The sequence below is a fragment of the Pseudochryseolinea flava genome (genome assembly GCF_003286915.1).
Lineage (GTDB): Bacteria > Bacteroidota > Bacteroidia > Cytophagales > Cyclobacteriaceae > Ohtaekwangia > Ohtaekwangia flava.
This window is the reverse complement of the sequence record NZ_QMFY01000009.1, coordinates 1-57,671: the sequence shown is the minus strand read 5'-3', so window position 1 is coordinate 57,671 and position 57,671 is coordinate 1. Positions and strand designations below refer to the sequence as shown.

General features: G+C 43.3%; 48 protein-coding genes, 3 tRNA genes and 3 rRNA genes (1 of these 54 running past the window's edge). 16 read left to right on the top strand and 38 right to left on the bottom strand.

Features of this window, described 5'->3' with window-relative positions:
• The 11 genes from DQQ10_RS17030 to DQQ10_RS16980 all read right to left on the bottom strand — a co-directional run.
• Positions 1-454, bottom strand: the start of a protein-coding gene (locus DQQ10_RS17030) for a CDP-glycerol glycerophosphotransferase family protein (protein WP_112748099.1). 917 nt of this gene lie to the left of the window's left edge; the window shows 454 of its 1,371 coding nt (coding positions 1-454); it begins with the start codon at positions 452-454; the stop codon falls past the left edge of the window.
• Positions 455-459: 5 nt separating this feature from the next.
• On the bottom strand, positions 460-1,671 hold the full coding sequence (locus tag DQQ10_RS17025; protein ID WP_112748098.1) for an MATE family efflux transporter: 1,212 nt from the start codon (positions 1,669-1,671) through the stop codon (positions 460-462).
• Positions 1,671-2,357, bottom strand: a complete 687-nt coding sequence (locus tag DQQ10_RS17020) for an acylneuraminate cytidylyltransferase family protein (protein WP_112748097.1) — start codon at positions 2,355-2,357, stop codon at positions 1,671-1,673. The genes DQQ10_RS17025 and DQQ10_RS17020 overlap by 1 nt, the downstream gene beginning before the upstream one ends.
• Before the next feature lie 4 nt (positions 2,358-2,361).
• Positions 2,362-3,531: a UDP-N-acetylglucosamine 2-epimerase gene (neuC, locus tag DQQ10_RS17015; protein ID WP_245970447.1), complete on the bottom strand. Its 1,170-nt coding sequence runs from the start codon at positions 3,529-3,531 to the stop codon at positions 2,362-2,364.
• Positions 3,515-4,516 carry an N-acetylneuraminate synthase family protein gene (locus DQQ10_RS17010; protein WP_112748096.1) on the bottom strand — a complete coding sequence of 334 codons (1,002 nt, stop codon included), beginning with the start codon at positions 4,514-4,516 and terminating at the stop codon, positions 3,515-3,517. The genes neuC and DQQ10_RS17010 overlap by 17 nt, the downstream gene beginning before the upstream one ends.
• Positions 4,517-4,519: 3 nt before the next feature.
• Positions 4,520-5,419, bottom strand: coding sequence for a Gfo/Idh/MocA family oxidoreductase (locus DQQ10_RS17005; RefSeq protein WP_112748095.1), 900 nt, complete (start codon positions 5,417-5,419; stop codon positions 4,520-4,522).
• 203 nt (positions 5,420-5,622) lie between these two features.
• Positions 5,623-6,387, bottom strand: a complete 765-nt coding sequence (locus tag DQQ10_RS17000; protein WP_112748094.1) for an AglZ/HisF2 family acetamidino modification protein — start codon at positions 6,385-6,387, stop codon at positions 5,623-5,625.
• Positions 6,387-7,001: an imidazole glycerol phosphate synthase subunit HisH gene (hisH, locus tag DQQ10_RS16995; RefSeq protein ID WP_112748093.1), complete on the bottom strand. Its 615-nt coding sequence runs from the start codon at positions 6,999-7,001 to the stop codon at positions 6,387-6,389. Before hisH ends, DQQ10_RS17000 begins: the two co-directional genes overlap by 1 nt.
• A 22-nt stretch (positions 7,002-7,023) precedes the next feature.
• Positions 7,024-7,611: an acyltransferase gene (locus DQQ10_RS16990; RefSeq protein WP_112748092.1), complete on the bottom strand. Its 588-nt coding sequence runs from the start codon at positions 7,609-7,611 to the stop codon at positions 7,024-7,026.
• Positions 7,608-8,738 carry a DegT/DnrJ/EryC1/StrS family aminotransferase gene (locus DQQ10_RS16985; RefSeq protein WP_112748091.1) on the bottom strand — a complete coding sequence of 377 codons (1,131 nt, stop codon included), beginning with the start codon at positions 8,736-8,738 and terminating at the stop codon, positions 7,608-7,610. The genes DQQ10_RS16990 and DQQ10_RS16985 overlap by 4 nt, the downstream gene beginning before the upstream one ends.
• Before the next feature lie 22 nt (positions 8,739-8,760).
• On the bottom strand, positions 8,761-10,011 hold the full coding sequence (locus tag DQQ10_RS16980; RefSeq protein ID WP_112748090.1) for a nucleotide sugar dehydrogenase: 1,251 nt from the start codon (positions 10,009-10,011) through the stop codon (positions 8,761-8,763).
• Between the two features lie 217 nt (positions 10,012-10,228).
• On the opposite strand from DQQ10_RS16980, the gene DQQ10_RS16975 reads away from it, so the two are divergent.
• From DQQ10_RS16975 to DQQ10_RS16940, 8 genes are all read left to right on the top strand, one after another.
• Positions 10,229-11,032, top strand: a complete 804-nt coding sequence (locus DQQ10_RS16975) for a hypothetical protein (protein WP_112748089.1) — start codon at positions 10,229-10,231, stop codon at positions 11,030-11,032.
• Positions 11,029-11,691: a heme exporter protein CcmB gene (locus DQQ10_RS16970; protein ID WP_317047953.1), complete on the top strand. Its 663-nt coding sequence runs from the start codon at positions 11,029-11,031 to the stop codon at positions 11,689-11,691. Before DQQ10_RS16975 ends, DQQ10_RS16970 begins: the two co-directional genes overlap by 4 nt.
• A gap of 37 nt (positions 11,692-11,728) precedes the next feature.
• Positions 11,729-12,403 (top strand): cytochrome c biogenesis protein CcsA, encoded by a 675-nt coding sequence (gene ccsA, locus DQQ10_RS16965; protein WP_112748087.1) that lies wholly within the window; start codon positions 11,729-11,731, stop codon positions 12,401-12,403.
• Positions 12,390-12,692 (top strand): CcmD family protein, encoded by a 303-nt coding sequence (locus DQQ10_RS16960; protein ID WP_221409752.1) that lies wholly within the window; start codon positions 12,390-12,392, stop codon positions 12,690-12,692. Before ccsA (DQQ10_RS16965) ends, DQQ10_RS16960 begins: the two co-directional genes overlap by 14 nt.
• 100 nt (positions 12,693-12,792) lie before the next feature.
• Positions 12,793-13,197: a cytochrome c maturation protein CcmE domain-containing protein gene (locus DQQ10_RS16955; RefSeq protein WP_112748086.1), complete on the top strand. Its 405-nt coding sequence runs from the start codon at positions 12,793-12,795 to the stop codon at positions 13,195-13,197.
• Between the two features lie 51 nt (positions 13,198-13,248).
• Positions 13,249-15,789, top strand: a complete 2,541-nt coding sequence (ccsA, locus tag DQQ10_RS16950) for a cytochrome c biogenesis protein CcsA (RefSeq protein WP_112748085.1) — start codon at positions 13,249-13,251, stop codon at positions 15,787-15,789.
• A gap of 86 nt (positions 15,790-15,875) precedes the next feature.
• Positions 15,876-17,144: a replication-associated recombination protein A gene (locus DQQ10_RS16945; RefSeq protein WP_112748084.1), complete on the top strand. Its 1,269-nt coding sequence runs from the start codon at positions 15,876-15,878 to the stop codon at positions 17,142-17,144.
• 31 nt (positions 17,145-17,175) lie between these two features.
• Positions 17,176-19,263 carry a hypothetical protein gene (locus DQQ10_RS16940; protein WP_112748083.1) on the top strand — a complete coding sequence of 696 codons (2,088 nt, stop codon included), beginning with the start codon at positions 17,176-17,178 and terminating at the stop codon, positions 19,261-19,263.
• A gap of 92 nt (positions 19,264-19,355) precedes the next feature.
• On the opposite strand, the gene DQQ10_RS16935 is transcribed toward DQQ10_RS16940, so the two are convergent.
• From DQQ10_RS16935 to DQQ10_RS16860, 16 genes are all read right to left on the bottom strand, one after another.
• Positions 19,356-21,194 (bottom strand): BamA/TamA family outer membrane protein, encoded by a 1,839-nt coding sequence (locus tag DQQ10_RS16935; protein ID WP_133259684.1) that lies wholly within the window; start codon positions 21,192-21,194, stop codon positions 19,356-19,358.
• 172 nt (positions 21,195-21,366) lie between these two features.
• Positions 21,367-21,478: ribosomal RNA gene (gene rrf, locus DQQ10_RS16930) — 5S ribosomal RNA — on the bottom strand.
• Between the two features lie 153 nt (positions 21,479-21,631).
• Positions 21,632-24,522 (bottom strand): 23S ribosomal RNA (locus DQQ10_RS16925).
• Positions 24,523-24,910: 388 nt separating this feature from the next.
• A tRNA-Ala gene (locus DQQ10_RS16920) sits at positions 24,911-24,984 on the bottom strand.
• Between the two features lie 98 nt (positions 24,985-25,082).
• Positions 25,083-25,156, bottom strand: a tRNA-Ile gene (locus tag DQQ10_RS16915).
• Positions 25,157-25,269: 113 nt separating this feature from the next.
• A 16S ribosomal RNA gene (locus DQQ10_RS16910) occupies positions 25,270-26,791 on the bottom strand.
• Together the 16S, 23S and 5S rRNA genes with 2 tRNA genes alongside form the textbook arrangement of a ribosomal RNA operon.
• Before the next feature lie 570 nt (positions 26,792-27,361).
• The gene (locus DQQ10_RS16905) at positions 27,362-27,910 is read right to left on the bottom strand and encodes a DUF2480 family protein (protein WP_317047951.1); all 549 of its coding nucleotides are present in this window, start codon (positions 27,908-27,910) and stop codon (positions 27,362-27,364) included.
• On the bottom strand, positions 27,907-28,584 hold the full coding sequence (gene tsaB, locus DQQ10_RS16900; protein ID WP_112748081.1) for a tRNA (adenosine(37)-N6)-threonylcarbamoyltransferase complex dimerization subunit type 1 TsaB: 678 nt from the start codon (positions 28,582-28,584) through the stop codon (positions 27,907-27,909). Before tsaB ends, DQQ10_RS16905 begins: the two co-directional genes overlap by 4 nt.
• Complete coding sequence (locus DQQ10_RS16895; protein ID WP_112748080.1) at positions 28,584-30,233, bottom strand: S41 family peptidase; 1,650 nt, start codon at positions 30,231-30,233, stop codon at positions 28,584-28,586. Before DQQ10_RS16895 ends, tsaB begins: the two co-directional genes overlap by 1 nt.
• Before the next feature lie 105 nt (positions 30,234-30,338).
• Entirely contained in the window at positions 30,339-30,722 is a 384-nt protein-coding gene (rnpA, locus tag DQQ10_RS16890; RefSeq protein ID WP_112748079.1) for a ribonuclease P protein component, read from the bottom strand.
• A gap of 51 nt (positions 30,723-30,773) precedes the next feature.
• Positions 30,774-30,935: a 50S ribosomal protein L34 gene (gene rpmH, locus DQQ10_RS16885; protein ID WP_112748078.1), complete on the bottom strand. Its 162-nt coding sequence runs from the start codon at positions 30,933-30,935 to the stop codon at positions 30,774-30,776.
• 123 nt (positions 30,936-31,058) lie between these two features.
• Entirely contained in the window at positions 31,059-32,057 is a 999-nt protein-coding gene (locus DQQ10_RS16880) for an adenosine kinase (RefSeq protein WP_112748077.1), read from the bottom strand.
• A gap of 305 nt (positions 32,058-32,362) precedes the next feature.
• A complete protein-coding gene (locus DQQ10_RS16875) occupies positions 32,363-32,608 on the bottom strand; it encodes a hypothetical protein (RefSeq protein WP_133259683.1) in 246 nt (81 codons plus the stop codon).
• Positions 32,609-32,697: 89 nt separating this feature from the next.
• Positions 32,698-33,609, bottom strand: coding sequence for a glycerophosphodiester phosphodiesterase family protein (locus tag DQQ10_RS16870; protein WP_112748075.1), 912 nt, complete (start codon positions 33,607-33,609; stop codon positions 32,698-32,700).
• Positions 33,610-33,702: 93 nt separating this feature from the next.
• Positions 33,703-36,489: a TonB-dependent receptor family protein gene (locus DQQ10_RS16865; RefSeq protein WP_112748074.1), complete on the bottom strand. Its 2,787-nt coding sequence runs from the start codon at positions 36,487-36,489 to the stop codon at positions 33,703-33,705.
• 14 nt (positions 36,490-36,503) lie between these two features.
• A complete protein-coding gene (locus DQQ10_RS16860; RefSeq protein ID WP_165823976.1) occupies positions 36,504-37,238 on the bottom strand; it encodes a GLPGLI family protein in 735 nt (244 codons plus the stop codon).
• Between the two features lie 141 nt (positions 37,239-37,379).
• On the opposite strand from DQQ10_RS16860, the gene DQQ10_RS16855 reads away from it, so the two are divergent.
• Together DQQ10_RS16855 and DQQ10_RS16850 are read left to right on the top strand one after the other, a co-directional pair.
• Positions 37,380-38,909 (top strand): sensor histidine kinase, encoded by a 1,530-nt coding sequence (locus DQQ10_RS16855; RefSeq protein ID WP_165823975.1) that lies wholly within the window; start codon positions 37,380-37,382, stop codon positions 38,907-38,909.
• 6 nt (positions 38,910-38,915) lie between these two features.
• Positions 38,916-39,602 carry a response regulator transcription factor gene (locus DQQ10_RS16850; RefSeq protein WP_112748071.1) on the top strand — a complete coding sequence of 229 codons (687 nt, stop codon included), beginning with the start codon at positions 38,916-38,918 and terminating at the stop codon, positions 39,600-39,602.
• On the opposite strand, the gene DQQ10_RS16845 is transcribed toward DQQ10_RS16850, so the two are convergent.
• Together DQQ10_RS16845 and DQQ10_RS16840 are read right to left on the bottom strand one after the other, a co-directional pair.
• Positions 39,584-40,291 carry a response regulator transcription factor gene (locus DQQ10_RS16845; protein WP_112748070.1) on the bottom strand — a complete coding sequence of 236 codons (708 nt, stop codon included), beginning with the start codon at positions 40,289-40,291 and terminating at the stop codon, positions 39,584-39,586. The genes DQQ10_RS16850 and DQQ10_RS16845 overlap by 19 nt on opposite strands.
• Before the next feature lie 29 nt (positions 40,292-40,320).
• Positions 40,321-41,586, bottom strand: coding sequence for a sensor histidine kinase (locus DQQ10_RS16840; RefSeq protein WP_112748069.1), 1,266 nt, complete (start codon positions 41,584-41,586; stop codon positions 40,321-40,323).
• A 137-nt stretch (positions 41,587-41,723) separates the two neighbouring features.
• Between DQQ10_RS16840 and DQQ10_RS16835 the strand changes: the two genes are divergently transcribed.
• Positions 41,724-42,338 carry a YceI family protein gene (locus tag DQQ10_RS16835; protein WP_112748068.1) on the top strand — a complete coding sequence of 205 codons (615 nt, stop codon included), beginning with the start codon at positions 41,724-41,726 and terminating at the stop codon, positions 42,336-42,338.
• Positions 42,335-43,234, top strand: coding sequence for a WD40/YVTN/BNR-like repeat-containing protein (locus DQQ10_RS16830; protein ID WP_112748067.1), 900 nt, complete (start codon positions 42,335-42,337; stop codon positions 43,232-43,234). Before DQQ10_RS16835 ends, DQQ10_RS16830 begins: the two co-directional genes overlap by 4 nt.
• 45 nt (positions 43,235-43,279) lie before the next feature.
• On the opposite strand, the gene DQQ10_RS16825 is transcribed toward DQQ10_RS16830, so the two are convergent.
• Positions 43,280-43,354: transfer RNA gene (locus DQQ10_RS16825), tRNA-Val, on the bottom strand.
• Positions 43,355-43,470: 116 nt separating this feature from the next.
• The gene (locus DQQ10_RS16820; protein ID WP_165823973.1) at positions 43,471-45,783 is read right to left on the bottom strand and encodes a glycoside hydrolase family 3 N-terminal domain-containing protein; all 2,313 of its coding nucleotides are present in this window, start codon (positions 45,781-45,783) and stop codon (positions 43,471-43,473) included.
• A gap of 174 nt (positions 45,784-45,957) precedes the next feature.
• On the opposite strand from DQQ10_RS16820, the gene DQQ10_RS16815 reads away from it, so the two are divergent.
• Positions 45,958-46,452, top strand: coding sequence for a cupin domain-containing protein (locus tag DQQ10_RS16815; protein ID WP_112748268.1), 495 nt, complete (start codon positions 45,958-45,960; stop codon positions 46,450-46,452).
• On the opposite strand, the gene DQQ10_RS16810 is transcribed toward DQQ10_RS16815, so the two are convergent.
• From DQQ10_RS16810 to DQQ10_RS16800, 3 genes are read right to left on the bottom strand one after another with little or no spacing between them, the layout of a single operon-like run.
• Positions 46,442-46,990, bottom strand: a complete 549-nt coding sequence (locus DQQ10_RS16810; RefSeq protein ID WP_112748065.1) for an RBBP9/YdeN family alpha/beta hydrolase — start codon at positions 46,988-46,990, stop codon at positions 46,442-46,444. The genes DQQ10_RS16815 and DQQ10_RS16810 overlap by 11 nt on opposite strands.
• A gap of 54 nt (positions 46,991-47,044) precedes the next feature.
• Positions 47,045-47,905, bottom strand: coding sequence for a DUF4249 domain-containing protein (locus DQQ10_RS16805; protein WP_165823972.1), 861 nt, complete (start codon positions 47,903-47,905; stop codon positions 47,045-47,047).
• Positions 47,906-47,909: 4 nt separating this feature from the next.
• Positions 47,910-50,204 (bottom strand): TonB-dependent receptor, encoded by a 2,295-nt coding sequence (locus DQQ10_RS16800; RefSeq protein WP_112748063.1) that lies wholly within the window; start codon positions 50,202-50,204, stop codon positions 47,910-47,912.
• A gap of 217 nt (positions 50,205-50,421) precedes the next feature.
• Between DQQ10_RS16800 and DQQ10_RS16795 the strand changes: the two genes are divergently transcribed.
• Complete coding sequence (locus DQQ10_RS16795) at positions 50,422-52,236, top strand: sensor histidine kinase (RefSeq protein ID WP_165823970.1); 1,815 nt, start codon at positions 50,422-50,424, stop codon at positions 52,234-52,236.
• Positions 52,237-52,243: 7 nt separating this feature from the next.
• Here the strand turns inward: DQQ10_RS16795 and DQQ10_RS16790 are convergent, their stop codons facing one another.
• The 4 genes from DQQ10_RS16790 to DQQ10_RS16775 form a co-directional block, all read right to left on the bottom strand.
• Positions 52,244-52,831: a nitroreductase family protein gene (locus DQQ10_RS16790; protein ID WP_165823968.1), complete on the bottom strand. Its 588-nt coding sequence runs from the start codon at positions 52,829-52,831 to the stop codon at positions 52,244-52,246.
• 88 nt (positions 52,832-52,919) lie between these two features.
• Positions 52,920-53,789, bottom strand: coding sequence for a pirin family protein (locus tag DQQ10_RS16785; RefSeq protein ID WP_112748060.1), 870 nt, complete (start codon positions 53,787-53,789; stop codon positions 52,920-52,922).
• A 32-nt stretch (positions 53,790-53,821) separates the two neighbouring features.
• Positions 53,822-54,532, bottom strand: coding sequence for a pirin family protein (locus DQQ10_RS16780; protein WP_112748267.1), 711 nt, complete (start codon positions 54,530-54,532; stop codon positions 53,822-53,824).
• 93 nt (positions 54,533-54,625) lie between these two features.
• Positions 54,626-55,075, bottom strand: a complete 450-nt coding sequence (locus DQQ10_RS16775) for a MarR family winged helix-turn-helix transcriptional regulator (RefSeq protein WP_112748059.1) — start codon at positions 55,073-55,075, stop codon at positions 54,626-54,628.
• A gap of 147 nt (positions 55,076-55,222) precedes the next feature.
• Here DQQ10_RS16775 and DQQ10_RS16770 point away from each other — a divergent pair, with 147 nt between their 5' ends.
• Positions 55,223-55,735, top strand: a complete 513-nt coding sequence (locus DQQ10_RS16770; protein WP_112748058.1) for a YdeI/OmpD-associated family protein — start codon at positions 55,223-55,225, stop codon at positions 55,733-55,735.
• A gap of 8 nt (positions 55,736-55,743) precedes the next feature.
• Complete coding sequence (locus DQQ10_RS16765) at positions 55,744-57,456, top strand: IlvD/Edd family dehydratase (protein WP_112748057.1); 1,713 nt, start codon at positions 55,744-55,746, stop codon at positions 57,454-57,456.
• The last annotated feature ends 215 nt before the right edge of the window (positions 57,457-57,671 follow it).

The window sequence follows — 57,671 nt, the reverse complement described above, 5'->3', positions numbered from 1 at the left end:
GTGTTGAGAACACGACTAAATGCGGCTTAAACTCATTGAGCAGTTGTCGGTAACGCGATGACGAAAAAGCGGATCCGGCAATGCGAAGCATTAACGAATATAAACCCGTGCTGGAAATTGACCGAGCAAAACGAGATGCCAGATAGGACAACTTTCCTGTTTTCGCCTTCATCTCATTCTTCACGTTCAATGTTCTCGACAACTTCCGGCTTGCATTAATAATCAGAAACAAATGGACTCTATGTATTTTTGAGAGCTTCACCTCATCTAAAATTCCCAACGTCACGCGAGGATTTTTGCCCAGTGGCGAATTTTCAATCCTTTCTTTTAGTATCGCTGTTGTTAGAATAAGCAACTGAATATCTTGTTCCAGCATTCTATCGATAACACCCGTGTCCGCAAGATAGCGGTGATGAAATCCGTCAACCAATGTTATAATTATTCTACGTTGCATCTCTACTAAGCAGGTATATTATTCCTCCGGATTATGTTATTGTCAATAATAAAAATTATGGCTATTGCCACGCCAAACACCACGTTACTCCAAGCAACGCTTGTATAAAAATCAGCGGTCGTTTGAGGTTGTAAAAGTACAACGGTCTTCATCACTAACAATAAAGCGAGTAGTACAGATATGCGTATTGGCCTATTATTGGACAGATAATAAACCACCAGGTTTTTCATCACCAAAAAAGGTATTCCCCAAAAACAGATTTGATATATATCGGATGCTGTTGCGTACTGAGGAAAAAAGTACGCTACACCCCAATGCACAATCGGAATACACATTGCACAGAACAATAGCGTTACACCGAACGACAAAACTGTAGACTTCAACACAAACCGCGGATCATTTTTTATTTGTTTAGAGCGTTTTGCATATAAAAACACAAAACCGTCTGTATTGATCATTAGTATAAGATTTACCAACGTTATCACAACGGAGTAATATCCCGTTTCTGCGAGACCGAAAGACCTTGTTATCAACCATACTTCGATTGTGCTAAACAAAATCGACAGCATTCCTGGAAAAATATTTAAGGCACCTGAAAGAAAAAATAATTTAATTCGATTGAACGTAAGCGTTACTGATGATTGAGCCGCGTCCTTCAACACCGTACTCAAGTATAACGAGGTCGCCATAGTTGCCAACGCAAGACCCCCTATGGCACCATGAAGCCCGTAGGTTTTTCCTAAAACTATCATAAGCACTAAGCTCCCGGAGGCGAACGCAATATTATAACGGTTGATGATATCGAATCGACCGTGAATTTTTGCAATCGTCACAAACGTTTCGCTGGTTTGCGTAAAGAATAAAATGACAAAAAGAAAGATGCTTGCCAGCCACAGAGACGAATACTCATCGCTGGCCAGAAAAGTATATGCTACCGAAAATAGTATTCCAAAAAAAGCAGCGAGCGAAATGTTAATTTTGAAAAGCAAATTACTATAAAGCGCTTGAAGTTTCCGCGGTGGAGCACGATAGAATGCTAAGGCATTCAAACCGAGGTTATAATAGCGGAAGTAATTGGAATAGGTAAAAATTAACCGATAGGATCCCATCTGAATTGGCGTCAATACGGCAATGAGTACAATTCCTCTTACCGTGTTAAGAAACACCGACAGGTAATTGAAAATAACGTACCGTACACCCTCCTTCAGTAAAGCCATTAAAAATTATATTTTTTAGCAATGAATTCGGCAAACTCAAAATCGATGGGTTCATTGATGTCGATTGATCTTTCAGAAGGCATTACAAATCCCAGACACGTATCGCCGATAATTCTATTCGATGCGATCACCGCAGGTCTTGTTGCGTAAACCCCACCATTTCGAACATAAACATTTGGAAGATCTTTCGCCGCAACAATACCCTTCTCCTCTGTTAGGTATGGATAAAGGATATTGTTTCTCATCGTTTTCAATTTCATCGGATGATAAAGCTGCTCGATCTTCATCACGCTCACAGCGCTATCGGCTGTTGAATCATTTGCGAGTAATTCAATTGTTGAATCAATATCATTCGATCTTACAAACGGTGTCGTAGCTTGCACAATCACGATGACATCAAAAGATTCGTCAGAAAATGATTGCAATACGTGATGAACATAATCAATCGCCGGAGAGTAATCAGTTGCCAGCATATCAGGACGCTTCAAAAATTTTGCGCGCGTAGATGCTAACATCGGTAGCACGTCGTCATCGTCTGAAGAAACAACAATCGTTGTTAAAAATTCTGACTCTTCACAGGCCTTTAGCGCATAGGTTAACAAAGGAACGCCATTTAACAATTTGGTGTTCTTACCGGGCACGCGTTTGGAACCTTTTCGCGCGGGAATGATGCCTAAACATTTCATATCGTTAATAGGCCAGTTTTTTATCAACCGTCAATTGAATATCTTTTAATAAAGCGGCGATACGTTCGCCTGCATTTCCGTCGCCGTAAATATTTTCACTTGGATAATGGCCATGGGCAACTTGCTCCCGAATTGCAGCCGTGATTTCTTTTCGGTCATATCCAACATCGATCACGTTTTTCCCGCGCTCGCGACCACTTTGACGACTTCCAATGTTCACAACAGGTACGCCCAGATAAGCGCTTTCGCGAATTCCTACACTTGAATTTCCAATGAGACATCGTGACTGATTCAGTACTTTCAAAAAATCATCCGGCTCCATGTTCTTAAAAAAATGAACATACGTTGGTTTCGCCTTCTCACGAAATACTCTAATCCCTCTTGATGTACCGTCAGCACCGGCGTCCACGTTTGGCCAAAACCAAAGCGTTGGCATTTTTAATTCATCAATTGCCTGCAGCGTTTCTTCGATATGCTTTCTAGAACTCTCATACTCGGTCGTTACGGGATGCTGCATAACGATGATGTATGGCTCCTCGATGTTAAAAATCTCACCGACACCTTTATACTTCTGAAACGGATCAAAATCCAAGCGTGTTGATTGCAGAATTGGCACCGCTAGATCAATTGACGGGCAGCCTGTCAAAAATACTTTACTAGGATGCTCGCCCATTTTGATAACGCGCTCCTGCGCCAAACTCGATGATACAAAGTGAGCATCTGCCATTTTAGTGATAGCATGCCTCACCTTTTCGTCAATATTTCCTGTTACTTCTCCACCTTGAATATGAACAAGTGGAATATTCATGTATGAGGCAGCTATGGCAGTCGCGATCGTTTCAAATCGATCCGCAATTGTAACAACAATGTCGGGCTGCAAATTATCAAACACAGTTGATATCTCTATAATGCCAATGCCTGTTGTCTTTGCGGCCGCCGTTAGGTTCTCTCCCTCTAGAACATTGTACACTTTTGCGTTGATCTTAAAACCATCACGTTCGATTACGTTGACTGCCGAACCGTAACGATCAAGAAGGGCAGATGCCGCGACAACAATTTGTAACTCTAGATCAGGATGACGTTGAATATAATCCAACGCTGTTTTGATACGACTATAACTTGGCCTCGCCGTGATGACGACACAAACTTTTCTCTTTTCAGGCAATGTCTTCATAATTGAGGAACGAATATTTTGAAATTGAACGACGAAGCTTTTTATTCAATACGATTCTAAAATCGCGTGCCGGAATACCATACCCTTCTGGTTTCTTCGATTCCAAGTCATCAAAAGTCAGCACATGACCTTCGGGCAAATCTTTTCTTACCGCCAAAGACTTACCAAACATTTTCTTTGATTCTTTGTACCGTTCTACATCGTTCTTATCTACCGGATGGTCAAACGCACGATCAAGAAATCTAACGTTCTCAACGAGTTCCTGAATTTCATCGATGGTAAGCGATGAAGCTGCATCAGGGCCGAACATTCGTTTATCAAATACAGCATGAAATTCAAGGATTTCGGCCCCAAGTGATCTTGCGGCTATGGCGGATACAATTGTGCCCGAGTGATCTGAAAAACCTACCTTGCACTGAAACCTTCTCTTAAGCTCTGCAATGATTTCGAGACCAAGCCGCTCCGCCGGAGTCGGATACATGGTTGTACACTGCAACACTGATGTATCAATACCTTGCTTGTTAAAAAAATGAAATGCTCTTTCGAGTTCTTCCCAAGTGCTCATACCCGAGGAAAGAATGACCGGCTTCTTTGTTTCTGCAATCTTTGTCAGCAAAAGATCGTTAGTCACTTCTCCAGACGCAATCTTGTAACGGCGCATACCCAGCGATTCTAACAAATCTACTGCTGCGATTGAAAATGGCGATGATAAAAATTCAACCCCGACCTCGTCGCAATGATCTTTTATTTCCTTCCATTGTGAAGCTGAAAACTCCATGCGTTTCCAATAGTCAAATCGTGTTTGATCTACGCGACTAAAGCGTACGCGAAAGGGTTCGTGTGCACTACTTTCAGCTTCTGCAATGTGCGTCTGAAATTTTACGGCATCAACGCCAGCCTTTGCCAGCACGTCGATGTAAGAATGAAGAATGCCAACGCTTCCATCATGCGCTTGTGCTATTTCTGCAATAATTTGTGTCTTCACATTCTAAATCTTTGCGTTACGAATAGCGTGTACCAGGTCGATAGAAGGTCGTGCGTCGGCCAATCCAAAACCATTTCCTTTCAAAATCTCCTGATAGCTTTTTGTATGTAAGTCAGTAAAACCTTCGCTAAACTCGATCTCTTCACCTTCTAATTTGATAGAGCGATAAGTACGTTGATTTTTTTCTAATGCCGATTGAGGCAACGTTGACGCATCGATGCTCAACATCCACTTCACGCGCGCACGTTCTAATTCCAAAATTCCCTCGGCGGTATGTTCGTTCTGACGAATAACTTCATTACCTTTCACTGCACCGAAAATCCAAATGAGCATGTCGAAGAAATGAATACCGATATTTGTAGCAACACCACCTGACTTTGAATTGTCTCCTTTCCAACTGATTTGATACCAATTTCCGCGAGACGTGATATATGACAAATCGATATCGTATTTCTTGTTTTGATCGCCTTTCGCAATCCTGTTTTTCAAATCAATTATACTTTGATGATGGCGCAACTGAAGAATGGTATTGACTTTCCTTCCTGTTTCACGTTCAATTTCTTCCAGCGCATCTACATTCCACGGATTGAGCACAAGAGGTTTTTCACAGATCGCATCTGCCTGATGGCGAAGCGCAAAACGAATATGCGAATCGTGAAGATAGTTCGGCGTGCAAATGCTAACGTAATCGATTTTGTCTCCTTGCCGCTTCAGCTTGTCGATGTGCCTATCAAATCTTTCAAACTCTGTAAAAAAATCAGCGCCGGGAAAATACGAGTCCAGAATCCCAACCTGATCAAATTTATCGAGCGCAGCGACTAGCTTATTTCCCGTTTCTTTAATGGCTTTCAGATGTCGAGGTGCTACAAAACCTGCTACACCTATCAAAGCAAATTTCTTCATTCTTTATGTTTTTAACTTCCGGCAGCCTGATTAGACACAGCTGCCATGACCAAGGTTGGTGAACCTTACAATTATTAATTACTTGATATTATTCGAACCTCTTTTTCAAGAAGATGGATGGCAAAGATACGCAGCCGCTGCCAATAAAGGGCATCCTTTTATTGTCCGATTTTGCGCTTGATCGATGCGGAAAACAGTAACATTCACGATGTAAGTCCAGCACGAATTGTTGTATACTCCGGATAGGTGATCAACACGCCACGGTGTTTTCCTTGGAACACAAAAATGCTTCCTGCTGCTGCCGCTGACGCTCCTGAGACGTTGATGGCTTGAAACAAATCGTTGTGATCAGCCGCTCCGCCACAAACGATTACTGGAATATCTACCGCTTTTACAATTTTTTTGATCAAGGCATGGTCATAACCTTTCATTGTTCCATCGAGATCAATGTTGTTCAAGAAAATTTCGCCGGCACCCAGCTGTTGCAAATTGACGGCGTGTGCAACTGGATCTATCCCCATGTTCTTCGTGCCGGCACTGGCATAGACCGAATATTTTCCAAATAAACTCTTCTTCACGTCCATGGCCGCAACAATGGTTGAGCTTCCAAAGTCAGCGGAGGCGCGCTTTAAAAATAGAGGATCTGTGCAACAAGCTGTATTGATAACAATCTTTTCGACGCCGCTTTGGATAAGTCTTTTGATGTGATCCACCGTGCGTACCCCGCCACCGTAGGCCAAGGGAGAGAAGCACTCTGATACTATTTCACGCAAGTAGCCGTAGCGAGGTTCATATTGTTGACGCGTTGCGTTGACGTCAAGTATAATTAGCTCATCAACTTCCTTTTCATTAAAGATTTTCACTGCGTTAACTGGATCTCCAATGTAAACGGGATGTTGGAATTTCGTCGTCTTTATAAGACCACGATCTTTAAGAAGCAACACAGGAATTAGCCGCGGAAGCGCCATCAGAAATTGTCAACAAAATTTTTCAGAAGTGTGAATCCAAATTTGTGACTTTTCTCGGGATGAAATTGCACGCCAACAACATTTTCTACTTCGAAAGCTGAATCGAAAGAAATACCGTAGGTATTGGTCACTAGTCTATCACTTTCGCGACGACATTTAATATAGAATGAATGCACGAAATAAAATCGCGCATCGTCTGGCATATTGTCGAAGAGGCAGCTCGTTTTCGCTGGGCTAACGCGATCCCATCCAATATGCGGAACAGGAAATTTTCGTTCACCAACATGAAAAGGAAACTTGATCACATTGGCTTGCACCCATCCTAGTCCCGGTAAAACACCCTCTTGACTATCGAGACACATCAATTGTGCGCCGAGGCAAATACCAAGAACAGGAGTGCCTGCCGTCTTTCGCTCATGCAGTACTTCGGTGATGCCAGATGATTTAAGTTTTGAAACACCAAAATCAAATGCCCCTACTCCTGGAAGAATAATTTTTGACGCTTTTCGAACAACATCCGGATCGCTCGTGATCGTTGACTCAGCATCCAATTTCTTGAGCATGTTTTGGATAGACCCAATATTTCCCGCTTGATAATCAACAATAGCAATCATAGGCGAGTGAATTTACGAATGCTTAGGACACCTTCGTAACTTTTCCGTTAGATAATTGATAGCGTTCACCGCTTTCTGAACATGTTGCCTCTCCGTGCTGGTTGAACTTCAATTTGTGTCCGTACTCGCTCATCCAGCCCGTTTGTCTCGCAGGATTTCCCATGACTAATGCATAATCGGCAACTTCCTTTGTAACTACCGCGCCGGCACCAATAAAGGCAAATCTTCCAATAGCATGACCACATACGATCGTCGCATTTGCGCCAATTGATGCTCCTTTTTTCACCAATGTTTTTGCATACTCATTCCGTCGATTAATCGCGCTTCTCGGATTAATCACGTTTGTAAAAACCATCGACGGACCGAGAAAGACATCGTCTTCACATTCGACACCGGTGTAAATCGATACATTATTTTGGACTTTTACATTTCTACCGAGCTTCACTTTCGGAGAGATGACAACGTTCTGACCAATATTACATTGTTCGCCAATGACACAATCAGACATGATGTGCGAAAAATGCCAGATTTTTGTACCCGTCCCAATTACACACCCTTCGTCAATAATGGCCGTTGGATGACTAAAGAAATCTTGTGATGTCTGGCTCATGCTGGCTGAAATTTTTCAATTACGGATTTAATATACAATAACTGATCAAGTTCCATCTCGGTGTGGATGGGAAGAGAAATCACCTCGCTAGAAAGCTTTTCAGTAACCACGAAGGTACCTTCACCAAATCCCTCGCGCATATAGGCTTTTTGCAAATGCAACGGCACAGGATAGTAAATCATTGTTGGAATACCATTCGCCTCTAAATGCGATTTGAAGGCATCACGATTACCGTTTTTTATTTTTAATGTATACTGATGAAAAACGTGCGAGCTATTTTTTGACCGAAAGGGAACCTCTAAAAACTGAAAATGTTTTAAAGCTTCGTCATAAAAAGACGCTACCTCATTACGCTTTTGGGCATACTCATCAAGATACTTCAATTTGACTTGTAAAATCGCAGCTTGCAACGTATCGAGTCGACTGTTCACGCCAACGACATCATGGTGATATTTGACCTTCTGTCCATGATTGGAAATCATTCGGATCTTTTCCGCCAGCGATGCGTCATTTGTAAAAATTGCGCCGCCATCGCCATAACATCCAAGATTTTTCGAAGGGAAAAACGAGGTAGTTCCAATCGTTCCCATCGTTCCTGCATTTCGCACGTCGCCGTTGCTAAATCGATAAACTGCACCTAACGCTTGTGCTACATCCTCAATAACGTGTAGCCCCCGCCTGTTAGCAATTGCCAGAATGGACTCCATATCTGCACACTGTCCGTACAGATGAACAGGTACGATCGCTACCGTTTTAGCGGTGATCCGTTCTTCAATTTGATCTACGTTAATGTTGAAATCGCCCGGATCAACGTCAACGAAAACCGGCGTAAGACCTAACAATGCAATCACTTCACCTGTCGCGACATAAGTGTGAACAGGTAGAATAATCTCATCGCCAGGTTTAAATCCCAACGCCATCATCGCGATTTGCAGCGCGTCGGTACCATTCGCACACGGTATGACAAAAGGTGACCCTATGTATTCGCCGAGGGCAGTAGCAAAAGCGTTTACTTGAGGACCTTGAATGAACGCTGTAGAAGTCAATACATCCTGTATTGCGCGATCTATCTCATCCTTTATTTGAAGATACTGCCCTTGCAGATCTACCATTTTTATTTTCTCCATGTATTCGCCTGGAGTTATAAAATTATAATCGTGCTGTAACTAAATCTTTCTTCAACACTCCCTTAACATCATAGATAACAGCGTTCTCGTGGGTAAATGATTTCCAGTCAAGGGCGTTGAATTGATGGTGACTTACGGCCAATACCACCGCATGATATTTTTTGGTGAGCGATGGAACCAATGAAAGGTTATATTCATGTTCGAGTTCAGCATTGTCCGCTTCTGGGTCATAAATGTCAATGTTGGTTCCAAAGCTTTTCAATTCCTGGATAACATCAACAACTTTTGAATTACGGATATCCGGGCAATTTTCTTTAAACGTTATGCCCAACACCAAAACATCTGCATTTTTAATTGGATGACTATTCTGAGCCATCAGCTTAATAACCGTGTTCGCGATGTAAATGCCCATGTTGTCATTGATACGTCTCCCCGATAGAATAACCTCCGGGTGATAGCCTAAACTTTCAGCCTTATGCGTTAAGTAATAAGGGTCAACCCCGATACAATGCCCACCTACCAGCCCTGGCTTAAAATTTAAGAAATTCCATTTTGTACCAGCTGCTTCAAGCACCTCATGAGTATCAATGCCCATGCGTTCGAAGATCAACGCGAGTTCGTTCACGAATGCAATGTTTACATCGCGTTGAGAGTTCTCAATCACCTTAGCCGCCTCAGCTACTTTTATTGACGACGCCTTATGTGTTCCTGCCACAACAATCTTGCGGTACAGTTGATCAACTTCTTCCGCTATCGCAGGCGTGCTGCCGCTCGTCACTTTCTTGATCGTAGTAACGCGGTGAAGTTTATCGCCAGGATTGATACGCTCTGGGGAATAACCCGCAAAGAAGTCAACGTTGAACTTTAATCCACTGATTTTCTCAAGGACAGGAACGCAGATTTCTTCAGTACATCCGGGAAATACGGTGGATTCATAGATAACGATATCACCTTTTTTTAGAACACTTCCTACCGTTTTGCTCGCGCTTTCTAACGGGCGCAGATCAGGCTTCTTGTATTCGTCTACCGGCGTTGGAACTGTAACGATAAAATATTTGACAGACTTTAAATCTTCTACCGAAGCCGAATATTGCAACTTTTTGGAAGCCTTTAGCTCCTCTTCAGTAACTTCTTTGGTACGATCAAATCCGCGTTGAAGCTCTTGAATACGTTCTTTATTGATATCGAACCCAACGACATCTTGAACTTTGCCAAATTCTACCGCTAAAGGAAGACCGACATATCCAAGTCCAATAATTCCAACCTTTCCCATTTGCTTTATGTCTATAAATTATAAATCAACTCCAAATAACAGCTTATGCTGCATTGTAACTTCTCACCCTGTAACACGTTGGCTATCCTTTCGATCGTTAGCATTAAAAAATTGAATAACCAACGGGTAAACGTTACAGTCATTAAAAGGGCTCGCAAAGCTAAATAATTTAAGTCGCACTCAATAATTCAATGTGAATTTGTATAAAATTGCGCCTATGGAAAAAACATCATCTCAGCAAGAGATTGACATATTGGAAGTTCTGGCCAAAATTATTGACGCGATACGCGCAAACCTGGCGTTAGCAATTATTCTCCCGCTAATGTGCGCCATAGCTGGATACTTACTTGCAAAAAAAGAAGCGCCCAAAGTTCAGTCAGAAATGATGATTACGACTAATGTATTATCAGAAGAACAAAGTGTCTTTTTACTTGAACAGTATCAAGCTGCCAATCCTTTCCCAAATATTTCGACAGAACACCAAGCAAAGTTTGTAAACCTAAGCCACGTTGTCGTGCGCCCATACCGTTCTTCTGATGACCGGTCTGTTAACCTCAAACTTTCCTTGAGGTTAACAGACGAATCTGCGTTTCCAATTTTCCAGCAATCTATTCTGAACTTCCTTGAAAATAGCGAGATCGCCATCTCACAAAAGCGATCTATAAAGAACTTTGAAACTAAAATGATTGAGGGAATCGAAAAAGAATTGACCGCGATCGATGACGCGCTTGTTGAAATGCGCGCAAGTGGTAACACAACACGGTCGAATGCAATTGATCCAGCTGCCCTTTATGTTGAACGAATAAATTTGCTGGAGAGAAAGTTACGCCTGGAACCATCGAGCCCATCACAATATTTATTTTCAGTTGTCGAAGGATTCAAAGTTAAAACCCTACAAAATATATCTTTGACGGGCTACACCATTGGTGGTCTTGCTGCAGGCTTCACACTATTGATCATCGTCATTTTCATTCGATCGTTTATAACCTTTTACAAAAATTATAAACGATCACAATCTTGAAAATCGTTCTTTTACTTTTTCAGAAAGAGCTTAAGCTAGAGCTTCGTAGAAGATCGGTCATTTCCGGGATCAGCTTATACGTATTTAGTCTCGTATTCATTTGCTACATCACCTTTTCGCTACGGAACAACACCATCTCCGAAGCAACATGGTCAGCGTTGTTCTGGCTTGCAATTCTTTTTTCTGTCATAAACAGCGTCGCCAAAAGCTTTATCGGTGAACGAAAAGGTCTTTTTATCTACTACTATTCCATCGCAAGTGCTCAGGCGATTATCTTTTCTAAAATTCTATATAATACATTGCTCTGTTTTGCATTGTCAGCTGTTGGATATTTTTTATTCAGCATTTTCATCGATAACCCCGTGCAAGATCAACCGCTTTTTTGGTCGATTCTTTTTTTAACCTCTTGGGGATTTTCGGCTTCCTTAAGTTTGATTTCGGGAATTGCAGCGAAAGCCAACAACAGTAACATTTTAATGGCGGTACTGAGTTTTCCTGTACTAATAGCCTTGCTGCTGTTAGCAATAAAAGCGACCAAAAACGTCCTCGACGGCCTCGACCGCAGCACCAGCACCGACGAACTTTGGAACATCTTAGCAATAAATTGTATTCTCACTGCACTCGCATACCTACTCTTCCGCTATATTTGGCGCAGCTAAAATTAGCAGCGACCTAATCGCAGGTCATCCCAACAACATGAAAAAATGGCTTAAAGTAGCGGCTGTCGTCATTCTGATATTTGTTCACTTTGGTGGACTGATCTTTATGGTTCCGCGAAGAGAAATTGTCAACGAAACCATCAGGGCAGTTTATTTTCACGTGCCGATGTGGTTTGGAATGGTGTACCTCTTCAGCGCATCAGTATATTATTCGATTCGATACCTCAAAAAACCTTCGCCGGATTTAGATCGAAAATCTGTCGAGTATGCCAATATCGGTTTGATGTTTGGAATTTTAGGTATCCTTACCGGGATGATTTGGGCGTACTACGCTTGGGGTGATTTCTGGCACGGCGACCCAAAGCAAAATGGCGCAGCTATTACACTGTTGGTTTATCTCGCCTATTTCGTTTTACGCGGATCAGTTGACAACGAAGAACAACGTGCGCGACTTAGTGCCGTCTACAACATTTTTGCTTTTGCTGCGATGGTGCCGCTTATTTTTATCATCCCGCGGATTACAGATTCTTTGCACCCGGGCAACGGAGGAAACCCAGGCTTCAATCAATATGACTTAGACAACCGGATGCGTCCAATTTTCTACTTGTCGAATATTGGCTGGATCTTGATTGGTGTTTGGCTAGTGTCGTTACGCTTGCGATTAAATGTTCTGACCGAAAAAATTAATGAGATCGAAGATGAAAAAAATTAAGGCTATCCTCGTTACGATAACCCTGGTATTCTGCGCATCATTTTTAAAAGCAGACACACCCCAAATTGATTCTCTCACACTGAGGTCGCCTTCCATCACAAAAGTGGACTCCGCAACATCAGTCGTAAAAAAATCTGAATTTATCGAAATGGCTGACCGGCTCCGTGCTGATGGAAAAATCTATGTCGTTGTGGCCATCATTTTGACAATCCTCGGCGGCGTCTTAACCTATCTGATTTTACTCGACAGAAAGATCGGCAAACTTGAAAAAGCACTGAAGAACCGCTAGTCATAAACCTGTTTTTTGACAGGTGTTTTCATGAGAATTCTCCTGTGTTTCTAACGTTTTGTAAGTAATTTTGGGCCGCGTTCAAAGTAGGGACCGGACCATGAAGACATCGCATATTCTCATTATAATCGTTATCGCTGTAGCCATCGGTATTATCATTACCACAGCAGGCGACGCTAGTAATTATGTTACCTTCCAACAAGCCCGCGAAATGGCTCTAGCTGGAAAGAAAAGCAATATTCACGTCGTTGGAGAATTGAAGAAAAACAGAAACGGCGACATCATTGGCCTTGAAGAAGGAGCCGACAAAGTATCTTGTTCATTTATTCTGATCGATGAAAAAGGCCGTGAACAACGTGTCGATTTTAACGAACCGATGCCTGCCGACCTTGTCCGTTCCGAAAAGGTTGTCGTAATAGGCAGCTACGAAGGAGAAAAATTCCAAGCGAGTAAAATCCTCCTGAAATGTCCATCGAAATATCAGGAAAAAGAGGTTAACGTTTAACGACTCACACGTCGTGAAAAACTAGACCACTTTACAAATCATTAACGTACCATGATGCATTATTTCATTGGTGACCTCGGTCATCTTTTCGTGATCACTGCGTTTGTCTCTTCTGTCATTGCAGCGTTCTCATTCTTCCAAGCTACCCAGGCCAACGACCTTGCAAAAAAGAATGCATGGGCGCTTAATGGGAAGACATCTTTCTACATACACGCTTTAGCTGTGTTGGGCGTGTGCGTTACGCTCTTTACCATCATTGCAAATCACTACTTTGAATATCATTATGCCTACAGCTACTCCGACAGAAAACTTGCGTCCCATTATCTAATCTCAACGTTTTGGAATGGACAAGAAGGAAGCTTCCTACTTTGGATGTTCTGGCAAGCGGCACTCGGCATTATTCTTATTCACACAAATAAATTCTGGCAGGCGCCGGTGATGACAATCTTTGCGCTTGTGCAAGGATTTCTCGCTTCAATGATCTTGGGGGTTGTTATACCGGGATTAGAACTCAAACTTGGCAGCTCACCATTCATCCTCCTTCGCGATGCAATGCCCGACGCTCCAATCTTTATGGCACAGCCTGAATACATTCCCGCCGATGGAGATGGACTTAACCCATTGCTGCAAAATTATTGGATGGTCATTCACCCGCCTACATTGTTCTTTGGATTCGCATTGACACTCGTTCCATTTTCATTTGCCATGGCTGGACTTTGGTTAAAAAAATATTCCGAATGGATTCGTCCGGCGTTGCCGTGGGCAATCTTCGGCGGCGCAATACTTGGATTAGGCATTCTGATGGGCGGATATTGGGCCTATGAAACATTGAATTTCGGAGGCTATTGGAATTGGGATCCTGTTGAAAACGCTGTGTACGTTCCGTGGCTCGTTCTCATTGCGACAATCCATACAATGATTAGCTATAAAAATAGCGAGACTTCTTTGAAAGCATCGATCATTCTGGCACTGACGACTTTCATTCTCATCCTCTATTCTACATTCCTAACGCGTAGTGGTATCTTGGGAGATACTTCCAACCACGCCTTTACAGATCTTGGGTTAAGCGGCCAGTTGCTGATCTATTTGTTATTCTTCACCGTGGCTGCAATTGTTCTTTATTGCGTGAGAGCAAAGAAATTACCGAGCAACGAAAAAGAATCTTCCATATTCTCGCGCGAGTTCTGGATTTTCATTGGCGCGCTTGTGCTGTGCATGATGGCGTTTCAAGTCCTCGCAGGAACATCGATTCCCGTTGTGAATAAAATCATTGCATTCTTTGGATCCGACAAGAAAATTGCGCCGTCAGCCGATCCGATCGCGTTTTATTCAAAATTTCAAATCTGGTTCGCCGTGTTTATCGCGATACTTTCTGGCGTCGGGCAATTCTTTTGGTGGAATAAAATGGACTTGAAAACACTCGGCAGCAAACTTCTCATTCCATTCTTAGCCACGATACTGATCGGAGCTTTCACGATCGATCTTCAGCAAGTTTTCAAACCATCGTACATCATTTTATTGATCGCTGGCTTGTTTACAATTTTTGCCAACTCGAGTATTTTGATTTCACTACTCAAAAATAGTCCATCATTGTCCGGAGGCGCAATTGCACACATCGGTGTTGGACTGATGCTCGTTGGCGTTTTGTTCTCTGCTGGATACAGCAAAATAGTATCATTGAACAATACGGGCATGGTATGGAATAAAGAAGCCGGTGATGAATTCAATCGTGACAATCTTCTTCTGTTCGTAAATCAGCCACTCACCATGTGGGGATACGACATCGAGTATCTAGGTGAAAGAATTGAGCCGCGATACCACTCAGGGTACATCAACAAGGGCGACGTCCGCGCTACGAGTGACAAGGACAAGGTCGTAGCAAAACGTGCAATGACCATTGGAGACATTCAATATCGTGCTAACGACACGATCTCGATCAAAGGAGAAAACACGTTCTATGAAATAGAGCTTCGTCGTGGCGAAAAGAAATATACGCTTTATCCTCGGGCGCAGATCAACGAAGAAATGGCAGGCGGAAGTCTACTTGCGTCCCCTGATATCTATCGCACCGTTTCTGCGGATCTCTACACACACGTGTCGTCTGTGATGATGCCTTCAGCTGAGCGAGAATGGAGTGAATTGCAGGAGATGAAAGTAAAACAACACCAAGAGTTTTTCGCTAACGACTATGTCGCTACTATCGATAGTCTCGTTCGTGTTTTTCAAGTTGAAGGTGTCGAATTAATGGACACAGATATTGCCGTGAAAGCGAGGATAAAAGTCCAGGGAGAGAGGGGCGATTATATTGCAGAGCCAACATTTTTAATCCGAGATAAAATGGCTGCTCGTTTTCCAGAAGAGATTAATGACCTTGGCATTCGATTCACGCTACTCAACATTCATCCAGAAACCAATGAATTCACGCTCGGCATAAACACACGTCAAAAGGACTGGGTCGTCATCAAGGCTATGGAGAAACCGTTTATCAACGTGCTTTGGATTGGAACCATTGTCCTAATGATCGGGTTCGGTGTGGCCATGACACGACGGTATCGTGAATTCTCCAAGATGAAGGCAAAAGGGTTAGAGTAGGATTTAAAAAAATTCCTTACCATCGGGCTAATATCATTGGTATTAGCCTCTTTTTTTATTTTAATTGACGTGTTAAGTACTCACGAATGCTCATCAACTCTCGCCCGCCATTAGCAGAACGCATGCGACCAACCTCATTAGAGGCATTGGTGGGGCAAGAGCATTTAACAGGACCTAGCGGGGTTATCCGGCGAGCTATTCAAACTGGCAATGTTCCTTCGATGATTTTGTGGGGACCTCCCGGGGTGGGAAAAACGACGATCGCAAATATCATCGCCAATGAAGTAAAGAAACCGTTTCACATCTTGAGCGCTGTGAGTGCCGGTGTGAAAGATGTACGAGAAGTAATCGAAAAAGCGAAACTATCACCGCGTTCAATACTATTCATTGACGAAATTCATCGGTTTAATAAATCACAACAAGATGCGCTACTTGGCGCAGTTGAGAAAGGAACGATAACACTGATCGGCGCTACCACTGAAAATCCATCTTTCGAAGTAAACTCGGCGTTACTGTCTCGATGCCAAGTTTATACCCTGAAAGCACTGGAAGAAACGCAGCTACTCAAACTAGTACAGCAAGCATTAACCAATGATGTCGAACTAAAGGATCGAACAATTGAGATCAAAGAACATCAAGCCATGCTGAACATATCAGGTGGCGATGGCAGAAAATTATTGAATCTTCTTGATCTCATCACCGAGTCTATCCAGGGCGATATAGAGATTACCGATGGCCTTGTGATGGAACTTGCGCAAAAGCATATTGCTATTTACGACAAGAGCGGAGAGCAGCATTACGACATCATATCCGCCTTCATCAAATCCATTCGCGGCAGCGATCCAAACGCAGCAGTATATTATCTGGCACGCATGATCGAAGGTGGCGAAGATGTAAAATTCATTGCGCGTCGAATGGTGATTCTCGCATCTGAGGATATTGGCAATGCGAACCCAACGGCGTTGATCATGGCAACCAATGTATTTCAAGCAGTAAACATTATAGGATATCCTGAAGCACGAATCATCCTGTCACAATGCGCTATTTATTTAGCAAGTTCGCCGAAGAGCAACGCAAGTTATATGGCAATCGAATCAGCTTTACAGACCGTTCATAGTACCGGCGACCTTCCTGTTCCATTAAGTATCCGGAATGCGCCAACAAAGCTGATGAAAGATTTACAATACGGAAAAAATTATCAGTACGCTCACAGCTTTCAAGGAAATTTTGCACACATGGAGTTCCTGCCTGAAGAAGTAAAAGGAAGTAAATTCTATGACCCTGGCAACAACGCTCGTGAAGACGAACTCAGAAAGTACTTACGTTCGCTCTGGAAAGAAAAATATGGTTATTGACTAGTCCCTCACTAAAATCGTCTCTCCCATCATGCATCAACAGCAAGTCATTTTCGAATCATCTCCGGCGTACATCTTCGTTTGCATTGGACTCGCTGTTAGCATTGCATTCGTACTCTATCGGTGGTCACCTTCGTTTCCTTGGAACAAGAAATGGAATCGTGCGTTGTTTGCACTTCGTTTTTTCCTTGCTTTTTTTCTAATGTTTTTACTTCTCGGTCCAATTGTTAAACAAATCAACAACCTTTTTGAAAAGCCATTGGCCATCATACTGTTCGATAATTCATCATCGGTACATGCAGTAATGGACACTACGAAAGTGAATGACCTTGTTGAGAAAATAAAATCTAGCAGAGAGCAACTTGAAGAGCATGGTTTTGATGTACGCATCGCTGATTTAAACAATGAAACCGAAAACCCTCGGTTTGTAGGCACCACATCAGATTTAAACAATGCACTCCGAAAAGTTTCTATGCGTTATGAAGGCAAGAAGATTGAAAATGTTGTCCTCATCTCAGACGGCATTTACAACACCGGGATATCGCCACTCTATGGCATGCACAACTTTCCAATTCATACAATCGGAGTAGGAGACACGGCACAGCGTACTGACATCAGCATCAAGAATGTCGCTTACAATAAAATCGCATACGAAGGCAATAAATTCCCCTTGCGCATAGAAGTAAATACAAAAAACATTCCTCGCCAACCGATCAAAGTAACGCTAGTTCAACGCGGGAAGATTATTGACCATCAAACAAAAACTTCCCTTGATGGACAGGTTATCACCTACGATTTTCAGCCTACCGCCACAGAACAAGGGTTACAAAAAATTGACATTCAAGTTGACGTAAAGGCAGAAGAATCGAACAAGCGAAACAATTATGCATCGGCATTTATAGAGGTGGTTGAAGGGAAGAAAAAAATATTACTCATTTCACCGAGTCCACATCCAGACATTAAAACATTTCGAGAACTCGTCGAGAAGAATTCCAACTACGAATTTCTAGTTCATATTCCCGGATTAAATGAACAACCGTCTCAAAATCTAGCGCCGGATAAAATCGACCTTGCCATATTCCATCAAGCGCCAGATCAACGCGGAAGAACGCGGGAACTATTTCAGAAATTCATGAGCACAAAAACTTCCCTATTCATCGTGCTCGGTCAACAATCTGATTTAGTCCAGATCGGCAAACAGAAGACACCCATAAAATTTGACAGTCCACCACGTGATTATGATGATGTAACACCAGTTTTGAACGCAGCATTCTCTAATTTCAATTTATCTCCAGAAACGGCGACTATCATCAACGACTATCCCCCAATGTCTGTGCACTTCGGAAGAATTCGTCTTGCTCCAACTGCAACCTCATTATTGTTTCAGCGCGTAGGAAGTTTAAAGACCGAAAAACCGCTGCTAGCAGTTGACATCGTCGGAGATAGAAAGATCGGAGTATTGATGGGCGAGGGCATATGGCGTTGGCAGTTGAATGAATTTGATCGCACTGAAAACAGTACTGCAATTCAAGAAGTGTTCTCCAAGCTTTTTCAATTTCTCACAACAACCGACGACAAACGTAAATTCAGAAGCTATCCAATTCAACAAGAATTCAGTGACACAGAACCAGTCATCTTCGAGAGTCAGGTCTACAACGACATATTCGAACCGATCTACGGAAACTCGATCAAAATCACGGTCACAAACGAGCAAGGACAACAGACAAACTATGCCTATGTTACAAGCCCTGGAAATATTCGATATGAAGTAGGCGGGTTAAAGGAAGGCGTCTACCGGTATAAAGCAAGTACGGCACTAAGCGGAAAGACAGAAGAATTAACAGGAGAGTTTGCAGTGATATCGCCACAAACCGAGCTACAAAATTTGACTGCAGACTTTGACTTACTTAGAAAATTATCAAGCTCGACTGGCGGAAAATTCTTCACCGTTGGTCAAGCCGACGCCGCATTACAACATCTCCAACAAAGTGAGGCACAACAAACCATCCACACAGAAGAGGCATATAATAATCTACTAAATCTAAAATGGATATTCTGGGTCCTCTTAATTTTTGTTAGTGGGGAATGGTTTATTCGAAAATACTTCGGAAGTTATTAGCCATCACTTACCAACTTCTTTACATGACTGCGTGATCGTGCGGGCCATTTATCGGCGTAACAAAGCCGTAAAGTATTACTACGGAATTTCAACTAATTATATCGAACAAAAGATGGAGGGCGGACAAACGTTCCTGAATACTTCAGTCGCACGTTCGTGGTTATTTTAAAGCTAATTTCAGAGACACCTTGCGGAGGCGAAGGAAAATAGTAAGCACGAAATTCTATGGTGCCGAATATAAGGTTCTCATTGCGTGTCCTTATCCCACCGGTGGTGCCCCAATAATAATTTCCTAAACCACTTGCGCTCTCGTTCAATTTCAAAAGTGCATTTTCAAGCGACAAGAATGGCGCGAACCTGAATCCAGCCAGTTTCCATTTTGTAAACAACGTAGTTTCCGTTCGGAGAGAGATACGCTGATAGCCGTACAAGCTATCTGGACGAAATCCTAAAAGCTCATCGTTGAGCGTCAGTAATTCACGAACGTTATTTCTGATAGCCTTCCCGAAGCCCACTTGAAACAGCTGCCTCGCGCGCAAATGTTTTACACTCAATAATCTCGAATAGTGATTTGCTCCCGCAAAGAGAAAAACATCTTCTGCTTTACGATCATTAAAGAAACTTCCAATGCCAACTTCCGCTTCGTAAAAGGCACCTGACTTTCGTACACGCCCTTTTGTAAATGAGGCGCCACTGTAAAATCTATCGAGCCCAAATTCCTTTGCCCAACCGCTCGTTACTGTGAGACTATGACCGTACGGAACATCCTCTGTTCGTCCGAACCCATACAGAAAACGAGTCTTATAAAAATTCTGCTTGTAGAAAGTTAACGACGCTAATAAAAATTTTTGATCATTATAAATCGGACGAAGTTGTTGTTCTGGTTGCTCCGGTTGCCTTCCATAATGCTGTCGAAAAAAACGTATAGCCGCAAATCTTCTATTTCTATCCTTCACGATATTGGAGATACCGAAGTTATAACCCACCCATACATCCTGAATAAGATATTGATAACGACGGAACAGCGAGTCTGGCGCAGCGTACACATTTTTAGACCAATTATTACTTAACTCAAATCCTCCAGCCATTCTGGAGTAAGGGGAAACTAGCGGTCGATCTAAGCGGAGGTAATAAGCGTATTCGTTTTCTTCACCTAGACTTCTACCATTGTCAATCTGGGTGAACCCAACAGTACCGTTGATGAGCGTTCCCCCGATACTCGATTTACGATAGAGCATTCTAAACCCGGTAACAGGTTTTCTATCCACCTCGAATGCGGCGTCAAATTGAACGCGCTGCCCCATACCAAGCAAGTTTGCTTCATAAAGTCCACCTGTAAATTCATCAATAGACCGCGCGGATCCAATACCACTTAAACTAAACACATCTCGTGTAATCACGACAACGTCGACTGAATCCGGTTTGCCCTTAATTGACCGGACGATAATTTTTGAATCTAGAATAAAATCGAGATCACGTAAGTAACGTTCATTGTCGGCCACTTTGTAAGGATTTAGCGGCTTCCCTTCCCTTATAAAGAGATTGTCACGAATAACACTTTCGCGTGTATCGGTGTGTAGTGAGTTCGCCAGTCGTACAATACGATTCTTAAACGTCCGCGCCGTGTCATACATCGTCTTTTCGAATCCAATTCTTTGGATAATGATACGACGGATAATTTTCCCATTATAGCGCATGTATGCACTTTCACTCTTCGTGTTCGTTGTAGTATCCTGGTCTCGTGTAAAAGTGTTGATAACCCGCTGCGAAACTTTACTTTCTAGTATCCGCGTTTTTAGAGAATCTACCTGGGCGTTACTCACCATTGCCATCATGATAAATAGTATGACTAGGAAAATTCTCACAAAAGCGCCATTCATCGAATACAAATTGAACACTTGCAAGCAGTAAAGCAAATCGTCATACCGCATTGCCGGTTCAGTTTAGGAGAAATAATAATGCCAGAGCAAGAGACCTTGAACGAAAGTAGTTTGACCGAAGTATTTAGAAGATAATTCTCGTAAGCCTTCCATGAGGCTAATCTGTGTTGAGTTCAAGTAATAAAAAAAGCCTTGTATAACTACAAGGCTTTTAGGAGTAAAAGATAGGCAACGACTTACTCTCCCAGGTTTTATCCCAGTACCATCAGCGCTGGCGGGCTTAACTGCTCTGTTCGGAATGGGAAGAGGTGATCCCCGCCGCCATAGTCACCTTAAGGTCTTCAGATGATCAACTTATCATCTGGTAATATCTTTGACACGATTGAAAAAAGAATAGAAAGGAAGTAAACAAAATAGTGTAGTGAGTTAAGCAAGCACATAGTAGTTCGTTGCTTTGCCAGTACAACCCTTTTGCAAGATTGTACTGGACTTCGAAGCGTTCGGGTAATTAGTACTGCTCAGCTTTGCCATTTCTGACTTTACACCTGCAGCCTATCAACGTCATCATCTCTGACGTCCCTTAATGGAAGTCTCATCTTGTGGAGGATTTCGCGCTTAGATGCTTTCAGCGCTTATTCCGACCCAACATAGCTACTCGGCGATGCAGCTGACGCCACAACCGATACACCAGCGGTTAGTCCAACCCGGTCCTCTCGTACTAAGGTCAGAGCCACTCAAACTTCCTACGCCCATCACAGATAGGGACCGAACTGTCTCACGACGTTCTGAACCCAGCTCGCGTGCCACTTTAATAGGCGAACAGCCTAACCCTTGGGACCTTCTCCAGCCCCAGGATGTGACGAGCCGACATCGAGGTGCCAAACCTCCCCGTCGATGTGAGCTCTTGGGGGAGATCAGCCTGTTATCCCCAGCGTACCTTTTATCCTTTGAGCGATGGCCCTTCCATACAGAACCACCGGATCACTATATCCAACTTTCGTTCCTGATCGACTTGTCAGTCTCACAGTCAAGCATGCTTATGCTATTGCACTCCACGTACGGTTACCAAGCGTACTGAGCATACCTTTGAAAGCCTCCGATACACTTTCGGAGGCGACCACCCCAGTCAAACTACCCACCACGCACTGTCTCCGCCGAAGGCGGATTAGACATCAGATAAACAAAGGGCGGTATTTCACCGTTGACTCCCCTGAACCTAGCGGCCCAGGATCGACGCCTCCCGCCTATCCTACACATTGTCTACCCAATGTCAATGCGAAGCTATAGTAAAGGTGCATGGGGTCTTTCCGTCCCGTGACGGGTACACGGCATCTTCACCGTGACTACAATTTCACCGAGCTCATGGCTGAGACAGTGCCCAGATCGTTACACCATTCGTGCAGGTCGGAACTTACCCGACAAGGAATTTCGCTACCTTAGGACCGTTATAGTTACGGCCGCCGTTTACTGGGGCTTCAGTTCAAAGCGTCGCCTTGCGGCTAACTTCCCCCCTTAACCTTCCAGCACCGGGCAGGTGTCAGGCCATATACTTCATCTTTCGATTTCGCATAGCCATGTGTTTTTGTTAAACAGTCGCCTGGGCCATTTCTCTGCGACCTCCTAGCAAGCTAGGGAGGCACCCCTTTTCCCGAAGTTACAGGGTTAATTTGCCTAGTTCCTTAGCCATGGATCACTCGAGCACCTTAGGATCTTCTCCTCGACTACCTGTGTCGGTTTACGGTACGGGTACCATATCAATATGCTTAGGGGGTTTTCTTGGAAGTCTGCTTACGTTCTCTATCACTTTGGCCGAAGCCTCTGTGTACTGTTGGGTTTCAGCAAAACAAGCGGATTTACCTACTCGTCCTATACCTACACCTTTTAACGCCCACATTCGTCCGGGCGCGGAACTTTCACTCCTCCGTCACCCCATCGCTCAATACGGTAGTACTGGAATATTAACCAGTTGGCCATCACGTTCGCCTCTCGGCTTACGCTTAGGACCCGACTTACCCGCGGTTGATTAACATTGCCGCGGAACCCTTAGTCTTTCGGTGGGCAGGTTTCTCGCCTGCCTTGTCGTTACTTATGCCTACATTTGCTTTTCTAACTGCTCCACACCACATTACCATGATGCTTCGCCGCTGTTAGAATGCTCCCCTACCACTTAGCATTGCTGCTAAATCCTGAGCTTCGGTACTACACTTGATGCCCGATTATTATCGATGCTCTGTCGCTCGACCAGTGAGCTGTTACGCACTCTTTAAATGAATTGCTGCTTCCAAGCAAACATCCTGGCTGTCTAAGCAACTGAACCGCCTTAGTTCAACTTAGTGTAGATTTTGGGACCTTAGCTGCAGGTCTGGGTTCTTTCCCTCTCGGACACGGACCTTAGCACCCATGCCCTCATTGCAGAGTATATTTTATACCATTCGGAGTTCATCAGGATTTGGTAGGATGTGACTCCCCCTAGTCCTATTGGTAGCTCTACCTGTATAAAACTCAACCTCCACACTGTTCCTAAAAACATTTCGGGGAGTACGAGCTATTTCTCAGTTTGATTAGCCTTTCACCCCTACCCTCAGTTCATCCAAAAACTTTTCAACGTTTACTAGTTCGGACCTCCATCCCGTGTTACCGGAACTTCATCCTGACCAAGGGTAGATCACAAAGTTTCGCGTCTACTCCCACTGACTATGCGCCCTATTCAGACTCGCTTTCGCTCCGGCTGCGCAAGTTTACTTGCTTAACCTCGCCAGTGACAGTAACTCGTAGGCTCATTATGCAAAAGGCACGCCGTCACTCGATTACCGAGCTCCGACCGCTTGTAGGCGTACGGTTTCAGGTTCTATTTCACCCCGTTGTTCACGGTTCTTTTCACCTTTCCTTCACAGTACTGGTTCACTATCGGTCTCTCAGGAGTATTTAGCCTTACCAGATGGTGCTGGCAAATTCAAACGGGGCGTCTCCGACCCCGCCCTACTCAGGATACCACTACGTAACACTAATTTACTCTTACAGGGCTCTCACCTTCTATGGCCGGCTTTCCCACGCCGTTCAAATTAATAGTGTAGTCGATGTTATGGTCCTATAACCCCGATCCAGCCGTAACTGAACCGGTTTGGGCTCTTGCGCGTTCGCTCGCCACTACTTGCGCAATCACTAGATTGTTTTCTCCTCCTCCAGGTACTTAGATGTTTCAGTTCCCTGGGTTTGCTCACCTTGCGGTGTATCATACCTTCAGTATGATGGGTTGCCCCATTCGGAAATCTTCGGATCAATTTCTATTTGCGAATCCCCGAAGCTTATCGCAGCTTATCACGTCCTTCTTCGCCTCTGAGAGCCTAGGCATTCCCCGTACGCCCTTCATTACTTCTTTTAACGAATTCTTTACACCTAATCCTCTATTTCTAGAGTTTGGGATTTTCCTATGTGCTCGCTCTTTAAATATTGTACATGTATATTATGATGCTATCGCATATACACGCCCACTACCTAGATCAATATCTCTCGATATCAATCGCTATTTTCTTTACTTTTTACTACTCTTTTCTCAATATGTCAATGAACTCTTCTGTACACTTATTCCCGACAATGTGACCGGAGGTGGCTCACCTCTGATGGCCCGATCGCGGAGCGTACTTCGTTGATAATTCAGCGTTAGCCGTTTTACCTCTTTCAATTTTTCAATTCACTGTTATCCAACTGATGAACAGCGTTTTCTTTTTCACTTTCCGCTTTAAGCTTTCACTTTTAAGCTCCTTAAGTGGAGAATATCGGAGTCGAACCGATGACCTCCTGCTTGCAAAGCAGGCGCTCTAGCCAGCTGAGCTAATCCCCCTGATTGTTTCCTTCCGGTGCTCTTTCACGCACTGCCCTTTCTTTACGCTACCAACTTCTTCCAGTGATTAATCACTTATGAAGCTTTAAGCGTAGGCGTGGGCCTGCGTGGACTCGAACCACGGACCTCTACATTATCAGTGTAGCGCTCTAACCACCTGAGCTACAAGCCCGGATTGTTTGTCCTTCTATTCCTCAAATAAATCTCGAATAACGTAATTGATAGCGGACCATTTAAGGTCTTGCAGAGTTAAGGTTATCTGTGTCACTCTTGAGTGACATCCAGAAAGGAGGTGTTCCAGCCGCACCTTCCGGTACGGCTACCTTGTTACGACTTAGCGCCAGTCATCGGTTTAACCCTAAACAGCGTCTTACAACAACTGTCTTCAGGTCCTCCCAACTTCCATCGCTTGACGGGCGGTGTGTACAAGGTCCGGGAACGTATTCACCGCGCCATTGCTGATGCGCGATTACTAGCGATTCCAACTTCATGCAGGCGAGTTGCAGCCTGCAATCCGAACTGAGACGTACTTTTTGTGATTGGCTCGCTATCGCTAGCTGGCAACACTTTGTATACGCCATTGTAGCACGTGTGTAGCCCTGGACGTAAGGGCCATGATGACCTGACGTCATCCCCTCCTTCCTCTCTGCTTGCGCAGGCAGTCTTCTTAGAGTCCCCACCATGACATGCTGGCAACTAAGAATAAGGGTTGCGCTCGTTGCGGGACTTAACCCAACACCTCACGGCACGAGCTGACGACGGCCATGCAGCACCTTGCTCCTTGTCCTTGCGGAAAAATCCATCTCTGGATCGGTCAAGGGCATTCTAGTCCAGGTAAGGTTCCTCGCGTATCATCGAATTAAACCACATGCTCCACCGCTTGTGCGGACCCCCGTCAATTCCTTTGAGTTTCACCGTTGCCGGCGTACTCCCCAGGTGGATTACTTATCGCTTTCGCTTGGCCGCGTACTGTATATCGCACACAGCGAGTAATCAACGTTTACAGTGTGGACTACCAGGGTATCTAATCCTGTTTGATCCCCACACTTTCGTGCCTCAGCGTCAGTTGTAGCCTAGTAAGCTGTCTTCACTATCGGTGTTCTTGACGATATCTAAGCATTTCACCGCTACACCGTCAATTCCGCCTACTTCGACTACACTCCAGTCTTCCAGTATCAATGCCACCCCTCCAGTTAAGCTGGAGTATTTCAGCACTGACTTAAAAGACCGCCTACGCACCCTTTAAACCCAATAAATCCGGACAACGCTTGCCACCTACGTATTACCGCGGCTGCTGGCACGTAGTTAGCCGTGGCTTATTCACCAGGTACCTTCAATTAAGCGCGCACGCTCATTTTATCCCCTGGCAAAAGCAGTTTACAACCCATAAGGCCTTCTTCCTGCACGCGGCATGGCTGGTTCAGACTTGCATCCATTGACCAATATTCCCTACTGCTGCCTCCCGTAGGAGTCTGGCCCGTATCTCAGTGCCAGTGTGGGGGATCAACCTCTCAGTTCCCCTACTGATCATCGTCTTGGTGGTCCGTTACACCGCCAACTAACTAATCAGACGCATGCCCATCCTTTACCACCGGAGTTTTAATAATCAAATGATGCCATTCAATTATACCACGGCGGGTTAATTCGAGTTTCCCCGAGCTATCCGCCTGTAAAGGGTAGGTTGCATACGTGTTACGCACCCGTACGTCACTCTCATATCATATTGCTATAATATTTACCGTTCGACTTGCATGTATTAGGCCTGCCGCTAGCGTTCATCCTGAGCCAGGATCAAACTCTCCATTGTAATAATCTTTATCCATCAGTTACCCGATGAACCGGTTAGTGTTGTCCATCCACTTTCGCAGATCGGATTCCTAACCCAATAGGTGTCTGTCCTTAACTCCTAGATCTTTTATTAAAGAATCGTTAAGACTTTCATTTTATTGAGTGTCTTCTTGACGACCACAAACACTTTTCAGTATTTGCTGGTCCGCTATCAATTATCAGTCATTCAAAGAACATTTTAACGCTCCGCTTATCACAAGCTTCCTGTTAACTGTGGCTGTACATTACTTCCGTAATTCACATCCTCTTTCCATTCTATATCGCCGTTTCCGCTTCCCGTTTTCGGCGCCCTGTTTCGTTTTGGGAGTGCAAAGGTAGTAGCTTTTTTTCTCTTTGCAAGTCGTTCGGTAAAATATTTTTTTTCTTTTTTTTCCGAACCTCCATTCTCTCAATCCTAAACCCCTCTCTTCTAAAGGGCCTCAAAAGTAGTAGGAGGAATTAGACCTGCAAAAGATCTTGCAAAAAACTTATCCACAAAATTGAAATTGTTTTCAATCATGGACACAGTAATACTGTAAAGCTTTAAGAATCAGCTCTTAGGTTTTTTATATAATGGTACTGTGCTGCACGGCTCTCCGAACATCAAACTTGCAGCAAAAGGTTGAAGAGAACGCGTTACATCAATATAGATAGCAGCAGGTACCAAAACTTTGCTGCAGCCTTTCACTACAATCTTAGCATTTTGATACTGTGTCCAGTCAATTGTGCCCAATGTTCTTCTGAAAATCTCCGTTTCTAGTTCTTCGAGCGTACCAAAAACAAAAAATTTCGCATACGGCGCCAACGCTATGGCTACTAGCATGAACGCCCACTGCGGAACAATGGCATCGGCAGTACAAGTAATGGCGACATATTTGTTTTTATACTGAGACCAATCATGTTGTTTGATAAAATCTCGGAAATCTTTTTCCTTCAAGATGAGCTCTTGGAAAAGTTGATGGCGAATATCGATTACAACGCGCTCACCGGGCTGGTAATAATCTTCCAGATTAAAAGTTATCAGCCCACTATTAACAACACGGTTTATGATTGGATCTTCCATTGCATTCTCAACATTATCAAGTGTCGCTTTGTTCAAGACGTAGCAGGTTTCTTGATCATGAACTCTTTCAAATAAAACGGCTCGAATAACGCTAAGTCTTCGAATTCGTTTATCCTAAATTTCTCGGCTGCCATTTCACCTAACGTAACCGCGCTCGGATGAACATCGCTAAGGAATACAGCATCGGCATGTTTAATGGTATTAGCACATTTCATTGCACCGCTGCCGAAGAATATTATCGGTTGATTTGTGAACTCCAAAAAGGAATACGCATCGATAATCTTGGCTTCAACTGGCGCGACTATCTTTCCGTCCGAACCTACTACCAGGCAGTACACTTCCATCCGTCGTGCATCAATCATTGGACAAAGGAGCGCTTTCCGTGGATTATACTTATTTATTTGTCTGGCCATAACAGTCAAAGTATCTATCGCGATTAACGGTATCCCAAGTGCAAAACACAATCCTTTAGCAGTCGACGTTCCAATACGCAGTCCTGTATACGAGCCTGGGCCGGCCGTAACAGCAACCGCATTTAATGCAGTTCGGTCAACGTTGGCGCGCTTCAACACACTATCGATCATCAATGCAAGTTGTGTGGCTTGTGTTTGTGGAATACGAATCTCTTCAGATACCAGTAGTTCAACACCATTGTGGAGCGCAACTGAACAAACTGTCGTCGAGGTCTCGATACTTAAAATAAAGGGCATTACTGTGGTGCAAGAATTTTTTTATACGCCGCAGGACTATTCAAGATTTTTCTTGCTTCCAGAACAGCTTTATCACGATGGAGGGAAATGTCAGCTTGACCTTCATTCAATTCATAATCGAATGCAATGTTTTCTTCCAAGATCAATGAAATTTCAGCCTTGAAACGCACAAGGTCGGTTGACTTACTCGTTTCAATAGTATTCTTCAGATTATTAAGTTGCGACTCAAGTTCTGAGTAATAGCGTTCCTGTTTGGCAGTTTCTATTAATTGCTTGGTATTCCTTTCTAGCGGTGTGGCATACGTGAATTTGTTTTCTTTTAAGAAAGCTAAAAACTTATCGTACTCGGCGTCCGATAATTTAAAGTTTTTCAAGTCTGCAGGCTTGGCATGCTCGGCAGCGTATCGACTGGCATATTCAAATACCAGCCCAGAACTTATCAAAGCGGAGGTTACCGATCCAATGTACTCGCTGTCGGATTCAACATCAGGATCCAGTCCGCCTCCATCATATACCTTTCGGCCGTTTCTTGTTTTGAAGGTCGCTTTCAATGAATCCGCAAAACGTTCTACGGTTCCATCTGCTTTACGATGTGCATAGTCAAGTGCTTGGATACAACGACCGCTTGGGATATAATATTTTGCCGTCGTTACTTTTAATTGTGTGTTATAAGCCAGAGGACGTGTTGTTTGTACGAGCCCTTTGCCAAATGTTTTCTTTCCGATCAAAACGGCCCGGTCATAGTCTTGCAACGATCCGGCAACAATCTCGGAAGCTGAGGCACTCCCCTCGCTAACCAATACAACCATTGGTATCTCGGTGTCAACAGGATTGTTGAGCGTGTTATACGACTTGTTCCAATCTTCAACCTTCCCTTTGGTCGATACCACTTCCTGTCCTTTCGGAATAAATACGCTGACAATGTTTATCGCTTCATGAAGAAGCCCCCCTGGGTTTTCGCGCAGGTCGAGAATTATCTTTTTAGCACCTTGCTCTTTTAACTTCACCAATGCGTCAGCAACTTCCTTAGAAGCTCCAGGGGTGAAGTCATCTAATCGCATGTAACCAATCGAAGGCTCTACCATCCCATAATAAGCAAGGTTTGTGATGCTGATTTTTTCACGCTTAATCTTAAAACTGATAGGGTCTTTCTGCCCAAAGCGCTTCACTTTAATCTCCAGGTCGGTTTTCGGTTGCCCTTTTAACATCGCACTGACATCGGACGTGGACTTTCCGCGCATGTCTTTTCCATCGATAGAAATAATTTCATCGCCAACTTTGATTCCCGCACGATACGCTGGGAAATTACGGTACGGGTGAGTAATCACTGTCCGTTCATTTACAACGCCGATTAAAGCACCAATCCCACCGTACTGGCCGGTCGTACTGATTCGAAACGATTCTATTTCATCTTCAGGAATATAATCTGTGTATGGATCGAGAGACTCAAGCATTCCATCAATGCTCTTACGAATCAACTTTTGCGGCTCGACTTCATCGACGTAATACGCGTTAACCTCTTTAAAGAGCGTAGCAAAAATGTCGAGGCTTTTGGCGATATCGAAATACTTTTCTGCAGGTTTCCGAAAAGAAAAAGCTACCCCGACAAGGACGGTAGCGATTACAAGCCATTTAATTCGTCTCCACATAGTCTTAGTCGTTGAGGTTGGGCAAGTCGGCGAACTTGAAAAAATGCCTAAGTAAAGATAACCGATACAGTATCAAGTTTGAAGACGCTGTAAGCAAAATTGTTTTTATGAACGATTATGGGCGGCTTTAGGGATCTTTTTAAGAACAGAAAGCAAACGACTTTTTAATTCTTCAAAGGGCAGAATCTCCTTGTGCGCGTAAACGAACGCAGCAGTCAAATTTGGTTGGGACGGAAGTACACTCTTTTGGAGGCGATACGCTTCGCGCGTTCGACGTTTGATAAGGTTTCGATCTACCGCTTTTTTGAAATTGCGGGTAGACACAGAAACCATAATTTGATGACCGATATCGGGGCCATGCTGCCCTACACTGGGCATAACATACACCTTGAATGGGAACAAATAAAAAGAGGAACCCTTGGCAAAGAGTTCCTGAATATGTTTTTCGCGGTGTAGTCTTTCCGATTTACTGAGTGAATACTTACCCATTAGAGATCAATATAGGAAAATCTCTTTCGGGGTTTTCACGACCGGAAGGGACTATTTACGCTTTGAAGTTTTTTCGTCAGAAACCGTAAGTTTCTTGCGGCCTTTCTTTCTACGAGAAGCCAATACGCGACGGCCGTTGGCAGATGCCATTCTTTCACGGAAACCGTGCTTGTTCTTTCTCTTTCTGCGCGAAGGTTGGTAAGTGCGTTTCATTTCTTTAGTCCGTTTAGCCTAAAAATTTTTAGGGCTGCAAAGATGATCAGGATTTACGGGATTTACAATACTATTCTCCCAATTATCACCACAGCACTTTATATTCGATTGATTTTGAGATATTTAATGGGAGGCAAGATCGGTTAAAACCTGCTTCATCTCCGTTGTTTCTAACCTTGGGCCCCATTGCGCCACGACTCTTGAAGATGCCAGCGACGCCAGCTTTCCAGAATCTGCGAAACTGTGCTGGTGGGTAATTCCGAACAAAAAAGCCCCCGCAAACATGTCGCCGGCGCCATTTGTGTCAACAGCCTTTACTTTGTAAGGCTCAATTTGCACAAACGTATCGCCATCAAAAATCAGGGCTCCATTCGCCCCTAAAGTAATGACGAACCGTTTCGCTATTTTTTTCAACGCTTCACGGGCTTCGTTCACCGTTGCAGTACCTGTAAAAATCATCGCCTCCTCGTCATTACAAAACAGCAAGTCTACACCAGCACCAACAATTTCTCTCATCTGGTCTCCAAAATATTTGACCATACTTGGATCAGAGAACGTTAACGCCACGTGCACATTATTTTTTTCAGCTAAACGCTTTGTTTCTTTCATCGCTAGCAGTCCATTGGGACTGGCAACGAGATACCCCTCCATATATACATATGTCGACGCTGCGATTGCAGACTCATCAATATGTTCCTGTGAAAAATCTGAATTGATACCAAGGAATGTATTCATGGTACGTAACGCATCGGGTGATGTCATTACCAGGCAGCGACCGGTATGTCCATCAGGGCAGTTATTATGGACCAATGCCGTATCGATGCCATTTTTTTTGAGATCGTCGATGAAGAATTTTCCAAGTTCGTCATTTGCAACCAGGCATGAATAAAATCCGCTACCGCCAAACTGACTTAAAGCTGCCACTGTGTTTCCTGCGCTACCACCGCCTGATATGCGGCTTTTTTTCATGTCGATAACTTTCATCAGAGACTGCTGACGTTCTTCGTCAACCAAGGTCATTACACCCTTCTCTATATTGTTATCCGTAAAAAACGGGTAATCTACCTCAGTAACTATATCGACAATTGCATTACCAACTGCATAAACATCATATTTTTTCATAACAGGAAAAATTTGGCTGCAATGATAATAAATAGCCAGGAAGTTTAGCGTATATTCATATTTTACTCATCAATACGGCGCTTTTTCCCTTAAGCCGTATTCACTCCCGGTGCAAATCTTCTTCCCTCTCCACTCCGGGTCCACTCTCCCTCCACTCCTTGTCCACTCTGGGTTCGGTCTAGGTTCGGTCTAGATTCGGTCTAGGTTCGGTCTAGGTTTGCTCTAGGTATCGTAGACTTTAGGAAGTCCTTACTGGGACGTCTGTGTGCGAATGGCTACCATTTGAACTCACACGCTATTAACATCTAATTCCATTCAATAACTCTATTAGGTGGGCACAGGCCAAAAACCCGGTAGCCAAAGTCAACTAGTATTTCGTCGGCGAAGTCACTAAATTCATTCTCCCGAAAAATTTCAGCTAACATTTCGTTTAACTGTTCCTTAGAAACGATGCCCTTGAATGGCATTGCTACGTCAACAATATCAGCATAGCTTTCCTGGAAGTTTTTGTCCGTAACCGAATTCAAAAACTCAAGGATTTTCGATTTCATTAATTCCCTGTTTGAATGCTCCATTGTTCCATTTTGGTCGAGTGTTTCGAACGTTATCCTGATATATACACCTAATAAACCTAGTCTGCCTATGGATTTCGCTGGATATTTAATGTCATTTTGTACTTCCTTGCACGATCTGGATAGTCTGTTATAAATCCATCTACCCCCATTCCTTTCAGGGCGAGCATGTCGGCGGTTTCATTGACTGTCCATGGAATGACACGAATTTTTTTCCGATGGAGGTGAGTCACTTTATCCTTATTGAGAAGCTTATAGTATGGGCTGTAAATAGAAGGATTGAACCCAAGGTCGGCAAGATTTGCATCGATCGACTTAATATTCTCAACGAGTGCTGCCAACCTCACCTCAGGATATTTTTCATGCCAATACCGCAATACTCGGAAATCAAAACTTTGGATAACTACCCTTTCCATTGGGAGATATTCATCCAATAGCGTATAAACGATGTCGCTATATTCCTGCACTGTAGGATGAAATTTAGAATCACCATCTGGAGACGATTTGATTTCTATATTATAATCGACCTCGTAGGTAGAATAATTTTTGATATGATTTTCAACAGCTACGATGACGTCCTCCAGCAAAGGCTTCGACACCACGATTTTCTCCTGCTGCGGAAATTTTTCATGCACCTTTGAACCACAATCAAACTGACGGACATTATCGTACGTCATCTGATAGATATTGTACCGTTTTTCTTCTTTTTCGCCAAAGGCTTTACCATTGATATCCAAACATATATTGGAAGACATCCAAGGTTCATGTGATAGAACAACGCGTTTGTCCTTCGTGATAACGACATCCATCTCAAGGGTGGTCACACCAGAATCTAAAGCGAGTAGGAATGCTGGAATAGTATTTTCTGGTTTTAAACCTCGCGCGCCACGATGGCCTTGCACATCAAATTTCGGAATGTATTGTGCTTGAATACCTGTAGCCATGGCTGAAAGAAATAAAACAATCCAATATTTTCTCATGTATGAATAAAAGATAAGACTTTCAAATATCTAACATCCATTATCCATAGCCAAATACTCAACCGTTGCTATCGGCGATCTATCATCGAATTTCTAACGCATAATCCGAATCATACCACCTCTCGGCCGCATGCCCATCGGATTAAGTTGTCGATTAAGCGCATAAATGAAGCTGACCATAAAATACCGTCCGAGTGAATTTGCCTGTTGCTTTTGATAAAAGTTTATGTCCGCAGTTTGCGATATCCCCAACTTCTGATCTAAAATGTTGTTCACCGATAATCGAATCTCCCCCGTTTTTGCTTTCAGAATAAACCTGGAAAAAGATGCGTTTAAGAACGGTATAGATTGCGTTTCACCCGTTGTCTCGCTAGTGTAAACAAGATATTCGAAAGATGAACTCATTTGATAATGCTTTGCAAAACTCACGTTAGCCTCTGCAAAATAGGTCTGATTTACATACGACTGATTAGCTTGCTCGTTGAAGTCATAGTCTGTGTTTTGTCGGCTGATATTCGTTGACAAGCCAAGATCAAAAATATCTTTGTACCGGTAATCGTATCTTACGCGACCTCCGATTGTTGTTTGCGCTATGTCGCTTTCTACCTCGTCGACAACGCTCGCTGCGATAACTTGTTGGGCGTTAGCAGAAACACTAACTCTACTGCCGATTTTTTCAATCGGGAAACTTAACGAAACATCACAGAAGGCCTCACGACTATCTTTGACATTAACAGGCTGTGAAATGCGCTGCTGTTGTTCGTTAAAATTTTGCGCCGTGGTGATTGCATTTCTGGTGTATGATGTTTCTAACACTGCGAAAAAACTTACAAACGTCATCGGATTAAACGTTCCAAAATTTATTCGCCAGTTATGTTCATACGCAGGGCGAAGGTTCGGATTTCCCACCGATAAATTCAATGGGTCACTATTGTCGACAACAGGCTGCAACTGTTGGATTGTTGGCTCTTGCACCGACGTTTCGTATTCCAATTCAAAATGTTTTGAGTTTGAGAAATCATAGTTGAATCGCATCACTGGAAGAAAGTTTTGATACGACTTCGTAATTACAGCATCCAGCAGTTTCAGTTCACCATCAAGATAAGTTTGCTGCAATCCTGCCCCGACTACCAAGTTGTAATTCGATCGACTCACTCTGAAATTAACACCACCGCGATGATATTGATAGGCGCTCGTATATTGATTACTTAGCGCGTTATTAAAAATGGACTCGCCGCTAATGAGGTCGAATACCTGCCGATCTACATCATTGTTATTTTGTCGGAAACTGTAATTACCTTCAATATACTTTCTTCCACCCAAGGGTTCTGTATAATTAATTGTTACGCCATAACTGAAATACTCCGTGCGCTGCAGATTTTCTTGCATGAGCGACAATGTTTCAGGTTGCGCTCCATAAAATTGTGTTGTAGATGATTGGGTTCCATCACGATCGCTGCGGCTAACGCCAAACTGCAACGTACTGCTGAGCGTTCTTCCTTTTTTGGAAAACTTATGACGCCATAACAATGAAGAAGCTAAGTTTGATGTAGCTCCTTGCGCGTATGATTCTCGATCTGTCTCGTTCTCAAGTTCACTCTTACTATCGTAATTTTCGCCGATACTCGACTCATTGGCGTCCGACTCATTATACGTAAAAGAATTCGTGAACTTTATGGAGTTCATGGAATCAAGCTTTTGATCTAAGGTGAGATTTACACGGTGATTTACGTTTGTATTGAGCTGCTTACTATTTTGATGATAGCGTAAATCTCCGTTTGCGCGATAGTTGATTCGCTCAGTTGTTTGATTAAGGTCGTGCTCCAATTGATTATAAAAATAACTTGCATTCAAATCAGACTTTGCCGAAAAGGATTGGTTAACGTTCATACCTCCAGCATAATTTGTCATAATACCATTAATACGTCCGCCAAAGTTCAACGGGATACCGCTTTGATTATCGCTGTTGAACTCTAGTCTCATGCGGCCACCACCGGCCATCCGCGTGGCACCGCCGGTGAAACTCATGTAGTCATCTATACCAAAGCCTCGATCGTTTACATTGTTGCCCATTCCAAGGAAAGAGATTTGTTGATCTTTTTTAAAGCGATTTAAACTTGCACGCAGTTGAAAGCGTTCATCGGTGCCGTATCCACCTTGCAGTGTACCAAAAGCTGCGTTGCGTTTTTCTTCCTTCAGCGACAAATTAATTGTCTTCTCTTTTTGACCATCGTCGATGCCGGTGAATGTTGCTTGATCTGATTTTTTATCGAACACTTGGACTTTGTCAATAGCATCCGCTGGTAAATTACGTGTTGCTAGTTTAGGATCATTTCCAAAAAAAGTCTTTCCGTCAACGGTGACACGCTGTACCTGTTCACCTTGCGCTCGAATTGTCCCGTCGTTGTCGACTTCTATTCCTGGAAGTTTTTTAAGAAGATCTTCCACCACAGCGTTATCCTTCGTTTTGAATGAAGTAGCATTAAACTCGATCGTGTCGCGCTTCACGACAACAGGTGCACGCTCTGCTTCAACAACGACTTCCCCAAGTTGTTTCACTTCAGGACGCATCTGTATGATACCCAAATTTGCAACGCCCTCGTTAGCACTTGCCGAAAACGAAATCGTGATTGTGCTGTAGCCGACATAAGACACTTTAAACAGATATTCCTGACGTGTCAAATTTTTCACTTCGAATTCACCTGTTTGATTTGTAAGTCCAAAATTCACTAGTGACGAATCCTTGACATTCAAGATTAACACCGTGGCCGAAGGAAGCGGACTTTGTACCGAATCGACAAGTTGCCCCTTTACGGAAATTTTTTGCGCAAATGCGACGGGACCAGCAACCACACACGCAATGATTAGAATTATTTTCATAGGGTTACTGAATTCTAATTCCTAATAATCATGCGTCCCCCATTTCTGCGCATCTGCTCCTCTGCTAATGCGCGAAATTCCTTTTCAGTCATACGTTGGCCACCAGAAGGAATCTTCATCTCGCCTTTTTTCAACGCACGAAGGTCGATCTTTTTTGCTGTTACAATACGCTCACCGTCATTGACGTCCAATTGCAAGACCGTTCCAGGAAGCGAATTATAACCTTCGGGACCGACAAATAAATGTATTTTATCAGTATACCAGGCAACAACGTTTTGTTTAGTTTCCTCATTGAAATACGTTGCTTTATTACAAGTATATCCAAGCACAACTTTCGTATCATTGGATAACTTCCAAGGAATGATCTTCACCGAATCTTCGATTAAAATCTTCTTCCCCATAAAATCTTGAAGCACTACACGCTTTGATTGAGATTGATTGAAATAATATTCCACTTGAGGCCGCATGATGCGCAATCGCATACCGTTTCCTTCGTCGTTAAATTCCTCTTCTTCCTCGTCAGGCATCGTGCAATAGAAAGATTCTTGATCATTGAATGCTACCTGATCTTGGTGGATATTATATTCCGGGATGCGCGCTTTCATGGCCTCCGCATCAGGGGGGAGTCGACGATGCACGTTTACTTTGACTTCGTACACAATGACTCCCGATTTCGACGTTTGTGCCAATACGACATGCGCGGCTGTGATCGATACCAATAGGCCGATTATAATGATAAGCTTTTTCATGGTGCTTGAGATTTTCATAACTTTTGTTACGATGTAAAAGTACGCTAGCATGCTAATCAGTGCGGTTAATGGATCTGAATAGAAGGTTAATTAATGTTAAAGGTGTACTGTGCGCTAAAGAAGTGCGTTAACTTTGTAGCCATGATGAAGTCAAAAAATATTATTACGCTAACATTGATGATCAGCAGTATTATGCTACTCATCATCTTGCAGGTGTTTTGGCTACACAACACCTATGAGAAGGCGTTCTTTGATTTTAGACGTGAGACGAGCACGATTTTCAGAAATACAACCCTAGAGGTTCGAGACAGCATGCTGTTGAAAAGTATGGTTTCTGTTTCAAGCGATTCCGTGGACGAATTCATTCATCCATCCTTGCCGGCCAAACATTTCTCAGCTTCCCACTGGAAAACGGAGACTCAGGCAGCGAAGCGAATTGCAATTTCTGAAGATCACGCGAACGTGAGGATTATTGTTAATAGCGCCCATGATACAATTCAAAAAGATATACTGGGGCCACTTACCACACAAATTGCGTCGCTTCAGCTAAAAACGCCCGGTACACAAAAGAGCTTCGTTTTGCGATTAAGTCCTGACACGCTGAATATCGACACGTTGGAAATGTACTTTCGAAAATCCCTCTTAAAAGAAGGAATCGATGCGCGTTTCACGGTCCGTCATCGCGAATTCACGCCCGAATTTCAAGAAAGGATTTTACCAAGAATAATGGAGGGAGATAGCTGGCCAGAGAAGCCACACGTTGTAAACGTATTTAGCGACACGCTGCACACAGACCCTGTACGAATTAACCCACTCCATCGATACTCTGCCTCAGTCTCAGGTATGCGAGAAATCATTCTGAAACAAATATCACCGCAGGTATTTTTTAGCATTTTCCTGACCTTGATCACTACTGTATCATTTGTGTTTATGTACCGTAACATCCGCAGTCAGCAGCGCCTTATGGAATCTAAAAATGAATTCATCAGCAACGTTTCACATGAACTTAAAACGCCTGTCGCTACGGTGAGCGTTGCCTTAGAGGCTTTAAAAAATTTTAGTGCGATGCAAAATCCCAAATTAACAGAGGAGTATTTGGATATTGCGTTACGCGAGCTGGCTAGGCTCTCCGGAATGACCGACAAGATTTTGAACGCCTCGCTCATCGAAAGTCATGGTTTAACTTTTGAACCTGAGAACGTTAACCTAGATCTTGTGGTACGAGAAATGCTTGCGTCAATGAAGTTGGTTTTTGAAAAGCGTCAGGCCTTGGTGAATTACACCACCTCGGGTTCACACTTTGAAGTCAAAGGGAGCGTGCTTCATTTGACGAATGTAGTTTTCAACCTTGTTGATAACGCTTTAAAATATAGTCCAGAAAAACCGACTATCGAAATTCTACTGTCATGCAACGACCAAAACATTCGTCTCATTGTACGTGACAATGGCATAGGAATTCCATCACAATATCAATCGAGAGTATTTGAAAAATTCTTTCGTGTTCCGTCTGGAGACATCCACAATATTAAAGGATATGGTTTAGGATTAAGTTATGTCGCTAGCGTAATTAAAAGTCATGGCGGCGAAATTCATCTTGAAAGTGACGCGGGAAAAGGGAGCTCGTTCATCATCGATCTCCCACAGCGAAATTTACAGCAAGGCTCAATTTAATATTGCATGAAAATCAAAATACTGTACGTCGAAGATGAGCCCTTTCTGGGCAGGATTGTTAAAGAAAGTCTTGAGAGCAGAGACTTTGAAGTTGATATGGTTACAGACGGCAAAGATGCGGTTGATTTTTTTTCTAAGACAAATCCCGACATCTGCGTACTCGATGTCATGCTTCCGTCAAAAGATGGATTTACGATTGCGAAAGAAATCAGGAAAATCACACCCGCAATTCCAATCATCTTCGTAACCGCGAAGATTCAGACAGAAGATTTAATCAAGGGTTTCGACGTTGGGGGTAACGACTACATTCGAAAGCCCTTCAGTATGGAGGAGCTTATCGTTCGCGTCAACAATTTACTCGCGCTCTCGAAGAATCAAAAAAATAGTCAAGGCCATGATTCGATCTGTATTGGCAAATATGAATTTGTCCCGATGCGCTATGAACTTCGTTTTCAAGGCAACGTAAAAAAGCTCTCGCATCGAGAATCAACATTACTCCAGGCGCTCATAGAAAACAAAAATGCAACGACGTTAAGAAAAGATATACTCATAAAACTCTGGGGCGATGATTCCTTTTTCAATAGCAGAACTCTTGATGTCTACATCACCAAGTTAAGAGACTATTTGAAAGACGATAATGGAATCCAAATTATCACCATCAAAGGAATTGGATATCATTTCTCTGTTGGCTGATCTGTAACTTCTAACTTGTAGCCCACACCATGAATGTTGACAATGGAAACAGCGGGATCATCTCGTAACAATTTCCGAAGGCGCGAAATAAAAACATCCATACTTCGCCCGACAAAATATCCTTCGTCCTCCCAAATCGCTTTTTGAATCTCATCACGATCAATGATCTTATTTCGGTGTAAACAAAAAAGCTTTAACAACTTGGATTCCTTGTTCGTCAGTTGAATAACCGTATCATTAAACGCGATTTGTTGATTGCCGAAATCACAAGTAAGTTTTCCAAGGCGGTGAATAAATTGTGTATCTGCAGTTGTGTTAACGCGATACACGCGCTTCAAAATAGATTCGATGCGAAGTAATAATTCTTCAACGCTAAAAGGCTTGGTAATATAGTCGTCGGCGCCAAGCTTAAACCCGGCAATACGATCTTCTTTCTGGATGCGTGCTGTGAGAAAAACAATTGGAATTTCCAGATCGCGTCGGCGGATATCTTGCGCAAGTGCAAAACCATCTTTACCAGGAAGCATGACATCTAACACACAAAGTTGAAAAGTACCTTTTAGAAATCCGGTTAACGCGGCAAGACCATCCGCGAATGAATCGACCTCATAGCCCGCCATCTGCAAACTATCTTGCAGCATGTAGCGCATGTTCTTATCATCCTCGGCAAGTAATATTCTTATCGGCATCTCTGGTCGTTATATACGTGATCGTAGTGTTAGTCCGTCAGTGGCAATGATATTGTAAAACAGCTACCACTATTCTCTTCGCTTTTAACATGTACATCGCCTCCATGTGCGTTAACAATTTGTTGTACGTAGGTCAGGCCAAGGCCGAAACCCTTAATATCATGCTGGAGACCTGTGGATGCTCTGTAGAATTTTTCGAATATGTATCGTTGCGCTTCGGCTGCGATTCCAATTCCCTTATCGCTAACCTTTACTTGAATCGTTTGGTTAACATTTTCAGTCTCAATCAAAATATCAGGTGCTGTGGATGAATATTTATCCGCGTTATCAAGTAGATTGCAAAACATATTACGCAGGTGAAAAGCATCACCTACAACGATCGCGTTGATTGCTTGCAGTCGCGACACAATTTCCCCGTTTCTAAGCTGGATGCGCGAAGTGAATTGCATCGCCACATCTTTCAACAATACATTCAAGTCAATTTTTTGTTGAGCCAATGCCAAGGTGCCTTTTTCCAATTGCATTGTCCTCAATACTTGTTCTACGTGAAGTTTAAGGCGAATGTTTTCTTCGTGAATAATGTCCAGATACCGTCGCACCTTATCTTTTTGATCGAGCGTTCGTTCCGCGCGGAGTACTTCACTTGCCATCGAAATATTCGCTATTGGCGTATTCAACTCATGCGTCATATTGTTGATGAACTCATTTTTCAAAGTTGTTAGCCTGTTCTGATTCTTCAAGTCATAAATAAGATAGCCTCCTATGAACACAACGGTTGCGAGGATGACAGCGCTGATAATCCAAAACGTATGTGCCGACAAAATCTCCGAACGTTTTTGAGGAAAAGTTAATTCAACGGTCACAGGCATAAGATGCTCCACACGACCAATGCAGCCAATCTCTTCATCGGTGGAAGGATGCTCAACGTATCCACCTAGGATTAACTGGTGATTCTCAAGTTCCTTAACAGCAATTGTAAAGGGAGCATCGATGTGCTGTCTTAATAATTCTCGCCGAACAAGAGAATCAATGGCACGATAACGTACGCTGAAATCAATTTTGAGTGAATATAGGTTCGTTGCTTTTTGTTGTACAGGCAAGATTTGCAAACTGTCGTTACCGCGTTCATGCAGAAGTTGATCTGCCACGCTACGCAAGACAAGATTCACTTTATCATTGAATTGTTGCTCTTCGATTCGATATGCATTTGAAAACCAAACCACTTGAATGATTGTCAATACCCCAAGCGCAGCTAAGGCAGTTGTTACAAAAAATCGGTGAAGCCAGGCTTTCATAGTAGTTCTTCATTATAAAGTTAACTTTAAAAATGGCGACACTTGATTTTTTTACATTTCATTAACATCAATTTACAGGGAATTTACAACGACGACATTGCAGCAATATAGGTTTGTATAAAATCACACAAACCTTTATGAAATTAACAATCATTTCGCTTCTACTTGCTTGGAGTGCGAGCATTCTACCCGTTGAATCCGTCTACACCATTGACGTGACAAAAAGTAAAGTGAACTGGACGGGATACTACCTTTTCAGTTTCGGTGAACATTTCGGTTCCATCGGGATCCAAGACGGCTCGTTAAAAGTTGTCGATCAAACGCTCGTTTCGGGAAAGATTGTCATCGACATGAAAAGCATCCGCACGTTGGACAAAGGTTTTGAAGACAAAGACGGTCTAGGTGAACATTTAAAAAGCGCCGATTTCTTTGAAGTTGATAAATATCCAACGGCGATACTCGAGATTACAAGCGTTAAACCCATTGCAGATGCGCCCGCAGATCAACCCAATGTAGAAGTAGTAGGCATGTTAACGCTTAAAGGGATCAAGCATGAAATCACCATCCCGACTTTATTGACGATTACCGATGAGCAGTTAAGTGCAAAAGCAAAATTCAAAATCGATCGAACAAAATGGAACGTAAAATACAATTCAGGAAAGTATTTTGATGATATTGGCGATGGTGCAATTTCTGATGCCATTGGAGTAGCATTTGACGTAATTGCTAAGACACCAATACAAAAAAGATGAAAGCTATCATCGTCGCACTACTCATCTTACCCGCAGTCTTGTGTGCACAAGATCCTAAAAATGCAAATGTGATTTTTAGCAGAGATGGGGGAATTAATTGGTCAGACGGAGATGACGGGTTGCCGAGTGATGTCATCGTAAGCTGTTATGCTGCTGTTGCGAAATCCATTTTCATCGGGACAGAAAAAGACGGGCTTTATCGTTACGAAAAAAACACATGGCGTCGCATCATGAGCGGTTCAGATGCAGGGAAGATTTCTGCGATTTTTGGAGATGAACACAAGATACTGGTCAGCACGGCGCAACAAGGTATACGCGTTTCGGCAGACGACGGAGCAACTTGGACGCATTACAAAAACGATCTTCACGGCGATCGTATCCGTCGTTTTATTCAAGTGAACGATAATTTGATTATCGGTGGTGACAACGGAATTTACTTATCGACTCAAGGTAGGCCATGGGAACATATAATTGCTGGCGTGCAAGTGAACAAGTTTATGATCTATCGTGACAAAATCTATGCAGCAACAGCCAAGGGTATATTATGTTCCGATGACAATGGTAAACATTGGAACACAAGTTGGCAGCGCCGAACTGTTCTCGATTTCTCGATTCAAAAAAACAAACTTGTTGGACTGCTCGGCAACAGCGACGTAGTAACGTTACTTGATAACGATAGTTGGCTAGAGGTGACACCATTTCTAAAATACCTCTACACGGTTCGACTCACGCCGCTGAGTGCTCCGGTACTCCGACATGACTTTCAAAGTCCAATGATACGCAATGCGCAGTTTCATCCGTTGATCATGTTCCGAGAAAGCAAAGCGCCAACGTATATGCTTGATACCCCGGAAGGATTAATGCTTATTGTCTGGATAAATGTCGTGGGGTGCTAACGAGTCCATACGATAAAGACGAAAACACTAAAGGAAGGAAAGTTGTGGGTAATACAGGATTCGAACCTGTGACCCCTACCTTGTCGAGGTAGTGCTCTAAACCAGCTGAGCTAATTACCCAATTGAGGCGCAATATAATGATACTTCTTGAAGCTTTCCAATTCTCGCAGTTACAGAAAAATAAAAGGGTTCATGATACGAATATCATGAACCCATTATCGAAAATAAACTTTGAATTATTTACTCTCTGTGCGCTGCAGTTTAAATCTTGTTTTTAAGTTGCCCGTCATCAACGTAAAATATCCATCTTCTAGTATGGCATTTCCATTTTTATCAGGAAACGCAAGATCATTGACGTTGATGGTATACGTAAACGTTTTGGATTCCCCTGGTTTGATTAATTCTTTCGAATAAAACTTCAAGTCACGAATGGGGCGCGAAATGCTTGCTACTTCATCATGAATAAACCACAGCACAGCTTCCTTACCTTCTCGCGCGCCAGTATTTTTCACCGTCACCGTCGCATTGATCGTTCCGTCGGCGCTCACCACAGAGTCACTTAAGGTCAAGTTACTATACTCAAATGTCGTGTAACTCAATCCTGTTCCGAAGGGAACAAGTGCAATTGGATTATCAATCTCATGCGCAAGAATTACTTCGCTCACTTTGTGATTGTGTGGCACCAAACGATTAACAGCGATTGGATAGTTGAAACTCATCTTTGCACTGGGATTCACTTTCCCGCTAATAATTTCTGCAATCGCCTGTGCTCCTTCAAACCCCGGAAGCCCAGCGAAGATTACAGCCTTACAGCCAGGATAAATTTTCGTGATAACGCGTGGTCTTCCGCTAATCATAAGCAATATCACCGGCTTACCTGTTGCTTGCGCTGCTTTCACCAAGTCAACTTGATCTTCCGGCAAGCTGATATCCAAAATGCTTCCGAAGCCTTCTGCGTACGGCATTTCTCCAACAGCCACGACAATTGCATCAGCACGCGATGCTTTTGCTTTTAGTTCAGCAGACGTAGCTGCAAATGAAACCTTTCCTGGAAATTCTTTTTGAAGCGCCGTATTTACGGTGAGCATATCTTTCGGATAGATCGATTCTTCCGACGCCATCCAACGTAATGTCCATCCGCCGGCAAGAGGTCGTTTCAAGTCAGCAACTGGGCCTGTCAGAACAATATTCTTTGTCGTTTCCGGGTTCAATGGAAGAACGTTTTCATTCTTCATCAATACGATAGACTCACGCGCGGCCTCCAAAGCCTTCGCACGATGTTCTGGTGCGCCTACGCGATTGAAACGATCGTTCCGCGGAAGCGGATTTTCAAATAAACCCACCTCTAATTTCAAACGAAGGATCCTGCTAACCGAGAGATCGATACGCTCCATAGAAATTTTGCCCTCATTAACCAGCGCTTTCAAGTGCTCGCAAAAATCAGTCGTGTATGGCGTCATGGCCATATCAACACCAGCTTGAATTGCTTTCAATGTTGCATCTTTCTCGTCTATAGCAACATGATGGTTTCTGTGAAGTCTGATAATATCCTCCCAATCAGTGACAGCCACACCTTTAAACTTCAACTGGTCACGAAGCACTTCGGTAAGCACCCAATAGGACGAATGCACCGGAATACCATTCAACTCACCGCTGTTGATCATCACTGTTTTAATTCCAGCGTTAATTGCTGCTTTAAAAGAAGGCAAATGAAACTCTTGCAGAGCTTGCTCAGAAATATCCACGGGTCCACGATCCCATCCGTACTTCGGATCTGAATATGCAAAGAAATGCTTTGCGGTAGCGGCGATTTTATAGGGAGCGATCTCCTTGTTTTCTTGAACTGCTTTTACGAAGATGGTTCCCATTGTTGCAGCTACATAAGGAGACTCACCGAGCGTTTCATAATATCGGCCCCAGAGTGGTGTTCTTGAAAGATCGAGCACTGGCGCGAATAACCATTGGTGACCAAGATCTGCAGATTCTATCGCTGTGATGTTTCCCATCGCTTCTGGAAACTCGTTATTGTAAGTTGCGGCAGTGTTAATTGCGTGCGGAAAAATAGTTCCTCCTTCAACATAGTTCACGCCGTGCATGTGGTCGATGCCATAAATAATTGGAATCTTGAGACGTGTTGTTTTCAAGTTATATTCCTGAAGGTCTTTATAGAATTGATACCATATCTCTGGCGATACGGCGACACCATTCAAGAATGAGCCGATGTGATACTGGCGAAGCATCTTACCAAGTTTCGCGGTATCAACTTTTGTTTCGATGGAAAGATCGCTGCCGGCACCCCAGTTAGCTTTCGTAACGATTAATGAATTATTAATCTGAGTCATCTGACCGATCTTCTCTTCCAACGTCATGACGCTTAAGAGAGAGTCTATTTTGTCTTCGACGGCAGCATTGTCGCTGCGTTCAATTTTTAGCAGGTCTGCTACGGAGCTTCCGTTTTTTGTGGTTCCTGTCTGTTGGTCTTGGCCGCATCTTGTCATGATGACTATAAGCACCATCGACACGATACATCCACTAATTAATCTACGCATTGGGTTTTGGGATTTTGGTTTGGGCGATAAAAATAAGAAGTGGTGAAACGGAGCCTTCATTTACTTAACTCTATTTCAAATAAATGATGTCGCAAACGTTTTCGGGTTATTAAATCGACTAGTGTTCGCAGATTTTAATTGGAAGTTCTCAATGCCTATTTTAGCAAAAAGAAGATGCGGACATCAAATCATTGGATTGAAAAACTACACCTGCTTCCGCATCCGGAAGGTGGTTTTTATCGTGAAACTTATCGTGCCGACGGAAAGATCTCTCACGATGCATTGTCGCCGAACTTTAAGGGCGACCGTAATTATTCTACGGCAATTTTTTTTCTTCTTCGCGCGGAAGATCGATCAGTCTTTCACCGAATTCATTCCGATGAAATATGGTACTATCACGCTGGCGGAACATTATCGATCTACATACTCGATCACGGCAAACTTATTGAACTCAAATTGGGTTGCGACATCGACAATGGAGAGCACTTGCAAGTTGTAGTGCCTGCGGGAAAATGGTTTGGTGCGATCGTTAAAGATGGTCTCTTTGTTCTTTCGAGTTGTACTGTTGCACCAGGGTTTGACTTCGCCGATTTTGAAATGGCATCACGCCTCGCGTTACTCGATCAATTTCCTTCTCACGAAGAAATTATTATAAAGCTTACAAAATAATCGACTGATCGAGGCGCTTCAAATACGCGATACCTTGAGGCCAATCGCCAATCCCTGATGAAGCGTTGATATGTCCGGCGGGGCCAATGTTGATGAAATCGCTTCCCCATACTGTAGCAAAATGCTTTGCTCTTTCTAAGCTCACATAAAAATCATCACTACTGGTGATGACAATAGAGGGAAAAGGTAATTTAAACTCAGGCATGGGTGTGAATCCTGTTGTTCCTAGTGGATACGATGGAGCAACGGTATCACTAGGCGCAACGAGCAATGCGCCTTTCACCTTTCTACCATAGCGGTTTGCCCAGAAAACAATTGTGCTACACGCTAGACTGTGACCAACCAGAATAACATTGTCGCTGTTATGAGACTGAATTACGCGATCGATTTGAGCGATCCATTCCTCACAACTCGGTGTTTCCCAGTTGTCTTGCACAACACGCTCGAAGCCATACTGATTTTCCCACAACGTTTGCCAATGATACTCGCCAGAATTTCCGAGCCCTGGCAAAATCAAGATCTTCGAATTAAAGGTCATTGTAAATTAACTGAGATGATTGACGCAAATAAAAATCCCTGATCCGTTCGAATATTATTCTTCCAATACAAAAAATCGGATGTCAGGGATATATAAATTAAAAAATCCTTTCCCGCCCACAACGTTTGATGGATAGTTTACGGGTTCGCCTAAAAATTCTATGAAGCTATAACGATTATCAATTCGCTTCTCGATGAAATCGTAATATTCGCTACTGATATTCGACAACGTTACCGCGATGGTATCTCCTGGTTCATATTCTCGTGGGAACACCCTGAATGTTTCACCGAAATTTTGCCCTTGAAAATCCTCATCCGTCATAATCTTCGTATACGCGTTTGGGTTGATCGCATTTTGAATGATGTCCTCCTGTTCAACCTCTTGTACATTGATCATGTAGTAGTTTTTATTGGGAGGGTCATTAAATTGATAAGTTACTTGCGCGAGCGTGTCATCGAAGCCGTTGAAATACAATGAAGCATCGATTTGGTCGAAGGTGATTTGAGATTGTACTGTGGTAGTTGCCTGTACGTCTCCTAGCGACAGGCTTTTCACCGTTAGTGTGTAAGTTTCGCCGGGTTCAAACGGTATGTTAATTCCGCCATAGAATCCGAATCTTAAAAAATTTAACCGATAAGTACCCGCTGGACCTGATACAGTCACTTGTGCATCGTTCACGCCAATTTCATTGAGCAATTCTTCAGGGTCGGTGTCCGAATCGGCATCCAGCGCACTAAAGCTTTTTGTGAGCAAAACTACAAGTGATTCATCTGGAATAATCTGCGTAGACACCACAATTTGTTGTTTTACCGTTGGTAACCCTTTCACGGGGAGCGGGTCTGGCATACACGCTATCGCCATGACCAACAGTAGCGCGATTCCAGAAAAAGCGATGTATCCGTTTTTGTTTTTCACGCTGCTATAATTTAAATCCATAACTCACAAAAGGAATCAAACCAAACAATCCGGGCTGCTCGTAGTGTAGCTCCCCCGTTGTATCGTCTTGTTCGATATTAATACCAATCGGATTGGCACGGTTGTACGCATTATATACGCCCGCAAACCATTCCCACTTAAACTTTTTCGTCGGTTTGCTTTTAAATTTCACGCCAAAATCCAGTCGATGCGAATTCGCAAGATGAACTTCATTTAATCCGGAGTAAATGGGAATGAGATCGGCGCCTGTCAATGTCGGCGCAAATACGATGTATTGTCCCACCACGGGCGTGAAACGCGCCCCTGAAATATACTCCCACACCATCGATAAAGCCCAGCGCTTATTCAATGCATACTGCGCAACCACGGCACCATTGTGTCTTCTGTCATAGCGCGACGGGAACCATCGTCCACTGTTGACTTCATCGAACTGTCGCCATGACCACGAGAGCGTATAACTTATCCAGCCCGTAAACTTTCCAATGTCCTTACGAAGCAAAAGTTCAAGTCCGTACGCTGTTCCCTTTCCTTGAATGAGCTTCGATTGAAAGTCAGTGTTCAGAAAAAGATTCGTGCCTTCTTCATAGCCTATCAAATTTCTCATGTCTTTATAATATGCTTCCGCGCTAAAAAAGACCTTTCTGTCAAGAAAAGTTTTCTGCCATCCAGCCGCGAACTGATGAGACGATTGAGGTTTTATATCTTCCGTTACCGGATACCAAATATCAGTTGGTGAGCTGACGGCGGAGTTTGAAATGCGATGCATGTACTGCACCATTCTTGAGTAACTCAATTTAAGCGCTGATGTCTCGTCTAATGTATAGCGTGCCGAGAAACGCGGTTCTGGATTTAGATATTGTTTGCATTCAACAGCAGCCATGGTCACACGCAATCCAGCATTGAGCGAAAGGCGCGGCGTTATCGGCCATTCATATTGGCTATGCACGGCAAATTCATGTGCAACGCGACCACTGCTGGCGCTACTTTCCAACAGTTCTGAAAGGTTTCCGGTAGTGTTGATTACATTTGGACTTACAGCATGGCGTGTCCATTCAAAGCCGGTTTTTAATATGCCGACACGATTGATGGAATCGCGCTGAAGTAATACACGCACGCTATAATCTTCAATGTCAGAAACAGCTCGCAATTCATTCTCTTCGAAAGCATTCCTTATATTATAATGATACTTCGAGCGTGTTGCTGAAATTTTTCCAATCCAATCTCGTCTTAGTGTTTTCGTCCAGTTAAACGACTGACTGTTGTTTCCCGACTGATACGTCGTGAGAAAACCTCGACCATCGCCATTTCTATCTCGGAAAATGTCTAATATATCTTCACCACCGTAATGCGAGATCTCAATGTGATCGCGCTTCGTTGGTCGGAGTATTAGTTTTCCGTTCAGATCGTAGAAATAGTAAGGAAGCTCTTCTCCCAGCGCTTTTACGACTTGATCAATATAGGTTCTACGGCCAGCGATCCAAAAAGAAGCTTTGTCTTTCACAATGGGTTGCTCTACATACAATCGCGACGCGATAACACCAATGTCACCGGAAAGATGAGTACGCGTAGCGATGTCGCTTGCCGATTGAACATTTAAGATAGACGAGAGTCGACCTCCGTATTCAGCGGGAAATCCACCATTTATTGCTTCAACTTTATCAAGAATATCGGGGTTAAAAACCGAAAGAAAACCAAACAAGTGACTCGTGTTGTAGATCGGGGCGCCATCGAGAAGGACAAGATTTTGATCGGCAGCGCCACCGCGAACAAAAAGATCAGAACTTCCTTCTACGCCGCGCAACGTTCCTGGTAGCAGCTGTAATGTTTTGATCAAGTCCGCTTCTCCACCCAGAACTGGAATTGCATTGATAATATCTTGTGTAAGTACGTGGGTACTTGTTCGATTCGCATTGAAAACATCTTCCTGTACATTTCGCTGCCCGGTAACCACAACTTCTTCGAGGGCGCTTACTTTCGCCCGCATCACAAGTTGTATCGTGGTATCGCGCTTGATGTTTAAAGACAGTACATGATTTTCAAATCCAACGTAAGAGACACGAATGATCTTTCGGCCAGGTGCAACCTTAAAAGAGAATTTTCCCGTAGTCGAAGTAGGTACGGTGATCGAGTCGGGCATGATGGAAACGAAGGCCTGCGGTAAGGTTTCCGTACCATCGTCTTTGACCACACCCTTCACTGTTACTGTCTGCGCAAACAAACTGCATCCGTAAAATAACAGAGATATTGTAAATATAATTTTCACACTATTCAGCACCATCACAATTTAACGAACAGAGATGCACTTTCTTAAGTTGTTGACACATTAAAATTCTTGATTCTTTCTCATCCAATCCTTACATGCTTTTTTAACGGTAATTCAATTGTATGAACCTGGAAATAATGATTATTTAAGGTTTTCGAGCGTGTAAATGCGAGGATTTCGGTTTTTAATCTTACTGCTTTTTGCGAGTCACATTTCTTCGGCGCAGCCAACGGTGACAGACAGTACCGTTATTGCTACGAATTTGGTAAAAGCTTATAAACTTTTCCTAACAACACCAGACTCATCCATCGTCATTTCCAAACGATCATTAGCTCAAGCGTTAGAGCAAGAATTACCCTACTTAGAAGGCTACAGTTATTTCGTTTTATCGAAGGCTTATTGGGCGAAGGCAAATTACAGGTTGAGTACCGAGTATGGCTTTAAAGCACTAAAAGCGTACGAGAACACGACTCATGTTTTTCATTGGGGAGAAAGCTATCTGTCACTTGCCAGAACTTTCGTTGACCTGAAGAACTACGATCAAGCACGTGCGTATCTTAAACGAGCGCACTTACTGACGATTAAAGGAGATCAGCCACATTTACTTGCCGATGTCTATCGTGAAGAAAGTATGCTTCAAACAGAAACTGGTGCTTACGATTCCGCATTGATTTCAGCAGATAAAGGCATTCACCTTTACGAAGCTTTTAAAGACTCATTAAACTTAAGTATTCTATTAAGTCGCAAATCGAAAGTATTCTTCCTGTTAAAACGCTACAATGAAAGCGCTTTTTATAACAGGGCTGCGGTAGTGCTCGATAAACTTGTGGACAATCGGCGAGGTCTCGGCATCTGTTATTTACAAGCTGCGCAAAATGCATTTCACACCCATCAAGCAGATAGCGCTTTATTCTTCCTCGACAAATCTATTCCACTCAATCGCGCACTCGACAATTTTGGAACCCTGATAAAAGTCCACGAGTTAAAGGCCACGATCTTTACCTTTAAGAAAGAACCTCTTTTGGCAGTAGAACAATACAAGCTCGTTTCGCAGTACAAAGACAGTTTATACAATACAGAGAAAGCGGGGCAAATTCAAGAGATGCAATCGCTTTATGAGCTAGAATTAAAAAACAAAACGATTGCCGCGCTCGGAGAAGAAAATGCGCAGCAAGAGTCACTCGTTCACAATCAGCGGCTCCTTACTTTTGTAATGGGAGCTGGAATAGTGTTATTAGCGGCGCTCATTATTGTATTGTTTAGGTTACGAAATATTCAGTCGCGCGCGAACAGTGAACTTCAAGAAAAAAACCGCGCCATCGCTTTACAAAAGGAAGAGATCCAAGCGCAAGCAGAATTCCTGCAACACTTGAACGATTTAAAATCCAAACTATTTTCTGTGATCAGCCATGACCTTCGTGGTCCCATTGCTTCGCTACAAGCTTTGTTGGAATTGTTAACGAGTAAAAAATTAACTCCAGATGAATTCGTTCTGTTTTCGGATAAATTAAAGACAAACTTAGGCGTAACACAACGGACCTTGGAGAATCTACTCAGTTGGTCGATGAGCCAAATGGAAGGGATTAAGACGGATCTAAAAGACGTGGATGTAAAAACGACTGTCGAAGATTCGCGACGCCTACTCGATGAGCAAGCCAGCAGAAAAAATATTACCATCGACAACCAAATTACTGATTCCATTCACGTTCGCGTAGATCAAGATCAGTTTCAGTTGATCTTACGAAATTTAATGCACAACGCAATTAAATTCTCGAAAGCCAATCAGAAAGTAGTGGTAAGAGCAGTGAAAGATGAAAGATTTTGTCACTTGAAAGTGATTGATGCTGGTATCGGAATGAATCAAGACGAAATAAACTTAATTACAGGGTCGGAGTATTTTACGAAAGTAGGAACGCAGCAAGAAAAAGGAACTGGACTTGGCCTTTTACTTTGCAAAGAATTTGTAAAGCGCAACGGAGGGCAGTTAAGCATACATAGCGAAGAGGGTGAAGGCACAGAAGTTACCATCAGTATCCCCTTGATGTAGACAGCGATTATTTTTCGTTGTCGAAGACTTGATTCATCACGAAAACTTGCTGCGAATTTCTCTCGCGTGGAGCAGCTTCTCTCAGTTTCAAATTTTCGGGAAGCGACTCCGGACTTCCTGGGTATCCGACGGCTAAGAAAACACCAGGCTCATAAAGGTCGGGGACATTTAAATTTTCCATAACCTTGGCAGCATTAAATCCTGCGATCTGTCTGACTTGTAAACCAAGCTCAACAGCTTGTAATGCTAGGAATGCATTCGCACCACCTAAATCGTACATTGCATGCGCGTTCGGTCCGGGGAATCTTGTGAAGTTTTTCCTAGCGAAACTTACGATCAACAGCGGCGCATCCTTCACCCAAATTTTGTTACCATCATTCAACGCCTCAAAAAGCTTATTCCACAATGCTGTTTGATCTTTAGACGCATAGATATAAAGCCACGGTTGCTCATTGGTGCTTGATGGCGCCCAACGCGTAGCTTCGAAAAGCGAATTCAATTTATCCTGCTCGACCAGCTGATCGGTAAACGCACGTACACTTTTTCTCCTGCGAATGAGCTCAGAAATTGGAAAATCAACATTGTCAGATTTCATGACTTCATTATAACGAAGCGAAGTTAACGTCATTCCAATGAAAAAAAAATCAGTTCCAGAATTCCGGAACTGATTGGTATTCGTCACATTATTCTTCTATCAGAACACCCATTTTCCCGACTTGGTAGTCACGCATTGCTTCCAATATTTCAGTCGTTGTGTTCATAACGAACGGTCCGTGGGAAACGACCTGTTCTTTTAATGGAGCGCCTGTCATCAACAGGATCCTCGTATCTTCAAGCGCTTCGATCACGATTCCGTCGCCGTCTTGATTGAATACCACCGCATGATGCGCTTCAACCAAACCAAACCCTTCTACCTTGAGCTTACCATCGAGCAAATAAATGAATGCGTTATGATCTTGATGAAAATTTACCGAAAGGCGCCCTCCCTTTTTCAGCTCAGACGTCGCCGCATTTACTTCCGTATGTGAAGGAATAGGTCCTTTTAATCCATCCAGTTCACCTGCGAAAACTGTTAATGTTACTTTACTTTCATCGTAGGTTTTTCTGACGGCATTCTCAGCACTAACGGGAAAATAAAAAGGCTCATCCATTTTATGCTTTGCAGGCGTGTTGATCCACAGTTGAATAATTTCTTGTCTCCCGCCGCGCTCAAGAATATCATGCGGTGGTCGCTCACTGTGAATAACACCTCGTCCTGCGTTCATCCATTGCGCGCCACCTTCATAAATAACACTGTCGTTTCCGCGACTATCACGGTGATGCACGCCACCTTGAAACACAAATGTTACGGGGGAAAATCCGCGATGAGGATGAGGCCCAACGCCAGCATGACGCGGCTCAACATGTGTTGGCACTTTGATGTTCGCGTGATGCAGTAATAAAAATGGATCGATGTTCTCAACGTTGTTGGTTGGAAATGCTTGTCTTACAGGAAACCCTCCCATGTCAACGGTTTGACCGTAAAGCAACGTCGATACAGTTCTTGTCTTCATACATTTGTAATGCCCTCCATAGGCGTATTAGTTTAATTCATTGGTACTTCCATCACTAAAATTTTAGCATCGCTCTTCGCTGTGATCCGAATGGAATCCGTCTCCCATACACCGACACCATCGCGCCGGTTCAAAGCCTGGTCGTTTACATCGACGTCGCCTTCAATCACGAAGACATATACGCCATGTCCTTTTTGCTTCAACGTGTACGCGACTGAAAAACCATCATTTAAATTTCCTAAATGAAACCATGCGTCTTGGTTTATCCACACGCCTTCGCCATTTTGATCAGCCGTTATTACTTGCTGCAATTTGTTCACACGATCTTTTGGCTCGAAAGATTGCTGGCCATAGCGTGGTGGTATATTTTGTTCTTTGGGAAACAGCCAGATCTGAAGAAAATTCACGTGTTCATCTTGGCGCTTGTTATATTCAGAATGATAAATTCCCGTTCCAGCACTCATCACCTGCACATCATTCTCACGAATAACAGCAACATTGCCCATGCTATCTTTATGCTCAAGGTCGCCAGTTATCGGAATAGAAATAATTTCCATGTTATCATGCGGATGAGTACCAAAACCCCTGCCACCGGCAACAATATCATCATTCAAAACACGCAGCGCACCGAAGTGCATCCGGGTTGGGTCATAGTAGTTAGCAAAGCTAAAAGTGTGTTTTGAATCCAACCACCCATGGTTTGCACGACCTCGTGAAGCTGCTTTGTGTAACACGGTTTTCATAAAATCTCCTTTTTTGCTAGTGATGTTAACGTGCACCATCAAATAAGGTTCTATACAATTGTTGTCTATACAACTATTTAAAGAAAAAATATATTAGCCTCTCAATTTGTCTAAAATGCGATTCAACTCTTGGGCTTCAGCTTTGGTAATGGTCTTTAATTTCGCAAGCCATTCTGCTTCATCCGAATCGATTCGCTTCAGGACATTTAATCCTTTATCTGTGATGATGATATCTACCTGACGCCGATTCTCTTCACAAATTTCACGTTTTAGAAATCCCTTTTGCCGGAGTTTTTCAACCAGTCTCGTGGCGTTGCTATTCTTGTCAATCATTCGCAAGGCTATATCGGCCAGCATGAGCGGCTTCGGGTGGCTTCCTCTCAAAATCCTGAGGACATTGAATTGCTCAGGCGTGATGTCATAATCTTTTAGACGACTCGCGTTCAGGTTATACAGCCAGCTACTGGTATATAGTATATTGACGGCAGCCTTGTTGTGAACGCTGCTAAACTTCTCTTGTTGAAGATCGTGCTCTAAAGACATGTTGATTCATTCTCCACACCTAAGGTAGAGACAATAGTTGTAGCTACAAACATTTGCGCCTTTCCGGATAATTTTATTAAGTCGCGATTAAGATTGAGCGCCAAACAACTCAACAACTCATGATATGTGTTAAATTCACAAATTCTTATGATAACATTTACTAGTACGCTCCAAAAATTTCAAAAAAAAGGCGAGAAGTCTGGATGGACATATATTGAGATTAGTGCTGCCAACGCCAATAAATTAAAACCAGGGACGAAAGTGTCCTTTCGTGTGAGAGGTACGTTGGATGGTCACAAAATTGAGAAAACATCAATTCTCCCCATGGGTGAAGGTCAGTTCATATTACCTTTCAATGCGTCCATGCGCAAAGGCACAGGCAAAACGGTTGGAGAAAAAGTAAAAGTGAGCCTAGAACTTGATGAACGTAAACTTCAATTGTCGGCTGACCTTATAGCATGTTTAGAAGATGAGCCTGCTGCATTGAAATTTTTCAAAAGTCTTCCACCCTCCCACCAGCAGTATTTTAGCAAATGGATTGATGGCGCAAAGACCATTGAAACAAAAACAAAGCGCATCACGGTTACGGTGATGGCATGTGCAAAACAAATGGGATATGGCGAAATGATGCGCGCATATCGCGATGGTGTGATCCAATAATAAGCTGTATGAAAGAAAAGTATCGGAGTCAAAATTGGTTTGGCAAAACTGGCAAAGATGGATTCATCTACCGGGCATGGATGAAGAACCAAGGCATACCTACGCATGAATTCGATGGCCGTCCTGTGATTGGTATCTGTAATACATTTTCTGAACTAACACCTTGTAATGCACATTTCCGCGAACTGGCTGAATCAGTGAAGCGCGGTGTTTCAGAGGCTGGGGGATTTCCCGTCGAGTTTCCTGTAATGTCATTGGGGGAGACACTCATCAAACCAACCGCCATGTTATTTCGAAATCTTGCGAGCATGGATGTTGAAGAGTCTATCCGCGCCAATCCCGTAGATGGCGTAGTGTTACTTTGTGGATGTGACAAAACTACACCGTCGTTGGTCATGGGCGCTTGCAGTGTTAACATTCCCACAATCGTCGTATCGGGTGGGCCGATGTTGACAGGCAAGTATGAGGGAAGAGATATTAGCACGAGTGATGTTTGGCGATTTAATGATGCAGTACGCGCTGGTGAAATGACGCAAGAAGATTTAACCGTTGCTGAAGCATGCATGTGTAGAAGTCGCGGACATTGTGCTGTGATGGGTACGGCTTCAACGATGGCATGTATGGTCGAATCTCTTGGGCTAACACTGCCTCATAATGCAGCAATTCCTGCGGCAGACTCACGGCGAAAAGTATTGGCACAGCTTTCAGGGTCTCGCATCGTACAGATGGTTCGTGAAAACATAACGCCCTCGTCGATTCTAACTCGTGAGGCCTTTGAAAATGCGATCGTTGTAAATGCTGCAATCGGCGGATCCACGAATTTTATCATCCATCTTCTTGCGATTGCCGCGCGCATCGGTGTAACCCTCGAACTTTCCGACTTCGATAAACTTTCCACGACTGTACCATTGCTTGCAAACCTTCAACCTTCTGGAAAATATTTCATGGAAGATCTCTATTATGCCGGAGGACTCCCTGCCGTTATGAAAGAGCTCGATAAATTTCTACATGGTAATTGTGTGACCGCTAATGGGAACACGCTAAAACAAAATTACGACGAAGCCATCAGTTACAATCGTGAAATCATTGCACCCGTCGATATACCTTTCAATCCGCTGTCAGGCGTTGCCGTATTAAAGGGAAACCTATGTGAGCACGGTGCTGTGATAAAACCATCAGCTGCAAGCCTCCATCTCATGAAACACACGGGTAAAGCGGTTGTATTTGAAGACATCGAAGATTTTAAAGCACGAATCGACGATGAAAATCTTGATGTTGATGCCAATAGTATTCTTGTACTGAAAAATGTTGGTCCGATCGGCTACCCAGGCATGCCAGAAGTTGGTAATATGAGCATTCCTAAAAAGCTTCTTCGCGCGGGCGTTACAGATATGATCCGCATTTCCGATGGTCGCATGAGCGGAACAGGTTTCGGAACGGTGATCTTACATGCATCACCTGAAGCTGCTACTGGTGGTAATTTTGCTGTCATTGAAGACGGCGACCTTATCACCCTCGATGTTTCCAACAGGTCAATAACATTAAACGTTTCAGACGAAGAACTTGATAAAAGAAAACGCGTATGGAAACCAAGGCATAAAGTGTATACACGAGGCTATGTTCAACTATACCAACGACATGTACAGCAAGCACACCTTGGGGCGGATATGGATTTTTTAGTGGGAAGCAGTGGTAGTGAGGTTACGCGGGATTCGCATTGAGGCTAGTTAATCGTTAAGGGCATCTCTAAAAACCCGATTTTGGAGATGCTTTGTTTTTTTAATCATTTTTAGAGGCACCATCCGTACAGTTTTTATGTCGACGTTGATTTTTTTCTCCTCTATAGGAGGATTCTTGCCCTCATCGAGCGGATATCTACCTTTTTAGACTAACGTTCAGTTGAGTTAGCCTGAATAAATTGTATGTGATGTTCATT

Coding starts and splice junctions, on each gene's coding strand:
- DQQ10_RS16775 (WP_112748059.1), bottom strand. CDS start 55,075: ATGTCTTTAGAGCACGATCTTCAACAAGAGAAGTTTAGCAGCGTTCAC.
- DQQ10_RS16935 (WP_133259684.1), bottom strand. CDS start 21,194: ATGCGGTATGACGATTTGCTTTACTGCTTGCAAGTGTTCAATTTGTAT.
- DQQ10_RS16990 (WP_112748092.1), bottom strand. CDS start 7,611: ATGAGCCAGACATCACAAGATTTCTTTAGTCATCCAACGGCCATTATT.
- DQQ10_RS16860 (WP_165823976.1), bottom strand. CDS start 37,238: ATGAAAAAGCTTATCATTATAATCGGCCTATTGGTATCGATCACAGCC.
- DQQ10_RS16895 (WP_112748080.1), bottom strand. CDS start 30,233: ATGTGGAGACGAATTAAATGGCTTGTAATCGCTACCGTCCTTGTCGGG.
- tsaB (WP_112748081.1), bottom strand. CDS start 28,584: ATGCCCTTTATTTTAAGTATCGAGACCTCGACGACAGTTTGTTCAGTT.
- rnpA (WP_112748079.1), bottom strand. CDS start 30,722: ATGGGTAAGTATTCACTCAGTAAATCGGAAAGACTACACCGCGAAAAA.
- DQQ10_RS16870 (WP_112748075.1), bottom strand. CDS start 33,609: ATGAGAAAATATTGGATTGTTTTATTTCTTTCAGCCATGGCTACAGGT.
- DQQ10_RS16985 (WP_112748091.1), bottom strand. CDS start 8,738: ATGGAGAAAATAAAAATGGTAGATCTGCAAGGGCAGTATCTTCAAATA.
- hisH (WP_112748093.1), bottom strand. CDS start 7,001: ATGATTGCTATTGTTGATTATCAAGCGGGAAATATTGGGTCTATCCAA.
- DQQ10_RS16810 (WP_112748065.1), bottom strand. CDS start 46,990: ATGACCTTTAATTCGAAGATCTTGATTTTGCCAGGGCTCGGAAATTCT.
- DQQ10_RS16945 (WP_112748084.1), top strand. CDS start 15,876: ATGCTCATCAACTCTCGCCCGCCATTAGCAGAACGCATGCGACCAACC.
- DQQ10_RS16975 (WP_112748089.1), top strand. CDS start 10,229: ATGGAAAAAACATCATCTCAGCAAGAGATTGACATATTGGAAGTTCTG.
- DQQ10_RS17000 (WP_112748094.1), bottom strand. CDS start 6,387: ATGGCGCTTCCGCGGCTAATTCCTGTGTTGCTTCTTAAAGATCGTGGT.
- DQQ10_RS16855 (WP_165823975.1), top strand. CDS start 37,380: ATGATGAAGTCAAAAAATATTATTACGCTAACATTGATGATCAGCAGT.
- DQQ10_RS16785 (WP_112748060.1), bottom strand. CDS start 53,789: ATGAAGACAAGAACTGTATCGACGTTGCTTTACGGTCAAACCGTTGAC.
- DQQ10_RS17020 (WP_112748097.1), bottom strand. CDS start 2,357: ATGAAATGTTTAGGCATCATTCCCGCGCGAAAAGGTTCCAAACGCGTG.
- DQQ10_RS16790 (WP_165823968.1), bottom strand. CDS start 52,831: ATGAAATCTGACAATGTTGATTTTCCAATTTCTGAGCTCATTCGCAGG.
- DQQ10_RS16765 (WP_112748057.1), top strand. CDS start 55,744: ATGAAAGAAAAGTATCGGAGTCAAAATTGGTTTGGCAAAACTGGCAAA.
- DQQ10_RS16845 (WP_112748070.1), bottom strand. CDS start 40,291: ATGCCGATAAGAATATTACTTGCCGAGGATGATAAGAACATGCGCTAC.
- DQQ10_RS16960 (WP_221409752.1), top strand. CDS start 12,390: ATGAAAAAAATTAAGGCTATCCTCGTTACGATAACCCTGGTATTCTGC.
- DQQ10_RS16840 (WP_112748069.1), bottom strand. CDS start 41,586: ATGAAAGCCTGGCTTCACCGATTTTTTGTAACAACTGCCTTAGCTGCG.
- DQQ10_RS16800 (WP_112748063.1), bottom strand. CDS start 50,204: ATGGTGCTGAATAGTGTGAAAATTATATTTACAATATCTCTGTTATTT.
- DQQ10_RS16770 (WP_112748058.1), top strand. CDS start 55,223: ATGATAACATTTACTAGTACGCTCCAAAAATTTCAAAAAAAAGGCGAG.
- DQQ10_RS16780 (WP_112748267.1), bottom strand. CDS start 54,532: ATGAAAACCGTGTTACACAAAGCAGCTTCACGAGGTCGTGCAAACCAT.
- DQQ10_RS16820 (WP_165823973.1), bottom strand. CDS start 45,783: ATGCGTAGATTAATTAGTGGATGTATCGTGTCGATGGTGCTTATAGTC.
- ccsA (WP_112748087.1), top strand. CDS start 11,729: ATGAAAAAATGGCTTAAAGTAGCGGCTGTCGTCATTCTGATATTTGTT.
- DQQ10_RS16940 (WP_112748083.1), top strand. CDS start 17,176: ATGCATCAACAGCAAGTCATTTTCGAATCATCTCCGGCGTACATCTTC.
- DQQ10_RS16850 (WP_112748071.1), top strand. CDS start 38,916: ATGAAAATCAAAATACTGTACGTCGAAGATGAGCCCTTTCTGGGCAGG.
- DQQ10_RS16875 (WP_133259683.1), bottom strand. CDS start 32,608: ATGAAATCGAAAATCCTTGAGTTTTTGAATTCGGTTACGGACAAAAAC.
- neuC (WP_245970447.1), bottom strand. CDS start 3,531: ATGAAGACATTGCCTGAAAAGAGAAAAGTTTGTGTCGTCATCACGGCG.
- DQQ10_RS16835 (WP_112748068.1), top strand. CDS start 41,724: ATGAAATTAACAATCATTTCGCTTCTACTTGCTTGGAGTGCGAGCATT.
- DQQ10_RS16955 (WP_112748086.1), top strand. CDS start 12,793: ATGAAGACATCGCATATTCTCATTATAATCGTTATCGCTGTAGCCATC.
- ccsA (WP_112748085.1), top strand. CDS start 13,249: ATGATGCATTATTTCATTGGTGACCTCGGTCATCTTTTCGTGATCACT.
- DQQ10_RS16830 (WP_112748067.1), top strand. CDS start 42,335: ATGAAAGCTATCATCGTCGCACTACTCATCTTACCCGCAGTCTTGTGT.
- DQQ10_RS16980 (WP_112748090.1), bottom strand. CDS start 10,011: ATGGGAAAGGTTGGAATTATTGGACTTGGATATGTCGGTCTTCCTTTA.
- DQQ10_RS16880 (WP_112748077.1), bottom strand. CDS start 32,057: ATGAAAAAATATGATGTTTATGCAGTTGGTAATGCAATTGTCGATATA.
- DQQ10_RS17025 (WP_112748098.1), bottom strand. CDS start 1,671: ATGGCTTTACTGAAGGAGGGTGTACGGTACGTTATTTTCAATTACCTG.
- rpmH (WP_112748078.1), bottom strand. CDS start 30,935: ATGAAACGCACTTACCAACCTTCGCGCAGAAAGAGAAAGAACAAGCAC.
- DQQ10_RS16815 (WP_112748268.1), top strand. CDS start 45,958: ATGCGGACATCAAATCATTGGATTGAAAAACTACACCTGCTTCCGCAT.
- DQQ10_RS16865 (WP_112748074.1), bottom strand. CDS start 36,489: ATGAAAATAATTCTAATCATTGCGTGTGTGGTTGCTGGTCCCGTCGCA.
- DQQ10_RS17005 (WP_112748095.1), bottom strand. CDS start 5,419: ATGAAGAAATTTGCTTTGATAGGTGTAGCAGGTTTTGTAGCACCTCGA.